This is a genomic window from Flavobacterium pectinovorum, from assembly GCF_900142715.1.
GTDB classification, from domain to species: Bacteria; Bacteroidota; Bacteroidia; order Flavobacteriales; family Flavobacteriaceae; genus Flavobacterium; species Flavobacterium pectinovorum.
The window spans coordinates 230,686-288,356 of the sequence record NZ_FRBX01000008.1; the positions used below are offsets into that span (position 1 = coordinate 230,686).

Annotated in this window: 54 protein-coding genes (2 of these 54 only partly in view); 21 read left to right on the forward strand and 33 right to left on the reverse strand. The window is 32.1% G+C overall.

What is annotated here, in order from left to right; translation table 11 throughout:
• From BUE22_RS22600 to BUE22_RS22650, 11 genes are all read right to left on the reverse strand, one after another.
• Positions 1-331, reverse strand: partial view of a DUF805 domain-containing protein gene (locus BUE22_RS22600; protein ID WP_042566906.1) — the 5' portion only. It extends 14 nt beyond the left edge of the window; only the first 331 of its 345 coding nucleotides appear in the window; its start codon is at positions 329-331; the stop codon falls past the left edge of the window.
• 36 nt (positions 332-367) lie between these two features.
• On the reverse strand, positions 368-2,092 hold the full coding sequence (locus BUE22_RS22605) for a sodium:solute symporter family protein (RefSeq protein WP_042566907.1): 1,725 nt from the start codon (positions 2,090-2,092) through the stop codon (positions 368-370).
• Positions 2,093-2,216: 124 nt separating this feature from the next.
• On the reverse strand, positions 2,217-4,748 hold the full coding sequence (locus tag BUE22_RS22610; RefSeq protein WP_073398225.1) for a PIG-L family deacetylase: 2,532 nt from the start codon (positions 4,746-4,748) through the stop codon (positions 2,217-2,219).
• Positions 4,749-4,933: 185 nt separating this feature from the next.
• Entirely contained in the window at positions 4,934-5,455 is a 522-nt protein-coding gene (locus tag BUE22_RS22615; RefSeq protein WP_073398226.1) for a hypothetical protein, read from the reverse strand.
• A gap of 218 nt (positions 5,456-5,673) precedes the next feature.
• On the reverse strand, positions 5,674-7,395 hold the full coding sequence (locus BUE22_RS22620) for a hypothetical protein (protein WP_317043548.1): 1,722 nt from the start codon (positions 7,393-7,395) through the stop codon (positions 5,674-5,676).
• 198 nt (positions 7,396-7,593) lie between these two features.
• A complete protein-coding gene (locus BUE22_RS22625) occupies positions 7,594-8,697 on the reverse strand; it encodes an AI-2E family transporter (protein ID WP_073398228.1) in 1,104 nt (367 codons plus the stop codon).
• Between the two features lie 116 nt (positions 8,698-8,813).
• Positions 8,814-9,344 (reverse strand): mechanosensitive ion channel family protein, encoded by a 531-nt coding sequence (locus BUE22_RS22630; RefSeq protein WP_042566912.1) that lies wholly within the window; start codon positions 9,342-9,344, stop codon positions 8,814-8,816.
• A gap of 10 nt (positions 9,345-9,354) precedes the next feature.
• Entirely contained in the window at positions 9,355-9,939 is a 585-nt protein-coding gene (locus tag BUE22_RS22635) for a Maf-like protein (protein ID WP_073398229.1), read from the reverse strand.
• Complete coding sequence (locus BUE22_RS22640; RefSeq protein ID WP_073398230.1) at positions 9,932-10,858, reverse strand: geranylgeranylglycerol-phosphate geranylgeranyltransferase; 927 nt, start codon at positions 10,856-10,858, stop codon at positions 9,932-9,934. Before BUE22_RS22640 ends, BUE22_RS22635 begins: the two co-directional genes overlap by 8 nt.
• A 98-nt stretch (positions 10,859-10,956) precedes the next feature.
• The gene (locus BUE22_RS22645) at positions 10,957-11,484 is read right to left on the reverse strand and encodes a KdsC family phosphatase (RefSeq protein ID WP_073398231.1); all 528 of its coding nucleotides are present in this window, start codon (positions 11,482-11,484) and stop codon (positions 10,957-10,959) included.
• Complete coding sequence (locus tag BUE22_RS22650) at positions 11,468-12,229, reverse strand: Rossmann-like and DUF2520 domain-containing protein (protein WP_073398232.1); 762 nt, start codon at positions 12,227-12,229, stop codon at positions 11,468-11,470. Before BUE22_RS22650 ends, BUE22_RS22645 begins: the two co-directional genes overlap by 17 nt.
• Positions 12,230-12,410: 181 nt before the next feature.
• Here BUE22_RS22650 and BUE22_RS22655 point away from each other — a divergent pair, with 181 nt between their 5' ends.
• The gene (locus BUE22_RS22655) at positions 12,411-13,373 is read left to right on the forward strand and encodes a hypothetical protein (protein ID WP_243396831.1); all 963 of its coding nucleotides are present in this window, start codon (positions 12,411-12,413) and stop codon (positions 13,371-13,373) included.
• 59 nt (positions 13,374-13,432) lie between these two features.
• Here the strand turns inward: BUE22_RS22655 and BUE22_RS22660 are convergent, their stop codons facing one another.
• Positions 13,433-15,121 carry a glycoside hydrolase family 28 protein gene (locus tag BUE22_RS22660; RefSeq protein WP_073398233.1) on the reverse strand — a complete coding sequence of 563 codons (1,689 nt, stop codon included), beginning with the start codon at positions 15,119-15,121 and terminating at the stop codon, positions 13,433-13,435.
• A gap of 311 nt (positions 15,122-15,432) precedes the next feature.
• On the opposite strand from BUE22_RS22660, the gene ccsA reads away from it, so the two are divergent.
• The gene (ccsA, locus tag BUE22_RS22665) at positions 15,433-18,648 is read left to right on the forward strand and encodes a cytochrome c biogenesis protein CcsA (protein WP_073398234.1); all 3,216 of its coding nucleotides are present in this window, start codon (positions 15,433-15,435) and stop codon (positions 18,646-18,648) included.
• A 219-nt stretch (positions 18,649-18,867) separates the two neighbouring features.
• Here ccsA and BUE22_RS22670 read toward each other — a convergent pair whose 3' ends face one another.
• The 4 genes from BUE22_RS22670 to BUE22_RS22685 all read right to left on the reverse strand — a co-directional run bounded on the left by BUE22_RS22670 (position 18,868) and on the right by BUE22_RS22685 (position 21,413).
• The gene (locus BUE22_RS22670) at positions 18,868-19,602 is read right to left on the reverse strand and encodes a DUF3667 domain-containing protein (RefSeq protein WP_073398235.1); all 735 of its coding nucleotides are present in this window, start codon (positions 19,600-19,602) and stop codon (positions 18,868-18,870) included.
• 17 nt (positions 19,603-19,619) lie between these two features.
• Complete coding sequence (locus BUE22_RS22675) at positions 19,620-20,000, reverse strand: DoxX family protein (protein WP_073398236.1); 381 nt, start codon at positions 19,998-20,000, stop codon at positions 19,620-19,622.
• Positions 20,001-20,106: 106 nt separating this feature from the next.
• On the reverse strand, positions 20,107-20,883 hold the full coding sequence (locus tag BUE22_RS22680) for an anti-sigma factor (protein ID WP_244152494.1): 777 nt from the start codon (positions 20,881-20,883) through the stop codon (positions 20,107-20,109).
• On the reverse strand, positions 20,883-21,413 hold the full coding sequence (locus tag BUE22_RS22685; RefSeq protein ID WP_042566920.1) for an RNA polymerase sigma factor: 531 nt from the start codon (positions 21,411-21,413) through the stop codon (positions 20,883-20,885). Before BUE22_RS22685 ends, BUE22_RS22680 begins: the two co-directional genes overlap by 1 nt.
• Before the next feature lie 339 nt (positions 21,414-21,752).
• Between BUE22_RS22685 and BUE22_RS22690 the strand changes: the two genes are divergently transcribed.
• Together BUE22_RS22690 and BUE22_RS22695 are read left to right on the forward strand one after the other, a co-directional pair.
• Positions 21,753-21,935: a hypothetical protein gene (locus BUE22_RS22690; RefSeq protein WP_073398237.1), complete on the forward strand. Its 183-nt coding sequence runs from the start codon at positions 21,753-21,755 to the stop codon at positions 21,933-21,935.
• A 352-nt stretch (positions 21,936-22,287) separates the two neighbouring features.
• On the forward strand, positions 22,288-22,875 hold the full coding sequence (locus tag BUE22_RS22695; protein ID WP_073398238.1) for a glutathione peroxidase: 588 nt from the start codon (positions 22,288-22,290) through the stop codon (positions 22,873-22,875).
• Positions 22,876-23,299: 424 nt separating this feature from the next.
• On the opposite strand, the gene BUE22_RS22700 is transcribed toward BUE22_RS22695, so the two are convergent.
• On the reverse strand, positions 23,300-23,797 hold the full coding sequence (locus BUE22_RS22700) for a GNAT family N-acetyltransferase (protein ID WP_073398239.1): 498 nt from the start codon (positions 23,795-23,797) through the stop codon (positions 23,300-23,302).
• An 83-nt stretch (positions 23,798-23,880) separates the two neighbouring features.
• Positions 23,881-25,056, reverse strand: coding sequence for a thioredoxin family protein (locus tag BUE22_RS22705; protein ID WP_073398240.1), 1,176 nt, complete (start codon positions 25,054-25,056; stop codon positions 23,881-23,883).
• 172 nt (positions 25,057-25,228) lie between these two features.
• Between BUE22_RS22705 and menD the strand changes: the two genes are divergently transcribed.
• From menD to BUE22_RS22750, 9 genes are all read left to right on the forward strand, one after another.
• Entirely contained in the window at positions 25,229-26,890 is a 1,662-nt protein-coding gene (menD, locus tag BUE22_RS22710) for a 2-succinyl-5-enolpyruvyl-6-hydroxy-3-cyclohexene-1-carboxylic-acid synthase (RefSeq protein ID WP_073398241.1), read from the forward strand.
• A 97-nt stretch (positions 26,891-26,987) separates the two neighbouring features.
• Complete coding sequence (locus BUE22_RS22715; protein WP_042566926.1) at positions 26,988-27,329, forward strand: DUF2853 family protein; 342 nt, start codon at positions 26,988-26,990, stop codon at positions 27,327-27,329.
• 182 nt (positions 27,330-27,511) lie between these two features.
• The gene (locus BUE22_RS22720) at positions 27,512-28,366 is read left to right on the forward strand and encodes a CvfB family protein (protein WP_073398242.1); all 855 of its coding nucleotides are present in this window, start codon (positions 27,512-27,514) and stop codon (positions 28,364-28,366) included.
• A 907-nt stretch (positions 28,367-29,273) separates the two neighbouring features.
• On the forward strand, positions 29,274-30,107 hold the full coding sequence (locus BUE22_RS22725; RefSeq protein ID WP_035681238.1) for a 1,4-dihydroxy-2-naphthoyl-CoA synthase: 834 nt from the start codon (positions 29,274-29,276) through the stop codon (positions 30,105-30,107).
• Between the two features lie 97 nt (positions 30,108-30,204).
• Positions 30,205-31,167 (forward strand): 1,4-dihydroxy-2-naphthoate octaprenyltransferase, encoded by a 963-nt coding sequence (gene menA, locus BUE22_RS22730; RefSeq protein WP_073398243.1) that lies wholly within the window; start codon positions 30,205-30,207, stop codon positions 31,165-31,167.
• Between the two features lie 29 nt (positions 31,168-31,196).
• On the forward strand, positions 31,197-31,874 hold the full coding sequence (locus BUE22_RS22735) for a metal-dependent hydrolase (RefSeq protein ID WP_073398244.1): 678 nt from the start codon (positions 31,197-31,199) through the stop codon (positions 31,872-31,874).
• A gap of 115 nt (positions 31,875-31,989) precedes the next feature.
• Positions 31,990-32,499, forward strand: coding sequence for a DUF2199 domain-containing protein (locus BUE22_RS22740; RefSeq protein WP_089075993.1), 510 nt, complete (start codon positions 31,990-31,992; stop codon positions 32,497-32,499).
• A gap of 41 nt (positions 32,500-32,540) precedes the next feature.
• On the forward strand, positions 32,541-33,743 hold the full coding sequence (locus tag BUE22_RS22745) for a tetratricopeptide repeat protein (RefSeq protein WP_073398245.1): 1,203 nt from the start codon (positions 32,541-32,543) through the stop codon (positions 33,741-33,743).
• Between the two features lie 102 nt (positions 33,744-33,845).
• Complete coding sequence (locus BUE22_RS22750) at positions 33,846-34,892, forward strand: o-succinylbenzoate synthase (RefSeq protein ID WP_073398246.1); 1,047 nt, start codon at positions 33,846-33,848, stop codon at positions 34,890-34,892.
• A 48-nt stretch (positions 34,893-34,940) separates the two neighbouring features.
• On the opposite strand, the gene BUE22_RS22755 is transcribed toward BUE22_RS22750, so the two are convergent.
• Both BUE22_RS22755 and BUE22_RS22760 read right to left on the reverse strand, forming a co-directional pair.
• Positions 34,941-35,492, reverse strand: a complete 552-nt coding sequence (locus BUE22_RS22755; RefSeq protein WP_073398247.1) for a hypothetical protein — start codon at positions 35,490-35,492, stop codon at positions 34,941-34,943.
• Positions 35,493-35,511: 19 nt separating this feature from the next.
• Positions 35,512-36,420 (reverse strand): OmpA family protein, encoded by a 909-nt coding sequence (locus tag BUE22_RS22760; RefSeq protein WP_073398248.1) that lies wholly within the window; start codon positions 36,418-36,420, stop codon positions 35,512-35,514.
• 195 nt (positions 36,421-36,615) lie between these two features.
• On the opposite strand from BUE22_RS22760, the gene BUE22_RS22765 reads away from it, so the two are divergent.
• On the forward strand, positions 36,616-37,089 hold the full coding sequence (locus tag BUE22_RS22765) for a CYTH domain-containing protein (RefSeq protein WP_073398249.1): 474 nt from the start codon (positions 36,616-36,618) through the stop codon (positions 37,087-37,089).
• 7 nt (positions 37,090-37,096) lie between these two features.
• On the forward strand, positions 37,097-38,062 hold the full coding sequence (locus BUE22_RS22770) for a YpdA family putative bacillithiol disulfide reductase (RefSeq protein ID WP_073398250.1): 966 nt from the start codon (positions 37,097-37,099) through the stop codon (positions 38,060-38,062).
• 142 nt (positions 38,063-38,204) lie between these two features.
• On the opposite strand, the gene BUE22_RS22775 is transcribed toward BUE22_RS22770, so the two are convergent.
• Positions 38,205-39,773 (reverse strand): protein adenylyltransferase SelO, encoded by a 1,569-nt coding sequence (locus BUE22_RS22775; protein ID WP_073398251.1) that lies wholly within the window; start codon positions 39,771-39,773, stop codon positions 38,205-38,207.
• 161 nt (positions 39,774-39,934) lie between these two features.
• A complete protein-coding gene (gene msrA, locus BUE22_RS22780; RefSeq protein WP_073398252.1) occupies positions 39,935-40,465 on the reverse strand; it encodes a peptide-methionine (S)-S-oxide reductase MsrA in 531 nt (176 codons plus the stop codon).
• A gap of 181 nt (positions 40,466-40,646) precedes the next feature.
• On the opposite strand from msrA, the gene BUE22_RS22785 reads away from it, so the two are divergent.
• Positions 40,647-42,134, forward strand: coding sequence for an aminotransferase class V-fold PLP-dependent enzyme (locus BUE22_RS22785; RefSeq protein WP_042566938.1), 1,488 nt, complete (start codon positions 40,647-40,649; stop codon positions 42,132-42,134).
• A 395-nt stretch (positions 42,135-42,529) separates the two neighbouring features.
• Here BUE22_RS22785 and BUE22_RS22790 read toward each other — a convergent pair whose 3' ends face one another.
• The 5 genes from BUE22_RS22790 to BUE22_RS22810 are packed head-to-tail and all read right to left on the reverse strand — an operon-like array spanning position 42,530 to position 45,420.
• A complete protein-coding gene (locus BUE22_RS22790; protein ID WP_073398277.1) occupies positions 42,530-43,000 on the reverse strand; it encodes a nuclear transport factor 2 family protein in 471 nt (156 codons plus the stop codon).
• 48 nt (positions 43,001-43,048) lie between these two features.
• Entirely contained in the window at positions 43,049-43,573 is a 525-nt protein-coding gene (locus BUE22_RS22795; protein ID WP_073398253.1) for a hypothetical protein, read from the reverse strand.
• 12 nt (positions 43,574-43,585) lie between these two features.
• Complete coding sequence (locus tag BUE22_RS22800) at positions 43,586-44,059, reverse strand: hypothetical protein (protein WP_073398254.1); 474 nt, start codon at positions 44,057-44,059, stop codon at positions 43,586-43,588.
• A 6-nt stretch (positions 44,060-44,065) separates the two neighbouring features.
• Positions 44,066-44,743 carry a peptidoglycan DD-metalloendopeptidase family protein gene (locus BUE22_RS22805; RefSeq protein WP_073398255.1) on the reverse strand — a complete coding sequence of 226 codons (678 nt, stop codon included), beginning with the start codon at positions 44,741-44,743 and terminating at the stop codon, positions 44,066-44,068.
• 11 nt (positions 44,744-44,754) lie between these two features.
• Positions 44,755-45,420 carry a spermidine synthase gene (locus tag BUE22_RS22810; protein ID WP_042566942.1) on the reverse strand — a complete coding sequence of 222 codons (666 nt, stop codon included), beginning with the start codon at positions 45,418-45,420 and terminating at the stop codon, positions 44,755-44,757.
• A gap of 65 nt (positions 45,421-45,485) precedes the next feature.
• On the opposite strand from BUE22_RS22810, the gene BUE22_RS22815 reads away from it, so the two are divergent.
• Entirely contained in the window at positions 45,486-46,037 is a 552-nt protein-coding gene (locus BUE22_RS22815) for a 1-acyl-sn-glycerol-3-phosphate acyltransferase (protein ID WP_042566943.1), read from the forward strand.
• Positions 46,038-46,120: 83 nt separating this feature from the next.
• Here the strand turns inward: BUE22_RS22815 and BUE22_RS22820 are convergent, their stop codons facing one another.
• Positions 46,121-46,594, reverse strand: a complete 474-nt coding sequence (locus BUE22_RS22820) for a helix-turn-helix transcriptional regulator (RefSeq protein ID WP_073398256.1) — start codon at positions 46,592-46,594, stop codon at positions 46,121-46,123.
• A gap of 312 nt (positions 46,595-46,906) precedes the next feature.
• Between BUE22_RS22820 and BUE22_RS22825 the strand changes: the two genes are divergently transcribed.
• From BUE22_RS22825 to BUE22_RS22840, 4 genes are all read left to right on the forward strand, one after another.
• The gene (locus BUE22_RS22825; RefSeq protein WP_073398257.1) at positions 46,907-48,061 is read left to right on the forward strand and encodes a M14 family metallopeptidase; all 1,155 of its coding nucleotides are present in this window, start codon (positions 46,907-46,909) and stop codon (positions 48,059-48,061) included.
• A 77-nt stretch (positions 48,062-48,138) separates the two neighbouring features.
• Entirely contained in the window at positions 48,139-48,618 is a 480-nt protein-coding gene (locus tag BUE22_RS22830; protein WP_007805990.1) for an Lrp/AsnC family transcriptional regulator, read from the forward strand.
• Positions 48,619-48,708: 90 nt separating this feature from the next.
• Positions 48,709-51,294: a phosphoenolpyruvate carboxylase gene (locus BUE22_RS22835; protein ID WP_073398258.1), complete on the forward strand. Its 2,586-nt coding sequence runs from the start codon at positions 48,709-48,711 to the stop codon at positions 51,292-51,294.
• 41 nt (positions 51,295-51,335) lie between these two features.
• Positions 51,336-51,851: a DinB family protein gene (locus tag BUE22_RS22840; protein WP_042566947.1), complete on the forward strand. Its 516-nt coding sequence runs from the start codon at positions 51,336-51,338 to the stop codon at positions 51,849-51,851.
• A 66-nt stretch (positions 51,852-51,917) separates the two neighbouring features.
• Here BUE22_RS22840 and recQ read toward each other — a convergent pair whose 3' ends face one another.
• From recQ to aroB, 5 genes are all read right to left on the reverse strand, one after another.
• Positions 51,918-54,026, reverse strand: coding sequence for a DNA helicase RecQ (gene recQ, locus BUE22_RS22845; protein WP_073398259.1), 2,109 nt, complete (start codon positions 54,024-54,026; stop codon positions 51,918-51,920).
• A 142-nt stretch (positions 54,027-54,168) separates the two neighbouring features.
• Positions 54,169-54,579 (reverse strand): hypothetical protein, encoded by a 411-nt coding sequence (locus tag BUE22_RS22850; protein ID WP_042566949.1) that lies wholly within the window; start codon positions 54,577-54,579, stop codon positions 54,169-54,171.
• A gap of 7 nt (positions 54,580-54,586) precedes the next feature.
• Positions 54,587-55,555, reverse strand: coding sequence for a deoxyhypusine synthase family protein (locus BUE22_RS22855; protein WP_007811609.1), 969 nt, complete (start codon positions 55,553-55,555; stop codon positions 54,587-54,589).
• A 106-nt stretch (positions 55,556-55,661) separates the two neighbouring features.
• Positions 55,662-57,065: a type III PLP-dependent enzyme domain-containing protein gene (locus BUE22_RS22860; protein ID WP_042566950.1), complete on the reverse strand. Its 1,404-nt coding sequence runs from the start codon at positions 57,063-57,065 to the stop codon at positions 55,662-55,664.
• Between the two features lie 298 nt (positions 57,066-57,363).
• Positions 57,364-57,671, reverse strand: the end of a protein-coding gene (gene aroB, locus BUE22_RS22865) for a 3-dehydroquinate synthase (protein ID WP_073398278.1). The gene runs 760 nt beyond the window's last position; only the last 308 of its 1,068 coding nucleotides appear in the window; the start codon falls outside the window, past its right edge — the gene reads right to left on this strand; the stop codon is at positions 57,364-57,366.

Here is a 57,671-nt window from a genome sequence, read left to right on the forward strand (position 1 = left end):
ATTTAATATTTCTCTTTGCTATTAATAAAAAAAATATAAAAGCTAAATTCAGGATAGGAATAAAATTAAAAATAATAAATGTCGGATTCGCATCTAAATCCCTAAGCCTTCTTGTCGTTGCTGCCTGCGTTGGAACAAATATTATTAGAATAATGAGACATACATAAAATAAATTAAGAATCTTTTCATTATCTAAATTAACATCATGGTATAGATCTAAAGCAAAATAATACATTAAAATATTAACTATGCAATAAATTCCATACTCGATTCTTCCAGATTTTCCAGAAAAAGAAGAATAGAAAAAGAGTGTGTTTTTTAAATATTCCATACAATTTCATTATTCTTTTTATGTGTATTTAAATAATTACTCCAGAACTATTTGATCAACATCTTTCTCTCCTCTAAAAAAGAAAAATTGTATCAACAATGACAATACAATTGTTAAAATGGCCCCAATAAAATTCAGCCACAAATAACCCAGTTTTTCCTGGCTGTAGATCATAAAATAATAAATGAAAAATATAGTAGTCTGGCTAATAATAGCGCTGATGAACATTGCTTTTGCTCGTACACGGCGCAAATAAAATCCAACTAAAAAGATTCCTAAAACAGTTCCGTAAAAAATAGAACCAATTATGTTTACAAGCTGAATTAAGTTCTCAAACAAAGTTCCCACACAGGCAAAAAGTATGGCTACAATTCCCCAGAAAAGCGTGAAGAATTTTGTTGCATTTAAATAATGTTTCTCTGATTTTTCGGTTTTCAGATTTCGTTTGTAAATGTCAATTGCTGTTGTAGATGCCAATGCATTCAATCCTGAAGCCGTTGACGACATCGCTGCCGAAAGAATTACAGCTAATAATAAACCAATTAAACCTTTTGGTAAATAATGTAAAATGAAATGAAAAAATACATAATCTTTATCATTGGTTTCACTATTACTATCGGCTTTTGAAATAATTTCTTTGGCACGATCGCGCAAATCTTTTTCTTTATTGGATAAAGCAACTAACTCTTTACGTAAAATTGGATTGTCATAATCCTGATTTAACTGATCAATATACAATAAATTGATTACTTTTTTATCTTCAGAAAGTTTGCTTAATTTTTTTTCTAAGGCATGATATTCTTCCTTAAAAGCCGATTTTTCAATTACAATTTTATTATTCGGATTAAAATTTAACGGAACCGGATTGAATTGAAAAAACACGAAAACCATAACTCCGGTTAACAGAATAAAGAATTGCATCGGAACTTTTAAAAGTCCATTCATTATTAATCCCATTTGGCTTTCGCGAATCGATTTTCCTGATAAATAACGACCAACCTGCGATTGATCTGTTCCAAAATAGGCAAGGGCTAAGAAAAATCCGCCTGTGATACCACTCCAAAAAGTATATTTTTCTTCGGGATCAAAAGAGAAGTCGACAATATTCATTTTATCATTTGCACCTGCAATATGCATTGCACTGTTAAAAGTCATATCGTTTGGCAAATAATGCAAAATCAGGAAAAACGTGATAAACATTCCGGACATAATTACAAACATTTGCTGTTTCTGGGTTACGTTTACAGCTTTTGTTCCTCCCGAAAATGTATAAATAATGACAAGAACACCAATCATGATGTTCATAAAAGTTAAATTCCAACCCAAAAGTGCCGACAAAATAATTGCAGGAGCATAAATGGTAAGCCCTGTTCCCAAACCTCTTTGTACTAAAAATAGAATAGCAGCAAGAGAACGCGTTTTTAAATCGAATCGTTTTTCCAGAAATTCATAGGCTGTAAAAACTTTATTTTTATGATAAAGCGGAATAAATGTCAAACAAATTACAATCATAGCAATTGGCAATCCGAAATAGAATTGCACAAAACCCATTCCGTCATGATAGGCTTGCCCAGGAGTTGATAAAAAGGTAATTGCGCTGGCTTGTGTCGCCATTACAGAAAGACCAACTGTATACCAGGGAGTTTCGTTGTTTCCTAAAATAAAATCTTCGACGTTTTTACTTCCTTTGGTTTTCCAGGATCCATAACCAACAATAAATAAAAGCGTAACGATCAGTACGATCCAATCAAATAATTGCATAAGTTATGAGTATAATTGCATGATTAAGAAAAAAATCACAATGTAAATTGCGTTGGCTACCAAAACGTAGGTGTAGCTTTTTTTCCATTTTTTTGTTTTTTTAGCTTCCATATTCTTGAAATCTCTATTTTTTTAGTTCTTGTTTAGGCGCTTCGATTGGCTGTTTCAGCGAAATAATATTCGACAATAACCTATAAGCTCCGGCCACGCCCTCCGGCAATTCCCTAAAAAAGCTTAAGCCTGTGTAAATGTAATATCCTTTTCCGTATGGTGCTACTAATAAAGCGCCATCTTTAGCAGATTCGCCTTTGTCGTGTGATGATAAAATAGGAGTGAAGGCAGCATCATAATCATTAGGATAATACAAACCTTGTTCTTGTGTCCAGCCTTCAAAATCTTTTGTCGTAATTTTGTTTGGCGTGTTTAAGACAGGGTGATTTGGTGCTAAAAAAGTAACTTTTGCATTTTCTTCGGTAACACGATCATTTGATATTTTTAAAGGATATGGTGCAATCTGATCGGTTACAATTCTGCCAAAAGTATTGTACTGAACAATCATGTTTTTACCGCTTTTTACAAAATCAAAGAGTATTTTTTGTTTGTTTGCTAATGCATTTACGGTGTTGTAAGCACGAATTCCGGTAATTACGGTACTAAATGAATCTAATTTTTCTGGCGTAATTTCTTCCGGTTTTACAATCGTAACTTTATATCCCATTTGCGTCAAACTTTCCGGAACTTCATCGCCGGCGCCCATAATATAGGCAATGGCATCTCCTGAAGTTTTTAAATCTATTCGAATACATTTTGATTCTGCCGATTTTAAAACCATTTGTTTGGTAATGTGATTAAAATCAATGACAATTTCATCTTTATCAAAACGTTTATTATCCACAGTGACTACACTTTTTGCAACGGCTTCTTCCGGCAGTGTTGGCGGTGTAACTTCAAAATAAAAAATTTGTTCTGTTCCTTTTTTTGCTAATGTAAACGGAATTTCTTTTGGAGAAACGGCCCAGCTTTTTGGTAATTCAAGTTGTAAAATGCCTTTTATATCGTCTTTTCCTGCACGAACTTTTACAGGAATCATTTTGCTTTTTGTACTTCCAAAAAGTAAAACTTTTTCTAAAATTGAAGTCGTAACTTCTGGAACTATATCCAGAAAATTATACATTTCTCCTTTTACACCATCGTTGTATTTGTAAACAACAATGCGCTCAAACGGAATTTCAACGCCATTAATTTTTACATTAAAAACAACTTTTACTTCTCTGATAATATCAGGAATTCCAATATTTTCCTGATTCGAAACCGTGTACATTCCTATGCTTGCTTTTTCTTTTAGCCAATAGGGCTGCGTGTATTCAATTGTATTTGGAAGCTGAATCTGAAGATTGATTTTCTGATCGTTGTTGTTTTGTAAAATACTGTTTTGAACTGTAGTTTTATTGTCCGGTAATGTTGTTACGCTCGTTAATTCCATTGAAGCAGAACATCTGTTTATGGCTTCCAGACTTAATTTTACAGTGCTTCCCGGAGTTGCTTCCTGTTCGGCGGCAACAGCTTCCAGATAAAGTCCGGAACAAGAGGCAATAATACTTTTTATTGCATTAGTTTTTAGTTCTTTCCAATGGTCATCTTCTAATAACTGAATCATCGAATAGGCTTTTACCAGATCGGGAACGCTGGCAGATGGGTTACTAAAGTTATAGTTTGAAATAATTTTAGAAATTAATTCTCCAACGGGTTTCCCCCCTTTAACACGGTTCCATGTTGTATCGATTCCGTCGAATAAATTATCGCGATCTTTAGGATTTTCTCCATTAATAAGTTCCAGATATTCGGTTTCGTTTCCGCGAACGCCCGTACTTCCAAAACCTTGCGATTGGTGACGGCTGCGGCTTAAAGCAGCAATTTCCTGATTCGATTTTCCAATTCCGGTATAATAAACACCTGTTTCCAGTTTGGTGAACTTCGATTTATTAGCTGCATCAAATTTTTCCTGACTTCCGTAAAACCACCACGAAGGATTAAAAAACTGTCGTTTTACCTGCCATGGTTTAACATATTTTAATTGCTCAGGATATATTTTAGGATCATTTGTTAATTTATAGCTTTCAATACTCAGCATTGCCGATGATGTATGATGTCCGTGAGTGGTTCCCGGCGAACGATGATCAAATCTATTAATGATGACGTCTGGCTGAAATTTTCTGATTGTCCAGACAACATCTGCAAGTACTTTATCTTTATCCCAAATTTGTAAAGTTTCGTCTGGGTTTTTAGAAAAACCAAAATCATTGGCACGTGAAAAAAACTGTTCTCCACCATCAATTTTTCTTGCTTCGATTAATTCCTGAGTTCTTATAACGCCTAATAATTCACGCAATTGCGATCCAATTAGGTTTTGTCCTCCATCGCCTCGTGTTAATGATAAATAGCCTGTTCTGGCATTTATTTCATTTGCCATATAAGAGATTAAACGGGTATTCTCATCATCCGGATGCGCAGCAATATATAATACAGAACCTAAAAAGTTTAGTTTTTTGATTTGATTGTAGATTTCTACAGAACTTGGTTTTTGTGGTTGTTGTGCAAATGAGATTTGAAAACCTATAAAAAATAAAAGAATTAATTGAACCTGTATTTTTCGCATGGTGTGATTTGATTGTTTTTTGAAATAGCTTCAAAAATACTAATTATTTTATGGAACAGTATTTAAATGAAATGTTAATGCTCAAAAATCGATCCGATTTTTAAGATGAAAACACAGAAAAAAACAAAAATAAAAAGGAGAGTATCATTATTTTGATACTCTCCTTTAAAAAAATTGGCTATTAATTATCTTCTTCCACGGTGATCATCGTGATCATCGTGATCGTGTCTGTCGTGCTTATCGTGTCTATCATGTTTATCATGATGTCTGTTATCGTGGCGTCTGTCATCTCTGTGGTCATGACGATCATTGTAACCATAAACCGGTCTTGGTCTGTATGGTCTTTGTGGTGCACCATGATATCCTTTATAATATTTTACTCTGTGTCTGTCAAAATACGTATAAGGCGTTCTTCCATGATAATCATTTAAAACTACTTTATATCCTCCGTACAAATCATAATTACGATATTGTCTTGGTAAACGAGTTGCTCTAACCCATCTTCCTCCTCCAAAATAAATAAATTGTGAAGCTCTAACATCATAATACGCTTCAACATCCGGCAAATAATAATATTCCATTTCAGAATATCCCGATGGTCCCCAAGCTGGAGGCGATCCTATATTTACATTAACTGATACCTGGGCTTGTGTGGCATTTGCAACCAAAAGAAATAATCCTGCGATTGCTATTTTAATTGTTTTCATTTTGTTTAGTTTTTTATATTAATCGTAATGTTATTTAACGATATTCATATACTGTGCCAAAAATAAAAACAGCTTGTATTTTGACGAATAAAATATAGGTTTCGTCGATGTAAAACCGCTACTGCATTGGGAATGTGTTGATTTTTAAAAAGTTACTTAAATTTTAAAAAAGCACTTTTTCTTCATTTTTTTTGCAAAAAATAAAAAGACAAAATCGATTATTTATATTCAACAATTCTTGGTTTTGCAAGTTCAAAATTCTGTAAACCAAAATCTGTAGTTTCAAAAGTATTGGTTTTGAATACATTATCACCCTGTAACGGTATACTTGGGTAGTATGACAGGGATAATTGAAAGGAACTGAACACTAAATAGTCATTACTGATCAATAAACCAATTGTTACTTTTTGATAAGCTTTGTTGTTGAACATGGCATCATTCGGACTTCCTAACACTGCAATGGAGTAATTAAAAAACGGATTCATACGAAATCCCCATAGTGCATGCGGAGAATAAGTTTGTGTTTGTAATGATAAAACCGCTTTACTAGTTCCGTATAATGCAGCATTAAATCCGGCAAGACCATTTTGCTCATTTAAATTAAGTTCGTCTCCAATAATTTTCTCACGATTTACACCCAAAACCAGTTTTGGATTTACGAATTGTCTTAATTTCCAATTTCCTATGCTATATAATTTGGTAAAATAATTCGATTCAAATAAAAACGAAGTCTGATACGTTTTTGATTGATGAAAAAAAGTTCCGGCTTCAAAATTGGTACTTAAAAATCCCCAGTCATAGTAATTTCCAAAAGAAAACTGAGCTCCTACATAGGGCCGCCAATATTTATTTTTATACTGATAACCAAGCGTAATGCCATAAATCCTACCAATAGGAACGTCCTCTGTTACACCGTTTCTAAAAATATAACTGTCTTTAACGAATTTTCTGGTATTGATTCCGATACCGCTTAAAAGCAGTTTTTCATCTGAATAAAAATGTGTTGGATCATATAAATCGGATGGCGTTTCCGTATAATCAACATTCAGAAAACGGGCAGATACAATTAAATTGGTAACGCCATTATTATCATCTTCAAAAACCTTTGATGCTTTTCCTACCCAGAAATCCTGTACATTATTTTTAAAAGGCTGAAAAGCATATGTTGTATCAGGTAAAGGCGCCTGAAGTGTATCTCTTCTAAAGTTTTGTGCAAAAAACATTCCGCCTGCCCATTTGGTCAATGGCGAGTAGAAATCACGTTCAATATCAATACTTTTAGAATAATTATTATCCAAATCCATATTGTATCTTAGTTTGGTACTAATATAGGTGTTTTTGATATTTGGTATTGTGTAGATAACGTCATTGGCATTTTGGCCGTCATCAAAACGATTGGTAAAGCGATATTCAAGTTCCTGGCCTGAACCAAAAAAATCTTTTTCCTTAAATCCCACAGAAACCCGGCTGCTTGATATGGAGAATTTTGGAATGGTACTCCAGGAATCTAAAACGCGAATGGTAACATCTACAGAATCTGAGGCCGGACTCGCTAATTGCTTTGTAATTCGAACCGCAGTTACGTATCGCTGCGCACGTATAAGACGCTCAGATTCCTGCACTTTATAAGAATCGTACGGAACATTTCTTTTAAATAGCAATAAATTGTAAATGGCTATTTTTTTAGTTTTAAGATGAAGTTTATTACCGGTTCGTTCTCCCCAATTTCGAGGCCTTGCCGTAGTATCTGCTATCGAATGACCAAACGGATCTAAGGTTACTACAGTTATATTTCTAATAATTTTACCATCGTAATTGGCCGTATCTTTTTCTATAATTTCAGCTTCTTTCTTTTTAGGTTTATTGGCTCTAAAAAGTAATTTGTGCAAAGTTTTGGTAAACTTGTGTTTTTTAGAATAATTTTGGATTTTTTTATACATTGCCGCACTATCTTTTTTGGTTTCCGGTTTTGGCTTATCTACCTGCGCACAAATGCTCTGCAAAAAAAAGCATAGTGAAATAGAAAGTATTATTTTAAAGTTTCGGAACATTAAGTATAGTGGGCTTTTTACAGATAATTTTTACATGAATATAAGATAAATAAAGCTGATATTTTTTAAAAGAATCAATTATATTATTTAATTTTCAATTTTGAGTTTTCTGATTCTCCATGTAAATTTTCTCGGCATGTGATTTCCCATTAAATATCCCCATGGTTCCAACGATTCTATTCTTTCAAAAATAATCTTCAAAATAGCTAAAAGCGGAATCGCCAAAAACATTCCTGAAATTCCGGCAGCGGCTCCTCCAACAATGATTCCCAAAATAGATACAAAAGCATTAATTTCTACTTTAGAATTAATAATTAAAGGCACAAGTAAATTATTATCGATTAACTGAACAACGAGATTTACTAACAGAATACTTAAAAACACAGATGTTTCGGGCGTTCCGGATAAAGATGCCAAAAGAGTTATTATACCCGCAATTGTAATACCTATATAAGGAATTAGGTTTAAAATTCCGGTTATTAATCCTAATAGAATAAAATATTTGACACCTACAATCCAAAGCCCTAAACCGGTCAAAATTGAAACTACAATCATTTCTAACAATAAACTAACAATATAATTATTTATAGAAACCCGTATTTGTCCTAATATATCTTTTAAAGCAGAATGGTCTTCTTTGTTGACTAATTTTGCCAGAAAAAGAATAAAATGATCTTTGTACAGCAAGAACAAAAACGTATAAATTGGAATAATAGTACAATCTATTAAGAGATCGGTGATCGATAGTATTGCAGAACCCAAAGTAACGACACCTCCGTTTTTAACGGAATCTTTGGTGACTGTATCAAGGTATTTTTTTTGTTCACCAATACTGATATGAAAATTGTCTTTTACAAACTTATGTACCTCAATTATAAAGACATTAACGTTTTTCTTTATAGCATCAAAATCGTTCGCGATATCTTTGACCTGATAAGATATAAAGACTAATATGCCCACAATAAATGCAGCAAATATTAAAACACAAAGTATAGCGGCAAGATGTCTGGGAAATTTAAGTCTGACGTTTAAAAGAGTAAAAATAGGCAGTAATAAAACGGCAAATAAAAAGGCCATCAATACGGGTGTAATGATATCTTTTCCGACACAAAATATAAATGCAAAACAAATTAAAGTTATAAGAATGAAGGAAAGTTTAGCGTAAAATGGCAATTTTATTGTTCGAATCATTGGTATAGAAATTAAGTTACATGGATCGAAAATTGATCTAAACAAAATTCCTTAATTTCTCACAAAATTGTGTTGTACGTTTTTTATATTACTTTACAAGATTCCCATTATAAATTTTAGTCAAAAAACTCTTTATCTTCATAATGGCTTGGCATGATTGAAATCCCTTTTTGAAGCAGTAGATTGTTCGGAAAAATGATTCTTTCTCCGTCTCTTGTTCGAAGATTAACATGAAAAGCACTAATGTCTTCTATTTCTGCCTCGATGGGAAAATCTTTATCATGAATTTTAATAGTATCGCCAATTCTGAAAGGAAATGAAAAAAACAAAATCATTCCCGAAGTTATATTGCTCAAGATAGACCATTGCGCAAACATAGCTACGCCAATAACGGTAGCAATTGAAGAAACGGTAATAAAAATATCTTTGGTATCAACACCCCAAATAACAATTAAACTAATGGTTACCAATATATTCATTAGTATGTGAATATACTTTATGACCAAATTAGTTCGATGTTCTAATAATTGACTTGAATGTGCATAACGACGAATTAATTTTGCAATAATAACGCGTAATGCCATTAAGGCTAAAAGAAGAATGACGGTGGTTAAGATCTCCTGACTATATTCTTTGAAAGAAAACATAAATAAATTTTTACACTAAAGTACTCAAATATTCGTAAACTTTAGCTGTTGGTAAGCCCATAACATTGGTATAAGAGCCTTCCACTTTTGCAACTGCCATAAAACCAAACCATTCCTGAATGCCATAAGCACCGGCTTTATCATAAGGTTTGTAATTTTCTATATAATATAAAATAGCTTCGTCAGACAAATCTTTGAAGGTTACTTTTGTTACATCATTAATTAGGGTAGAAGCAGAGTTCGATTTAAAACAAACCGATGTAAATACTTCGTGTGTAGTATTCGACATTGATTTGATCATTTCAAAAGCTTCTTCGGCACTTTTAGGTTTTCCTAATGCTTTATTTTGATGCCAAACTATGGTGTCGCTGGTCACTAAAATTTCGTTTGGTTGTAGTTCACCTTCAAATGCGCTCGCTTTTAATTCAGCCAAATAATCGGTTATTTCAACAGCTTTTAATTCCGGTGGATAAATCTCTTCGATATCTTTTAACCTGATTTCGAAATCAAGGTCTAAATCTTTAAAAAACTGTTGTCTGCGTGGAGATCCCGAAGCCAGGATTAAAGTATATTTTTTTAATTTTTCTTTAAGCATTGTACTTGATATTTAAGGTAATAACCAAAATTGATAAAATTCCGAAAAGCAAAATCAGTTTTAAAACATTACTTAAATGATGGAATTCTTTTTGTGATTTTGCACCAAATGTTTTTACTATAAAGTATAAAAGCGGTGCTAAAACAAAAGCAAAAGCATACAGAGTAACGATATATAAATTGTTTTCTAAAAAGTATTTATTAATGTAAAGTAAACACAATATGAAAGGAATAATAGCAAATCCCAAGGCTATTTTTGCAGCTCTGCTATTTCCAATTGCAATTGGTAAAGTGTTCATTCCCTGATTATAATCGCCATTTACATCTTCGATATCTTTTACTATTTCGCGAATAAAATTAATCATAAATGCAAACAAGGCATAATCAATTAATATAGAAAACATACTCGCCATTTGCGCTTGATTTTCGGCATTTGTAGCCGGAAAAAGATCAAAAACACCAATAATTATAACGCTAAATGACAATACAGCGGCTACTACAAAATTTCCTAAAACCATAATTTGTTTTAAGCTTGTAGAATAAAAATAAAGTACCGAAGCAATCAATATAAAAATCACGGCAAAAGTTGGTCTCATGATCACATTTGATAAATAACAACCTATGGCAACACCTGTAATATTTAACCCAATGTAAATATTGTAACCACGGGTTTCAGAAATCCCTTTGCCAATTACTACGTCATTTGGTTTATTAATTCTATCTGTAGCAACATCGAGAATATTGTTAATTACATACCCCGCTGCCGCTAATAAAACGGTACTTAATACCAATAATCCATATTGCCAGTCGGCCAAAGCCAAAGGAATATCCTGCTGTTTTAAAAAAGCATAACGAAATAAAAGCTGCATAAAAGCCAGCATTAACAGGTTTTGGTAACGAATGAGTTTAAGGTATTTCATTTTTTTTTGAAGGTTCTAAGGTTCTGAGGGACAAAGGTTCATAGGCTTTTTACCACAACGAAAATCATTAATAATTTATAATTAATAATTCATAATTATTAGTCGTGCTGACCATTAAAATACTCCATCCATTTTCCCTGTACTTTCATCACTTGCTCGATTACATCGCGTGCAGCACCTCGTCCGCCTTTTACGTGAGAGATATAACGGGAGATATTTTTGATTTCAGGACTTGCATCTTGCGGACAAGTTGGTAATCCTACTAATTTCATAACATGAAAATCAGGAATATCATCGCCCATGTATAAAACTTGTTCCGGTTTAATATTATAATTATCAGTGTATTCCCTAAAGGTTTCAACTTTGTTTGGAGTTCCCAAATGAATGTCTTTAATGCCTAAATTTTGAAGTCTAACACGAACACCTTCATTACTTCCGCCAGAAATAACACAAACATGATAGCCACTTTCTACAGCTGCTTTCATGGCAAAACCATCACGAATATTCATCGTGCGAAGAATTTCACCTTCGCTGGTTACAAAAACGGAACTGTCTGTAAGTACGCCATCAACATCAAAAACAAATGTTGTAATATCGTTCATTATTTCTTTATAACTCTTTGCCATTATTTTGTATAGATTGTGTTAGTATTTTATAAATATTCTTTTGATTTTCATTTGTTAAATACTCCAAATGCGCTTCAATTGTAGTCGAATCATTGCGTTTTGCAGGTCCGGTTTGAGCCTCAGTTGGATTTAAAGTATTGATTTTATCAGCCGTTTCCTGAATTAAAGGCTTCAATATTTCAAAAGGAACTTTATTCGCTTCACAAATTTCCTGACCAATCTGATATAAATGATTGGTGAAATTATTCACAAAAACTGCAGCGACATGAAGTGCCTTGCGCTGCTCAGAATTTATAGGAAAAACAGCTTTTGAAATACTTTTTGCTACGGTATCTAAAACACGAAAATCAAATGTGTTTTCAGCTTCCAGACAAATCGGAATCACTGAAAAATCAACATCCTTATTTTTAGAAAAAGTTTGTAAGGGATAAAAAACGCCTTTACGGTTTTTAGCATCCAAAGTATCTATTGATGCAGTTCCTGAAGTGTGAACAACAAGCTGATTGTTAAAAGGTAATTGTGCAGAAACTTCGGAAATTGCGTTATCTGTAACGGCAATAATATATAAATCTGCTTCCTTTAAATCCTGAAAATCGTCTACAATTTTATCAAATTCAATCAAAGAAGCCAGAGTTTCTTTTTTTCTGGAAAAAACCTGTGCAATTTCAACAAGCTCACTTTTAGCGAAAGCTTTTATCAAATGCTGCGCAACATTTCCGGAACCAATTAACGTTATTTTAATCATAACGCAAAATTAGCATTATTTTTTAATACAAGTTTGAAATAATGACTGATAAACTTAAAAAAATATCCGGTTTTTAGGTAAAGTAAGTAAGACAAATACTCACAATAAAACTAAAAAATATCATTTCTTTAATCTATTTTTGGGAGCAAAAAACAATAATAGTACTAAACATAAAATACTTATGAAAATAAAAATATTCTCAGTTTTTCTGATATTCCTTTCTATTAATAATATTGATGCACAAACTGCAACTTCCTTATCAATAAATGATACTAGAGCGATAAATGATTTACCAAATTTCACTTTCTATAACATTAGAGCAGATTTTAAAGAAAGAAGTGTTATTAATGTTCCTGGTGAAGGATATTGGTCAACAAATTTGACTGTGGGTCAGTGGCATGATAATACAGGAGATAAAAACCATCAATTAAATTTCAACAATGGCGGAATTTTTTATAGAAATGCATTTGCAACTGATGGACAATGGGGAGGGTGGAAACAATTATTAATGGCAGATGGAAACGGTAATGTTGGAATTGGTAACACTAATCCATTGGCAAAATTAGATATAAGTGGAAATTTGATTTTAAGAAATTATGACAATTTAGATGGAAAGGGTAATATTATTACTTTTACTTCTTATGGATCTGATTTGCAAGGACCTCAAATAAGAAGTTATTTGTCTTATGCAGCAGGGGTAAATTCTAAAATGGGACTAGTATTAAGTTCTTATTCAAAAGGATATATGAATGAACTTTTTCTAATAGATGGTAACGTTGGTATTGGAAAAGCAAACCCAACTAATAAATTAGACGTAAACGGAACTATTCACTCCAAAGAAGTAAAAGTAGATTTGCTTGGCTGGTCTGACTTTGTTTTTAAAAAGGAATACAATTTGCCAACGCTTGCAGAAGTTGAAAAACATATTAATGAAAAAGGACATTTAGAAAATATTCCAAATGAAGAAGAAGTGCTTAAAAACGGTATTAATCTAGGCGAAATGAATGCCAAGCTTTTGCAGAAAATAGAGGAATTGACACTTTATATGATTGATCAAAACAAGAATATTCAAAGTTTGATAGAAGAAAATAAAAAGCAAAATGAAGAAATAATAGCTTTGAAGAAAAACACATTATCTAAATAATTTTAAAATAACCCAGCGTAAATTAGTATCAATAAGCTGGGTTATATTTTTTTATCTTTTTACATTTTCACCGCTCCTTTAGAAACAGTTTCACCAATAGTTGTTGTTTTAGAATAATTTACATCTTTAGAAGAAACCAATTCTATTTTCTCACTTGCGGCGCCATCTATAGTAACGGCTTTTGCAGAAGTCGAGTTGAATTCAACATTTTTTAATGACATGTTTTTTCCGTTATAGATTTCAAAAATGGTTGGACTTTTGATGTCTAATTTGGCATTTGTTATTTTAATTCCATTTGCATCGATGATCGAAAAACCTTTTTCTGCTTTTGCAGTTAGATTTGAAATCTCGATATTTTCCAGATTCATTTCAGGCAAACCTTGCAAGAATACAGCCTGATAAGCTCCTGAAATCGTTATGTTTTTAATCAAAATGTTTTTGAATTGTGGGGTTTCTTCGTTAACCGGAATCGCTTTTGTATTGATTTTATTTCCACCTTCGGCCAAAGTTTCTGCGATAGATTTTCCTCCATAATAAAGGTCAAAAGAAATGGCTTGCGATGGAATATCGGTCATAAAAATATCTGAAATATAGATATTCTCAACAATTCCGCCACGTCCGCGTGTGCTTTTAAAACGCAATCCAACATCAGTTCCCATAAAAGTACAGTTAGATACGTGAAGGTTTTTTACACCACCAGACATTTCACTTCCTACCGTTACTCCGCCGTGTCCGTGATATACAATATTGTTTCTTACAATGATATTTTCGCAGGGAACGCCACGATCGCGACCATCCTTATCTTTTCCTGATTTAATACAAATAGCATCATCACCAACATCAAAACTGGAATTTTCGATCAATACATTTTTACAGGATTCAACATCAAGACCGTCTCCATTTTGAGAATACCATGGGTTGCGAACGGTTACGTTTCTAACAATTAAATCTTCAACCATTAAAGGATGAATATTCCATGCCGGGGAATTTTGGAAAACCGGTCCGTCAAACAGCACTCGTTTACTGTTTTGAATACTTACCATTACCGGACGAAGAAAATCATGAATAGCTTCAAATTGTTCTTTTGTTTTTAAATCAAGACGCACATTCTGATCAGCACCAATAGAAGCTTTCATAAAAGTTTCTGATGGATACCAGCTTTCTTTTTTCTCATTTAAAACTCCTCCAGAAGCAATGACTTTCTTCCATTGGCTTTCTGTTAGTTTGCTTTTTTTAACTTGTCTCCAAACTTCACCTGAACCATCCCAAACACCATTTCCTGTAAAAGCAACGTTTTCGAGATTTTTACCATAAATAGGAGAGATGCATCGCCATGTATTTAAACCTTCAAAACTGGTTTCTATAATAGGATATAAACTTTTATCTGTCGAAAATTTAATTAATGCCCCGGTTTCTGCATGCAATTCAATGTTACTTTTCAGAATAATTGGCCCTGTAAGCCATATTCCGGGTGGAATAACAACTTTTCCGCCTCCTTTTTTTGAAACAGCTTCTATAGCATCGGCGAAAGCCTTTGTATTAAGAGTGTAACCGCCGTTTACAGCTCCAAAATCTTTTATATTCACGGAGTTATTAGGAATTTGTGGTTCCTGAACTTTCGACATTTTAAATTCAATACCAGAATAAATGTCAGTTTTTTTTGATTTTTGAGCCTGAATACTTCCTGAAAAGCAAGTAGCTAAAAAAGCTGCGAGAATGCACAATAAGTTAGTTGAGTTAGTTTTCATTTCGAAATTAGATGAGTGTGGTTATTAATAGCTGTAATTCTTATTTTGAATCTCGATTTTTATCAATTCTGAAATAATTCCTGTTTTTCAAATATAAATTAAAAATGTAATCGATTACACAAATCTAATAAAAATTTTTCATTTTCAAACGAAATTCTAAAACAGATTAATTGTAGTATTTAACTTGTTTAAGATGAAAACATCAAATTAAATTAAGCCTATTTTTGGTTTTAATTAACAAATGGCAAATATCGATACTCAACATTTTTAAGTACTTTTGTGGCACTTTTATACAATGTAATTCCTCAAAAATGGATAAAAAAATATTCTCTTTTTTGTTTTCTACACGATTAATGGCCGTTCTTTTTTTAACATTTGCAATCGCAATGGGTGTTGGAACTTTTATCGAAAGTAAATACAATACCGATACAGCCAGAATTTTAATTTACAATACCTGGTGGTTTGAAGCCATAATGGTTTTCTTCCTGATCAATTTCTTTGGAAACATCAAACGTTATCAATTATTAAAAAAAGAAAAGTGGGCAACTTTATTACTTCACATTGCTTTTATTTTTATTCTTTTAGGAGCTTTTATTACCCGTTATATTAGTTACGAAGGTATGATGCCAATTCGCGAAGGCGCTGCCGAAAACCAAATCTATTCTGATAAAACATTTATTACAATCCTTGCTGATGGTGAATATAAAGGCGAAATGAAACGCAGGGTTTTTGAAAAAAGCCTTTTGTTATCGCCCGTTACCAATAATGATTTTAGTATTTCAGGAAAATTTGATGAAACTCCTTTTGAAGTGACTTTCGACAAATATATCATGGGCGCTAAAGAAACTATAAAACCAAGTGCAAACGGAACTTTATACCTTAAATTGGTAGAAGCAGGAGCAGGCGGACGTGAAGAACATTTCCTAAAAGAAGGTGAAGTTCAAAACATTCACAATGTTTTATTTGCTTTAAATAAACCAACAGATGGTGCCATAAATATCAATACAACCGGCGAAAAATACACCATTCAAACACCTTTTGAAGGACGTTTTATGAGAATGGCTGATAAGTTTGAAGGTGATGTTACTAAAGATAATGTGCAGCCGTTAATGATGCGATCTTTATATAGTATTGGTGATATTAGAATCGTTTTTCCAGATCCTGCTGTTAGAGGAATCGTTGATTATGAATCTAATAACGATTATAAAGCAAAATCTCATACCGATGCTTTAGTTGTAAAAGTAAAAGCAGATGGGGAGGAAAAAGAAGTGAGACTTTTAGGTTCTAAAGGTAGTATTGGTGAACCTCAAACAGTTAAAATAGGAAAAATTGAATACACTTTATTCTACGGAAGTAAAGCCTATGTTTTGCCATTTAAAGTAAAATTAAACGACTTTATAGCAACCAAATATCCTGGAACTGAGAAAAGTTATTCTTCTTTTGAAAGTAAAGTAACCGTTCAGGATTCTGCAGAAACTTTTGATGCTGATATTTATATGAACCACGTTTTAGATCATAAAGGATACAGATTTTTTCAATCATCATTTGATCCGGATGAAAAAGGAACTGTATTGTCTGTAAACCATGATTTCTGGGGAACTTCAATTACTTATTTTGGATATTTTATGTTGTTCTTTGGTTTGATGGCCATTATGTTTACCAAACATTCTCGTTTTGCAGATTTGAAACGCAAATTAGAAGCAGTGAAAAAGAAAAAAGAAAAACTAATTACCATTTTTGTTTTATTATTTAGTCTGAATGGCTTTGCGCAAGCGCCTCATGTTCATGAACATAATCATTCGCATAACGAAGATCCAAACGATCACGCCAATCACGTTACTGCTCCACCAAGTCAAAAACAAATAGATTCGTTATTGACAATATATAAAGCGCCGAAAGAACATGCTGCAAAATTTGGGCGTTTGATTATTCAGGATGCTGGCGGTAGAATGAAACCTATCAATACTTTTTCATCTGAATTATTGAGAAAAGTGAGCCAGAGCGATACCTATAATGGAATGAATTCTGATCAGGTATTTTTGTCTATGACGCAATACGCCCAGGTTTGGATTCAGGTTCCTATTATTTACCTGAATACAAAAGATGATAGTATCCGTAAAATTATTGGTATTGACAGAAAAGCAAAATTAGCTCCGTTTGTAAAGTTTTTTGACGAAAACGGAAATTATAAACTTGCGCCTTATTTAGATGCTGCTTACAAAGCAGGAAATCCAAATAGTTTTGAGAAAGATTTTATCGAAGCTGATAAAAAAGTAAATTTAATGGAGTCGGCATTAAGCGGAAGTATTTTAAGAATATTTCCTATTCCGAATGACCCAAACAATAAATGGATCTCTTATTTAGAATTGAATAATGCAGGCTTAAAAGGAATGGATTCTACGTATGTAAAACAAATTCTGCCAATGTATTTTAGTGCATTAAACAACGGTTCTATTACTAAAAACTTTGGTACTGCCGATCAGTTGGTTGAAAGTATTAATGGTTTTCAGAAGAAATTTGGAAGTAAAGTACGCCCAAGCGAACAAAAAATTGACCTTGAAATCGCGTACAATACTTATAATATTTTGCCAAAAATGTTTTACTGGTATTCTCTTTCAGGAATCTTCATGTTGATTTTTACACTTTTCAGTATCTTTTTCGATAAAAAATGGTTACGAATCACTGTAAATGGTTTTCATATATTAATTGGGTTAATTTTTGCACTTCACACAGTCGCATTAATTGCCCGTTGGTATATTTCGGGTCACGCACCGTGGAGTAATGCTTATGAAGCCATTGTGTATGTAGCTTGGTCAACAATGTTCTTTGGATTGGCTTTTGACAGAAAATCGAAACTTACTGTGGCATCTGCAGCGTTTGTGACGGCGATGATTTTCATGGCATCAAACGCCAACTGGATTGATCCGGAAATTGCCAATTTACAACCTGTTTTGAATTCATATTGGTTAATGATTCACGTTGCAGTTATTGTGGCAAGTTACGGACCTACCGCACTTGGAATGATTTTAGGTTTTGTAGCCCTGATATTGATTTTCTTTACCAATGAGAAAAACAAAGCAAAAATGGAATTAAACATCAAAGAAATCACTTATATCAACGAAATGGCGTTAACTATTGGTTTGATTATGTTAACAATAGGAAACTTTCTTGGAGGACAATGGGCCAACGAAAGCTGGGGACGTTACTGGGGATGGGATCCAAAAGAAACCTGGGCATTAATTTCAATCATGATTTATGCATTCGTAATTCACGCTCGTTTTGTACCATCGCTTCGTAGTAAATGGTTTTTCAACGTAATGAGTATGTACGCTTTTGTATCGATTTTATTTACGTATTATGGAGTAAATTTCCATTTGGTTGGTCTGCACTCTTACGCAAGCGGAGAAGCGCATTCACTAAGCTGGGTTTATTATTCACTAGGAACTATTTCCTTAATTGCACTTATAACATATCCAAAATACAATAAGTATTATAAAAACAAAAAAGCTGTAAAAGCAAAAAAATAAATAATTTTAGAAAGCAAATTATTAATTCTTCTAAAAGGTTCAGCGTAAAGTTGAACCTTTTTTTTTGATCATTAGCAGAATTAGAAGCTGTTTCCTGCTGTCCACTGTATCTTTTATGGATCCCGAAGCCTCGGGACCACCATAAAATGATGCCGTTCCCATCAGGGCTAGGGCACTTGGTTTCATTAGAGCATTCAAATAGTAATCATTTATAATTTCTTATTTCGGCAATTTCCCAATAATAGCAAGCACTATAATAATTAGGATAAAAAAAGTAACTAAAAAAATCAAGTGACTTAAAATCGTTAAAAAGAAAGCTCTTGTTCTTGACATTTTATTAAAAAACTGAATGTTTGTCCAAAATATCAATATAATACCAAGAAGATAAGTCAAAGATGAAAACCTCTCAGCATGATGTATACTATTTAAATATAAAAGTATTGGAAATGTCAAAATTTGCACAGAAAGTCTTTGTGAAGCCTTAAAAGTGTTCAATACAAATAATTCGACAAAATTATAGCCTTGTTTTCTAAAAACAATATAAGTTCCAATAGTATAAATAGGAATTGTAGCAATCGTAACCCAGGCAAAATGAGTTGCCATCCACTCATTATAATCATTAAAATCAATCTCTAAATCTGTAGAAGCCTGAAATAAATTGATATGAAAATAATGATACAAAAAACCATAAAGTGCTCCCAAAACTGCAACTAAAGACAAAGGTTTAAAATGTCTTATTCGTTTTCCTTCAATAAATTCCCGAATTGAATGCCCTGGTCTTATAAACAATTGTTTAATTGAATAAGGAATCCCATTATCAAAATGCAATAATCCGTGTTGAATATCATGCCATAAAAAATGTGCATTTATTCTGTGCGTATCCGCAGGTTGTCCGCAATTATTGCAGTAATGTCCTTTAAAAGTCTGATTGCAATTTTTACAGGTTATTTCCATATTTTTAAACTTTTAAATTATTCAGATTTCTTAAAACCGTTTGGATACATAATGGCTAATAAAACAAAAATCAGCAAAAAGTTATATTCTACACCATTTCTCCCGGCTCCAACAACAAACCAGCCTTCTTGAAAATGAACTAAAATTATGCCCATTATCAAAATGAAAATAGTAACAAAACCTGCAGGCTTAACATATTTGTTTAGTAGTAACAATATAGCAGCAATGATGTGCGAAATTTTTATTGACCATGCCAGAAAAACACCAAACGGTGCAAAACCAATCTGATTAAGATATAGATTTCCAAAATCGTTTATACCATTATTAAAAATTCCAAAAACAGAGTGGGAGAGAAGTATGATTGCAGTTGCGATTCTTAAAAGTAAATTTCCGTTCATATATTTGATTATTAGTCTTTTGAATTAAAAATAATAAAAAAACGCATATTAAAATAAATTAATATGCGTTTTAAGTTTTTGTTTTAAATTGTATTTTAAACTTTTCCTAAAGTATATAATTGTTCCATGTAGGTGTTGCACTTCCTCCGGCCGGCTCAAGTGTAATTCCAAAAGCTTCTGCCGAATCTGTTTGATCTACAGCAAAGATCTTTTGATCATTTTCTTCAAAATTATCCAGTAAACCAATACTTGTTGGTGTAAGAACCGGGCTTAATTTTAAAGACCAAACCTGATAAACCATGCCTTTTGTAGGTTTTGGTAAACCTGCAGCATCTATATAAGTCGTTTTGGTGTCTTTGTTCCAGTATACTTTGGCAAAAGAAGTTGGAGAAACGGTCTGACCGCCAAGTGTTACACCAGTGTTTTTGATATCTCTAACAATGGTTAGGTTTTTCTCCGTTTCTTTATTTTGCTGATCTAAATAAGCAAACTCTCTCTGAATTTTATTCTTTTCGTTACCAACAGTTGCAATAGCTTCTTTGGTTTTTGTTAATTCTAAAGTTTGATATCCAAGCCCCAAAAGCATTAAAACTGCAGCAGCCCAGCCCACATATTGAGACCAGTTTGATGCTGGTTTCATATCGACTACTTTGCCATGTTTCAGCTCGAGGCGTGCTTTTATCTTTTCGAAATTAGCTACAGAATGAAAAGGTGAAAAACTCGATGATAAAGCTATAATAGCTCTTTCTATCTCAAGAATCTCCTGTTCAACCTCGGGATTTTTCTTTGCCATTTCGGCTATCTCCAGATTTTCTGTTTCGGTTAATAAACCGTAAACATAAAGTTCTAAAATTCCTGATTCTATATATTCTTGTGCTTCCATTATATTTTTAAATAATTACGTAAATCGTTAATACAGTTTCTGTTTTGCGTTTTGATAGTCCCCAACGGAATTGCCAGTTCTTCTGACGCCTCTTGTTGTGTATATCCTTTAAAAAATAATAAGTCAATAATTTCAATACACTTTGGTTTCAATTTTTTTACAAATTCCTGAATTCCAATGGTGTCAATTTTATTAGTGAGTTTATTACTGTCATCTAACAGATTTACGAAATTATCCGAAGAAAGGTTTTTTTGGCTATTATTAAAATTTTTAGATCTTAACTTATCTATGCTCGTATTACGAGCTATATTAAGGATCCAGGTATAAAAACGACCTTTACTTTCGTTATACGAATCTATATTTTTCCAGATTTTTACAAAAACTTCCTGCAAAACATCTTCAGCTTCTTCACGGTTTTTTATGAGAACATTGATGACCGAAAACAAACTTTTAGAATACATATCATACAAATGGGTAAAAGCTCTTTCGTCTTTTTTGTAAATTAAAACTAATAATTCTTCTTGACTCATACATTTTGGTTTTTAAGCTTAAACAAAAAATTTAGGAAATATTTTATTACAATCAGATAAAGATAATTTATTTTTTTTATGAAAAAACATTTTTTTTAAATTGTTGTCAGGTCTTCAAAAATAAGGGGTTTACGAAAAATAATGTTTTTTTTTACTTTTTTTTTACTTTTTTTAAAACCAAAATTTAATCTCTTTCGTATATATAATTATAAAAGTAAGTGAAATAATACATATTGAAAAAATAAAGATAAAAGCCGATTAAAAATTTGATTTATATAAGATTAGTATGAGCCTTTTAAGAGTATTAAAAAAGAAATTTAATAATCAAAAAAAAACATCATGAGTAACATAAATAAATTAAAAATATTGATCATTGCCTTAACTAGTGTTTTGCAGTATTCAAATTCCACAGATACTATTCTTCGCAAAGGTATTGTTAGACATAGTTCTTTAACAATACATCAAATAGAAAATTTAGAAAATAACAGTTCTTATAAGAAAGTTGTAAATCAAGATTTATAAAATTTTATAGTTGATGCTACTCGGACTTCCAGACAGAAAATTTTCCTGAATTACAAAACGACCAGGAAAATAAGCCATGTAAAAATTGTAAACACCAATCAGAAAGTATTTGGAAGTTTAACAATTCAGGAACAAAGAATTTTCATCATAACCGCAGTGCATCAGCTATAATTTAAATAAAAAAGATATATAAAATTAATTTCATGGTTTGATTTGTTTGTATGGGGAGAAGCCTAACGAGTGATTAACGTTAGGCTTCATTTTTTTATTTAACTTATGATTAAGAAAAAATATACTCGTAATATCTCTTTAAGAAACTGATTTTGACTAATTTTATAGAAAAATATACCACATGAAAAAAATACTTATAATGGCGTATGGTGCACTACTTTTATTTAGTTGCCAAAACCAAGCGCAAACCAATAAAACGAAAACGCCTAAAACGGATAATGTCATGACAAAAGAAACTATTTATCAATTTAAAGTAGAAGATTTATCAGGAAATTCATTTGATTTTGCTTCTTTAAAAGGTAAAAAAGTAATGATTGTAAATACCGCTTCAAAGTGCGGATTAACGCTTCAATACAAAGATCTTGAAGCAATTTACAAAGAATATAAAGACAAAGATTTTGTAATTGTAGGGTTTCCGGCAAACAATTTTGCATCTCAGGAACCAGGTACAAATGAAGAAATTGGTGCTTTTTGCCAACAAAATTATGGAGTAACTTTTCCGATGATGGACAAGGTTTCTGTAAAAGGAGATGATATGTGCGATGTATATAAATTCCTTACTCAGAAATCTAAAAATGGCTTACAGGATTCTGAAGTAGAATGGAATTTTCAAAAATATTTAATCAACGAAAAAGGTGAATTGGTTAAAGTTATTAAACCTAGAACTTTACCAACAGATCCTGAAGTTATAAACTGGATAAAAAGTTAATTAGTTAACTATCAAACCAAAAAGTCCGCAAATTTGAATTTCTCAAGTTTGTGGATTTTTTTTTACGACAAAGTACGTCTTTGCGAGGAACGCGGCAATCTTATGTGCTGCATCTACAAAAGTTTATATTGGAGTGATATTGAACGCGGATGACACGGATTCGCAAGCGAAGACACGGATTATTGCGGATTTTTTTCTGGTAGAGTAAATAATGACAATAATATGTTGAAAAATGTTTTCAAAAGCGCGCTATTTTGACAAAAGAGAAATCATATAAATGAACATAAATTATGTCATTCTCTGGATGTGATTCTCTTTCGTAGAAATTTGAGAAACTATGAGAAAAATCCGCGAACATCTGCGTCTTCGCTTGCGAATCCGCGTCATCCGCGTTCAAAATTACATTAGTAAAAAGCTTTGCGGTTTAAACTAATATCAACTGCATAAATACCAAGTCAAGCCAGTGACCAAATTTATAACCCACTTCACGAATCGTTCCCGTAGCTACAAAACCAAATTTTTCATGAAAAGCAATACTTCCGGCATTATCGGCATCGATGGCGCCAATCATTACATGGTAGCCTTGTTCTTTTGCTAAACGAATTAATTCTGTCAGTAATTTAGAACCAATGCCTTTTCCTATCACATGATCTACAACATAAACAGAATGTTCAACAGTATATTGATAACCAATTTTTTCGCGAAACTGTCCGTAACTGCCAAAACCAACTACTTCGCCATCTAAATCGGCCACAACAACAGGCAGGTTTTTAGCTTTTTTATCTTCAAACCATTTTGTTTGTACTTCAAGAGTCTGAATATCATAACTATAATTTGCTGTGGTATGCAAAATAGAATGATTTACAATTTCAAGAATTTTTTCTAAATCTTTTGTTGTTGCGGGTCTAAGAGTTACGCTCATTAGTTTTTGGTTTTAAGTTTTTTTAATCACGAATTTAATAATTAAATAATAATTCGTGAATTCGTGGCAAATATTCAGTTTGGTTATTTTGTATTTAATTCTGCCAATAAAACATCAACATCTTTAGAATTCCAATTCATTTGATTTGCAATTGTTTTGGCATCTTTGGCGTATTTTAAAGCTGATTTTTTATCTTTTATTTTATTATACAACCTTGCTGTAAGCAAATTACCATCGTAAGAATCATTTAATTCTAAAGAATGTTTTACCCACGAAATTGATTTTTTAAGGCTTTCCTCGTCAGTAATATGTTTCAGATAAGTTTGCCCAATATCTTTTAGGAAACTGGCATCACTCCAAACTAATTTTTGAGTATCCTCAAGTGTAACTTTTTTATAAAACTGCCATTTTTCGGTTCTTTCGGCCAGAGTTAAATCAAATTTAAAAACGAGTGAATCTGTTTTTTGCAAGCGAATTGACTTTGCAATTTCTCTTTGTTTATAATAGTTTATCGTATCCAAATTATCTACATAAGGGCGCAATAACTCTGTTACAATACTTTCTATTTTTCGATCAACACGATTTTGCGAAGCTACGGTGGCAAACTCTTTTTGGTGTTTTAAAACATATTGAAATTCCCTCGAATTAATATCAGTAACACCATTGGCAATAACGCGCCAGTTTGTTTCGCTAACAAGTTGAGCATCTGATTGCGTTTCAAGATAAATATGTGTTGGAATCGATAATTCAGTTCGGTCTTTTCCCTTTTTCAAAGTGTTCAAATAAGCAAAAAACTTAGTTGAATTGCTTTTATCGGCTAAAAACTCTTTTTCCAGATAAGGCAATTGCATTTTAGGATTCAAAGCAAAATTGGCCTCGCTCATAAAATCACCTTTTTTCATTTCGCCTTTTAAAGCATACAAAAGCGTTTCATTATCATCCAAAAATAAAAAAGTGGGTAATGATTTGGTATTGAATTTGTCTTTTAGCGCAATACCTTCTTCTTTTTCAATATTTTTCCAAACGCAGACATAATTTTTCTTCAGGAAATCCATTACGGCTGCATCGCTAAAAACTTCATTTTTCATTTGATTGCAATGCGGGCACCAATCGGCATAAAGCATTATAAAAAGTGGTTTTCCTGTATTTTTTGCAGTTTCTAAAGCTGTTTTATAAGGAACATCATCAGGAATAAACTGATTTTGAGATTTTACTGTTTGAATTGAAATGAATATAAAAAGTATATATAAGAAACGCATGTTGTAATTTTTACTAGGAATTTCGTTTCACAAATATATCCTCTTTTTACAAAAGCTGTCTTAATATCTTCCTAATTTATAAGTTAAATCCAGTACGAAGTTTGTAACTTTGTACTATCAAAAGTGAATCTTACTCTTAAAGATTTTCTTTATAAAATAATACATTATAAGAATGATTTACCCCAAAATACCGCTTGCACAAAGCATTATCGAAATTTGTTTAGCAAAAGGAATCACCAATATTATAATTTCTCCGGGATCAAGAAACGCACCTTTAACTATAGGTTTTGCCCAAAATCCTAATTTTACCTGTTACAGTATTGCAGACGAGCGTAGTGCCGCTTTTTTTGCATTGGGAATTGCCCAGCAAATTAAACAGCCAACAGCTGTTATATGTACTTCAGGATCAGCATTATTAAATTATTATCCTGCTTTTGCCGAAGCATTTTACAGCCAGATTCCTTTAATCGTTATTTCTGCAGATCGTCCGCAAAGTAAAATTGATATTGGTGACGGACAAACGATTCGTCAGGAAAATGTTTTTCAGAATCATTCTGTTTTTAATGCTAATTTAACTGAAGAAGCTTCAGAAGAAAATGATTTAAAAATCAATAAAGCGATTGAAACGGCGATTCTTCAAAAAGGTCCTGTTCATATCAATGCTCCGTTTGAAGAACCGCTTTATCAAACCGTAGATACACTTTCGGTTCATCCAAAAATTACCGTTTCCGAAGAAATTATCGGAACAAAAACTATAGAAAACAGCGAAGAATTAGTTTCAATCTGGAACTCTGCCAAGCGTAAATTAATAATGGTTGGTGTTAATGAAGCCAATGCTATTGATGAAGAAATTGTTCAAAATTTAGCAAACGATCCTTCGGTTGTAGTGCTGACAGAAACAACTTCTAATCTTCATCATCCAAGTTTTATTAATAGTATCGATACTTTAATTACTCCATTTGAAAATGGTGATTTTGAAGACTTTCAGCCAGAAATTTTAATAACTTTTGGAGGAATGATAGTTTCGAAAAGAATTAAGGTTTTTTTACGAAAATACAAACCAAAACAACATTGGCACATAGATACTTTGCGTGCCTACGATACATTTGATGCAAAAACAAAACATATTGTAATGCAACCAAATGATTTTTTTACCGATTTACTTTCTAAAACAGCATTTGTTGAAAGTGATTATTTTTCTAAAATCGACAAGATTTACGATTTGCGAAAAATAAGAAAACAAGAATATCTAAGTAAAATACCATTTTCTGATTTTCAGGTTTTTGAAAAAATAATTGAATCTTTACCAAAAAACAGTCAATTGCAAATAAGCAACAGTTCTGCAATTCGATATGCCCAATTAATTGATATTGATAGTTCCATAGAGGTTTTTTGTAATCGTGGCACAAGCGGAATTGATGGAAGTACATCTACTGCAATTGGAGCTTCGGTAGGGAGTAAAAAGCAAAATGTTTTTATAACCGGTGATATTAGCTTTTTGTACGACAGTAATGCTTTGTGGAATTCTTATATTCCAAATAACTTCAAAATTATATTGATTAATAATGGAGGAGGAGGAATATTCAGGATTTTGCCTGGTCATGAAGAAAAACCTGTATTTAATACTTATTTTGAAACATCACATCAATTAACGGCTGAACATTTGGCTAAGATGTATAAAATGAATTACTTGACGGCAACTGATTTGAACTCTTTAAACGAGAGTATTGATTCATTATACAATCAAAATAATGCTGCGAGTATTCTGGAAATTTTTACACCCACTTTTGAAAACAATGTTATTTTGAATCAATTTTTCAAGGAATTAATCTAATTTGTAAAATGTAAGTTAAATTGGGTTAAAATTTTTGTGATTGTATAATAAATATGTAAGTTTGATTTTTTAAAATAACAATCAATAACTATTTATTATGAGTGCAAGAGAAGAATTAATTAAAAAGTATGCAGAAGATTTAAAGGAAAAATGTGGTGTAACGCCAAACATGGATTTATTGACTAAAGTAACAATAGGTTGCGGACCGTCTATATACAACTCAGACGCATCTACAGTTGCAGGAAGCCAACAATCAGAATTAGATACAGTTAAGAAAAATTTCTTAATAAAAAAATTAGGTTTACCAAACGGTCCTGAATTAGATACTGCAATTCATGCAGTTTTAGAAAAGTATGGCAAAGCAAACAAACATAAATACAGAGCAGTAGTTTATTATTTATTGACAGTGCACTTTAAAAAAGAAAGTGTTTACAAATAAATTGAAACTATCAAATACAAAAGCACCATTAATTTGGTGCTTTTTCTTTTTATAAAACAAACTTTATGAAGCAAATAGCGCTTTTTCCTTTTTATCTGAAATATTTTTCTGTGAACCATTTTCAAACTTCGTACATTTGCGGCTTAGAAACTTAGTTGCTTATCAGCTTAGAAACTTAGAATATGATTGAAATAGGAAAATACAATACACTAACTATATTACGTGATACCAAAGTTGGTTTGTTTTTAGGGAATCCTGAAAAAGATCCCGAAGGAATTCACGACATTTTATTACCCAATAAATACGTTCCCAATGAATTTGAAATAGGCGAAGAACTTATTGTTTTTGTTTATTTAGACCATGAACAGCGTCCGGTTGCAACAACTCTGGAGCCTTATATATTATTGAATGAATTTGCTCTTTTGCGAGTAAATTATATCAATCAGGTTGGTGCTTTTATGGATTGGGGAATGGAAAAAGACATTCTGGTTCCGTTTAAAGAACAGGCGCGCCCAATGGAAAAAGGAAAACGTTATCTGGTTTACCTTTATATGGACGAAAAAACTAATCGTTTGGTAGCTTCAAGTAAATTGAACCAATTTTTGTCGAACGATCAGCTTACAGTTGAAAAAGGAGAAGAAGTTGATTTGATTGTTTCACATATTACCGAATTAGGAATAAATGTGATCATTAATGAGCAACATAAAGGTTTGTTATACAAAGATGAAGTGTATGACGACGCGATTAGAACCGGCGACAGAATGCTTGGATATATTAAAAACATTCGTCCTGACAATAAAATAGATGTTGCTTTGCAAGTACAGGGATATCAAAGTATTGAGCCAAATGCAGAGAAAATTTTAGATGAATTGCGTGCCAACAGAGGCTTTTTACGCTTAAATGACAATTCTCATCCCGAAGACATTAAGACAGTCTTAAAAATGAGCAAAAAAACCTTTAAAAAAGCTGTTGGAGCTTTATATAAAGACAAACTCATAGAAATAAAAGAAGACGGGATTTATCTTATAAATGAATAAAATTCCAATTTTTTAAATTCCAAATCCCAAAAGGAAAAAATCTAATATAAAAAATCCAAATTCCAATTCTGACCTAAGTATTGGAATTTGGATTTTTTTATTTTACCAGAATTCAAAAATTGGAATTTGGGATTTAAGTTTTGGAATTTATTTTTTACTGGAATTTGGAATTTAAAATATTGGAATTCCACTCAAGTGATAATAACAGGAAAGGCTACTCATTACAAGTAGCCTTTCCCTTTTTATTCTAGTTTTAAAAAAAATTGTAATTAAAAAAAAACAGAAATAAAATTATTCGAATCAATCATTAAGATAATGACTTTAAAAATTTTAGAAATCATCTTCGTGATTGGTATGTCTTTAAATAGCTTATAACATTCGCATCAAAAGCAAAAAATCAATTTCACGGCAGAACCATTTGGTTTGTTTGATATTTATATTTATAGAAAGTTCTTCAATTTTAATTAAGTCCCCATTATCGTAATCCTTGTTAGACAAATTGAGCAAACAATTCTATTTTTTAACCTTAGGTGTTACTATCTCTCCTTTGAGTTTTTACAAATGCATAAACCATTTGCCCATCAATTAAAGTCTTAGTATTCAAAACCCCAAAAAAATGAGCGACAAATTTTTTAAATTTTCTCAAAAAAATCATTTTTTAGGTTAATAAATCAGTGAAAGAAAATCAATCTGAAATCAATGAAATAAATGTATCTAATTGATTTCTAGGGCGTAAAATTACTTCTTTTTTTTTAAAACGAATGTTAAATAATGTTATTTTTTGTAAGTAAATACTATTTGTTAACATTCAGCCACAATTTAGTAAAGACTTAAAGTAAATTGAGTAGGTAAAAATGTAAAAATGGTTTATTTTTACACTATAATTATTTAAAAGATACAAATAGAAATGGATTGGATTACTGCCAGAGAATTTGAAGATATAACTTATAAAAAATGTAATGGAGTTGCAAGAATTGCTTTTAACAGACCAAATGTTAGAAATGCTTTTCGACCAAAAACAACTTCAGAATTATACCAGGCTTTTTACGACGCACAAGAAGATACTTCGATTGGGGTAGTTTTACTTTCTGCAGAAGGGCCATCAACAAAAGATGGTGTTTATTCTTTTTGCAGTGGAGGAGATCAAAATGCACGTGGACATCAGGGTTATGTTGGCGAAGATGGCCAGCACCGTTTAAATATTCTCGAAGTTCAGCGTTTAATCCGTTTTATGCCTAAAGTGGTTATTGCCGTTGTTCCTGGTTGGGCTGTTGGTGGAGGACATAGTTTACATGTGGTTTGCGACATGACTTTGGCTAGTAAAGAACATGCTATTTTTAAACAAACTGATGCTGATGTGACTAGTTTTGATGGTGGTTACGGATCTGCATATCTGGCCAAAATGGTGGGACAGAAAAAAGCACGTGAGATTTTCTTTTTAGGAAGAAACTATTCTGCTCAGGAAGCAATGGATATGGGAATGGTAAATGCCGTAATCCCGCATGATGAGCTTGAAGATACTGCATATGAGTGGGCTCAGGAAATTCTTCAAAAATCACCAACTTCTATAAAAATGCTGAAATTTGCAATGAATTTAACCGATGACGGAATGGTTGGTCAGCAGGTGTTTGCAGGAGAAGCAACACGTTTGGCCTATATGACCGAAGAAGCAAAAGAAGGAAGAAATGCCTTTTTAGAAAAAAGAAAACCAAATTTCGGAGAAAATAAATGGTTACCATAAGAAGTTAAAAATTGTTTCAGGTTTCAGGTTTCAAGTTGCGAAATCCAAAACTTGAAACCTGAAACTTGAAACAAAAATTAAACAAAACAAATTATAAATGAAACATTGGATTGAAGCCGCCAGACTGCGCACATTGCCTTTATCAGTTTCCGGAATAATAGTAGGAAGCATATACGCCCTATCAAACCCTACCGAAACCATCAATACACCAACTGAAGTTTTTAGCTGGAAAATTTTTGGTTTTTCACTTTTAACGACACTTGGTTTACAGGTTTTATCCAATTTTGCAAATGATTATGGAGATGGTGTAAAAGGTACTGATAATGCCGACAGAGTTGGTCCGCAACGTGCCATACAAAGTGGCGTAATTACTCCGCAGGCAATGAAAAAAGCCATTATAATTATTTCGATATTGACCTTTTTATCCGCAATTATTTTAATATATTTTGCTTTTGGAGAAAGTAATTTCGGATATTCTATATTTTTTCTACTATTAGGAATTGCGGCAATTGCTTCTGCAATTCGTTACACGGTTGGTAATTCTGCTTACGGATACAAAGGTTTTGGAGATATTTTTGTATTTGTATTCTTCGGACTTGTAAGTACTTTGGGAGTAAACTTTTTGTATTCGAAAGAAGTAGATCCTATTTTAATTTTACCTGCAGTTTCAATTGGTTTATTAAGCGTTGGAGTTTTAAACCTCAATAATATGCGTGATGAAGAATCAGACAAAAAATCAGGAAAAAATACAATTGTAGTTCAAATGGGCGGGGCAAAAGCAAAAATATACCATTTTGCATTGATTATAACAGCTATGCTTTTGGTTCTTGTTTTTGCGATATTGAGTGATTATCGTTTTGATCAGTATTTATTTTTATTGGCATATATACCTTTAACAAAACATTTAATTACTGTTTATAAAAACCAGAATCCTAAGTTATTAGATCCGGAATTAAAAAAACTCGCACTTAGTACATTCTTACTTTCTATATTATTAACGGTATGTATGATTTCGCTGATTTCAGACATCATCGTTAATCTCTTCTTAGGCGGAAGATAAAATAAAGTTCAATTTTAAAAACTCATCAAATGAAAATTACATTTTACGGACATGCTTCTTTAGGTATCGAAGTGGGAGGAAAACACATAATTGTTGATCCTTTTATTACAGGAAATCCACAAGCGGCGGCAATCGATATAAACACATTAAAAGCAGATTATATTTTATTAACGCATGCACATGGCGATCACGTTCTTGACGTTGAAGCTATTGCAAATCGTACCAATGCAGTAATTGTTTCTAATGCAGAAATTACAAGCTATTATGCCAAACAAGGACTTAATGCACATCCGATGAATCACGGCGGAAGCTGGAATTTTGATTTCGGAAAAGTAAAATATGTAAACGCAATTCACTCAAGTTCTTTTCCCGACGGAAGTTACGGAGGGAATCCTGGTGGTTTCGTAATAGAAGGTGAACATAAAAACATATACATTGCCGGAGACACAGCACTTACAATGGATATGAAACTGATTCCGTTAAGAACAAAATTAGATTTGGCAATTCTTCCAATTGGAAATAATTTTACAATGGATGTTGAAGATGCCATAATTGCTTCTGATTTTGTAGAATGTGATAAAATCTTAGGTTATCATTTTGATACTTTTGGTTATATCGAAATCAACAAAGAAGAATCTATTCGCAAATTTTTCGATAAAGGAAAAGATTTAATGCTTTTAGAGATTGGAGAATCTATTGAATTGTAATTAATAACTGATTCGACACTATTAGCTATGTTGTTTTGTGGTTCCTGAAATATCCGGGACCACAAAAGAACATGTTTTATCAAAGTTTAAAAAAGATTTTTTTCGTTAATCAAATATGGATAATATTAAATTTATTTGTGATTGCTGTGGTAAAGAACATGAGAGTTGGCCTTCACTAACCTATAATACCCCAAGCAGTTATTACAATCTTTCACCTCAGGAACAGGAAGAAATAGCCGTAATCGATCAGGATTTTTGTGTAATTAAGTATCCGGATCATGTAGATCGATTTATCAGATGTGTTCTTATTCAGAAAGTTAATGACCATTGTGAAGATCTTGAATATGGTTTTTGGGTTTCCTTAAGCGAAAAAAGTTTTAAAGATTATCTCGAAAATTTTGATAACGAAAATCATGAAACACAATATTTTGGATGGCTTTGCAATTATATTCCACAATATAAATTTTCAAATAGCGTTCCTACAACCGTTGTAACCAAAAGTGGTAATGACAGACCGGAAATTTTTCCTCATCAGGATTTTGACCATCCTTTTGTAAAAGATTATTATGAAGGAATTACAAAAGAAGAAGCTGAAAAAAGAATTCAGGGAATGCTAAAAAATTAGGCTTGAAATTTGCATGAAATATTTAAACTAAATTTTCTAAAATGAATTTAAAACAAATAGCCCTATTTCTTTTAATGACAGTTTCTTATAACACTTTTGCACAAAAAGATGGTTATTGGGACAAAGAACGCGCCACGACAAAAGAAATTATTGTTTATGCACGTGACCGAATCACGCTGACAACTGAAGATTTACCCGTTGGAACAACCGAAATCGTGTACAGAATTACTCTTCTGGACGAAAACCAACAAATGGCAAATAGTTTAGTTTCAGTATTAAAAGCAATTCCGGATCCTACAGGAATAAGTCAGGGTTCTGCCGGAGCAGTTTTTTTAATGTCAAAAATTTCCGGAGACGATACTTGTACTTACGCATTATTTACTTCGGGTGAAAATGCAAAAAAATATATTGAAGACGGTAAAACAGACAAGGCTTGTTACGCTCAGGTTGATGCTGTAAGCAAAGATGCCAAACGATTATCGCTAGATAAATCTTCTTGTTTGGGACAAAACGTAAACACGATATGGTTTGGTTTTCACAGTAAAAACTGGGTTTTAAATCAAAAAATAGTTTTAGAAGTTGTGCCGTGGGTTGATACAAAACTAAATAGAGGCTGGAATCAGGACAATAAAAACGAAATTATCAGCTTATGCAAAACATCTACAATGGCACAAAAAATGGCCAATTCTGATGATTTTTGTGTTTGCATTATGGATAAAATAACAAAACAATATCGTTATTCAGAGTTTCAAAAGTTATTGCCAATCGAAAAAAACAAAGTTTATAAAGATTTTGGTAACGCTTGCTACAAAGATGCTGACATTTCAAAAAATGTTTATAATGATTTGAGAACTCAGGCTTCAACTTTAATAAAGCAACAAAAATACAATGAAGCAATTCCTAAATTAAATACCATAATTAATGACGGAAAAGCAACTGCACTGGACTACAGTTCTATAGGCTATTGTTATATTTTGACTAAGCAATATGCAAAAGCCATAAAATCATTAAAAGAAGGTGAAAAATTAGACGATACAGAACTATTAGTCAAATTAAACCTGGCGCATGTTTATTTGGTTAGTGATGATTATAGCGAAGCAAAAGCGATTTATAAAAAATATCAGACTCAAAATGTTACTGACAGTTTAAGCTGGACAGAAAAAACAAAATTAGATTTTGCCGCTTTCCAGAAAGCAGGTTTACCATCAAAAGATTTTGAAAAAGTTTTAAAACTTTATAATTAAAATTTTTTCCACCATATAAGTTATATAAGTAAATTTAAGTTAGCCACTACGCAATATTTAAATGAACTTATATAACTTATATGGTTTAAAAAACATACCAACTTGAAAGCAACTTACCATAAATACATGCTCGAATTCAAACGCCCGTCGGGAACGTCGCGTGGCGTTATGACAGAAAAAGAAACCTGGTTTATTGTTCTTGAAAAAGACGGTAAAAAAGGAATAGGCGAGTGTGGTATTTTGCGCGGTTTAAGCGCTGATGATCGTGATGATTATGAAGAAAAACTAAATTGGGCATGCCAGAATGTTAATTTAGGAGAAACGGCACTTTGGGAAGCTTTATTAGAATTTCCGTCTATACAATTTGGAATTGAAATGGCTTTTTTATCCCTTAAAAGTGAAAATCCGTATTTATTATTTCCTTCAGATTTTACCAATACTACTCAATCAATTACCATAAACGGATTGGTTTGGATGGGAGAAGCTTCTTTCATGAAACAGCAAATTGAAGAGAAATTAGCAGATGGTTTTAATTGTATAAAATTGAAAATTGGAGCAATCGATTTTCAGAAAGAATTGGAATTACTACAGTTTATAAGAAGCCATTTTTCTGCAGAACAAATAGAAATTCGTGTTGATGCCAATGGAGCTTTTGCTTTAAATGAAGCTTTAAATAAATTAAATCAACTAAATCAATTTCAGCTTCATAGTATTGAACAGCCTATAAAAAAAGGTAATATTAAAGCGATGAAAGACTTGTGTGAAACAACACCTTTTCCAATTGCATTAGACGAAGAATTAATAGGCGTTTTTTCATTCGAAGAAAAAGAAAAATTACTGCAGGAAATTAAACCGCAATATATCATTCTAAAACCAAGTTTTGTTGGAGGTTTTAGAGGAACACAAGAATGGATAACATTAGCAGATAAATATAATATTGGTTGGTGGATTACATCAGCATTAGAAAGTAACATTGGGTTAAACGCCATTGCACAATGGACTTTTCTGCAAAATTCAAAAATGCCGCAAGGTTTAGGAACAGGCGCACTCTACAATAATAATATTGATTGCCCGCTTGAAGTTTCTAATGGTCAATTATGGTATAATAAGACTAAAAACTGGAATTCTGATTTTCCTGAGAAAGCATAAAAAAAACTGGCTTTTGACCAGTTTTTAAGGTTTAATCAATATTTGGTTTTATTCTTTTCCTCCCATTAGGTTTTCCTGTAAATCTTTCAGATCCTGCCATTTCCCTTCATAGGCAAGTAAAGCTTGTTTTGCCCACGTACTAGGATTGTGAATCGCATAATTTTCTCCTCCTGCATCTAGAATTGCCTGTAGTTTTTCGGTAGATGCTTCTGATAATTCCTTCCAAGTACTGATTCCTGCAGCATTCATTAGAGTTTCAATTTTTGGTCCGATTCCTTCTACAATTTTCAAATCATTCTCTTCTATTTTTTTATTGCAAACCGATGCCGCCAAATCCTGATCAAAAAGAAAAACCGGAGTTGTACTGGCTGCAAATGATTGAGTTGTTTGTGATGTGGATAGTTTTACCGCTAAATCGGCTTCCAGAGCTGAAATTCTGGTATTCAGGCTTTTGGTATGTGCTTTGCATGCATCCAAATCGGCTTGTAAATCAGCTGCAAGAGAACCATCTCCTTTTGAATTCATTTTCCCTAGTAAGTAACCTAAAATTCCACAGATTAATCCCACTAGCACAGGTATTAAAATACAAGGTATATTCATAATAGTATATTTTTGATTATTATTTGATCGTTATTACAGTTCTTCTGTTGTTTGCTTTGCCTTCGGCAGTTGTATTTTCTCCAATTGGCTCATCAGGACCTTTCGATTCGGTTGTAATACGTTCGGCATCGATTCCATTTTTCACCAGATAATCTTTAGAAAAATCAGCACGTTTTTGTCCCAATATTACATTTGCATCACGGTTTCCAACATTATCAGAATGTCCCACAATTAAAACTGTAGCGTCTTTAACATTTTTCAGGTATTTCAAAATATCAGTTACTTTTTGTTTTTCAACCGCGTTTAAATTATCACTTGCTTTATTGGTGTTGAAATGTAGAATCAAAGGATCAGAATTGATTTTTTCTTTTAAAGTATTCCATTCATTATTAACAACCGTAGTGGTATCTAAAGCCGGAAAATTATATTCTACAGGACCAATAAGAGTATCAGAAATCATTTTCCAATTCTTAATAATTTCCCCTTTTGTATCAAACTGACTTGCCGTTAAACCTTTAGAAACAAAATAATTTTTAACCTCATTTGCTCTAGCAAGTCCAAGATTTTCAAAAGTGGAGTTGTTGGTTTCATCAGAAATAGCATATCCAGTAATTATTACTTTTTGTTTTGAATTTGAAGCTAAAAATGTTTTAAGATTTTCAATTCCAATTCCAATAGAATCGCTAACGGGAGTAAGTAGTGCAGCACTGTTTTTGAGGAATTTAAGGTTATCACCGGTGCGAAAATCAATTCCGGAACCATTAAGAATAAAACGAACCATAGTAGTATCATTGGTAGCTACGGGTGTTTTTTCAGCAGCAACAGTTGGCGTTTTCATACTGCAATTGCAACAAAATTTAAGGTATAAAAAAGTGCCTAAAATAATTGTTATAGCAATGCCTAATAGATAAAGTGCTTTTTTAGACATGGTAATGAAGTTTAGATCCTATCAAAATTAACAAAAAAATAAATACAAAATGCTTTAATAATCAGTTATTTAAAATATAACATTCTATTTTTGAGATGATTACAGGATTAAATTGATTAAAATGTATTGATAAAATGCAATTTCAAACTGAATTAAAATGAGTAACTTGCAGTAAAAATTTAATTTGGAGTTAAAATGATTGAAATAGAAAGAAAGTTTCTTGTAAAATCAAATGATTTTAAAGAACAGGCTTTTACTCAAAATAAAATTGCACAAGGTTATTTGAGTTCACTTCCCGAAAGAACGGTGCGCGTGCGAATAAAGGGAGCTAAGGGATTTATTACAATAAAAGGAATTGGGCATCACGGTGGAATGTCGCGCTTTGAGTGGGAAAATGAAATTCCGCTTGATGAAGCGCTGGAACTCCTAAAATTATGCGAAAAAGGTAAAATCGAAAAGACACGTTTTGAAATAAAAGCCGGAAAACATGTTTTTGAAGTAGATGAATTTTATGGAGAAAATGAAGGTTTGGTAATGGCTGAAATTGAATTGGAATCAGAAACAGAATCTTTTGAAAAACCGGAGTGGCTTGGAGAAGAAGTTACTAATGATAAAAGATATTACAACGCTTATTTGAGCAAAAATCCCTTTAAAGATTGGGAAAAATAATAGATTTATGACAGAATACGATTTGATAATTGTTGGAGGCGGCCCAATTGGATTAGCCTGTGCAATTGAAGCTCAAAAGAAAAACTTACGCTATTTAATTATTGAAAAAGGTGCAATTGTAAATAGTATTTTCAATTATCCGTTGTACATGACTTTTTTTTCAACGGCCGAGCGACTTGAAATTGGAAATATTCCATTTAATTGTCTTGCACCAAAACCCGGCCGTCAGGAAGCTTTAGAATATTACAGAAACATTCATCGCTATTTTAATTTTTCCATTAATTTGTTTGAAGAAGTAATTAGTGTTGAAAAACAAGAGAATTCGGTTTTCAAAATAACTTCTGACAAAAAATCTTATGAAGCCAAGAATGTTGTTATCGCTACAGGTTTTTACGATATTCCGATAGAAATGAATGTGAAGGGAGAGGAATTGCCCAAAGTTAGACATTATTATAAGGAAGCTCACGAATATGCTTTTAGAAATATTCTGGTTGTTGGCGCCAACAATTCATCTGTTGATGCTGCTTTAGAATGTTGGCGAAAAGGAGCTAATGTAACGATGGTGATTCGCAAAAACGAAATCAATAATCGCGTAAAATATTGGGTAAAACCAGATATCGAAAATCGAATTGAAGAAGGAAGTATAAAAGCCTATTTTCAATCGAATATTACTGAAATCAGAGAAAATGAAGTTGAAATAGAAACTCCAAACGGTAAAGTTACTATTGAAAATGATTTTGTTCTTGCTTTAACGGGATATAAACCAGATTTGACTTTTCTTGAAAAAATGGGTATTCAGCTTTCTAATGATGAGCTAAAAATACCAACTTATAATCCTGAAACTATGGAAACTAATATCGAAGGTTTATTTTTGGCAGGAGTAGTTTGCGGTGGAATGCAGACACATAAATGGTTTATCGAAAACTCACGCATTCATGCGAATATGATTGTAGATTCTATTACTTCGAAATAAAAAAAGTTGCCACAGATTAAAAGATTCTATTGATTATTTTTGCCACGAATTCACAAATTTGTTTGAAATATTAAACACAATCATTCGTGAATTCGTGGCTATTTTTTAAATCTAAATCTTTTTAATCCGTGGCAAAAAACTTTTAAGAACTACAAGAAAGCATAGAACAACCCACTTTTGAACGTGCCCAATCTGGTCGTTTTGCGAACCATTTTTCTAATTCCGACTGCTCGTCATATGGCTTTTGCAATAGCAAGTACAATTCATTTATCAACGAATAATCTTCCTGATCTGCAGCATCGATAGCCAATTGTGCCATATAATTTCGCAGTACATATTTTGGATTAATTGTATTCATTTTTTGTGCACGATCTTCATCCGATAATGTTTCATTGTTTAATCTTTCGAGGTAAACTGAAAACCATTTTTTCCAGGATTCTAAAATGTCTCCTGAAATTTCTTCACGAATATAAAAGGCATCCTGAATTTTTTCAATACCGTCTTCTATAGAATCTTCTTTTTTAATTTTACTTAAATTTCTGAAAAAGATCGTCATATCAGTTTCAGATAATTGCAAAACAGTTTCTAAAGCGGTAATTAATTTATCGTCAGCTTCAGTTGAAGTAAAAACACCTAATTTACTTAAAAACATTACTTTATAATCCGATTTAAAATCATTTATAAATGATTCTAAAATCTTTTCTAAAGGTTCTGCTTCATTGATTAAAGGATAAAGTGCATTAGCCAATTGAAATAAATTCCATTGAGCCACCTGAGGCTGATTGCCAAAACGATATCTTCTGTTTTGACTATCAGTTGTATTTGGTGTCCAGTTTGGATCATAATTTTCTAACCAGCCATACGGACCATAATCAATTGTGATTCCGTGAATTGACATATTATCGGTATTCATTACACCATGCACAAAACCAACACGCTGCCAATGTAAAATCATTTCACGCGTTGTATCTGCAACTTTTTTGAAAAATTGTAAATATTGTTCCTTTGGCTCGCCTGTAATTTCCGGAAAATAATGTTTGATATTATATTCAACAAATTGCTTTAAATTTTTAAGTTCATTTCGGGCTGTAAGTATTTCAAAACTTCCAAAACGAATAAAAGACGGAGCAACACGACAAACGATGGCGCCTTTTTCATAAGCAGGATTTCCGTTATATAAGATATCACGCAAAACCTGATCTCCAGACAACATTAGCGAAAGTGATCGGGTAGTGGGAACTCCCAAATAATGCATGGCTTCGGCACATAAATATTCTCTTATCGATGAGCGTAAAACGGCCAAACCATCAGCGGTTCTGGAATATGGAGTTTTTCCTGCACCTTTTAACTGAAGGGTAAAAAACTCGTTATTATGTTCAACTTCAGTTAGATTAATCGCACGTCCATCACCCAATTGTCCAGCCCAGTTCCCGAATTGATGTCCGGCATAACACATGGCGTAAGGTTTTGTTTCCGGCAAAATTTCTTTTCCCGAAAATGCATTCAAAAAGGCTTCTGACTGAATTTCATCTACAGCAATTCCAACCAATTCAGCAACTTCTTCAGAGGCATGAATTAGTTTTGGTTCAGTAGGTTTTGTTGGATTTACGTATGAAAATAACGCATTTTTAACCTGGCGAATTTCATTTGTTTCGTCCGGATCTGCGGGTAGTTCAGCAGTAAATCGATTATTTATTTTTAAATTTTTCATTATAATTTTATTTTTTTTGCCACAAATTAAATAATTCTAATATCTAGAAAAATAGCCACGAATTCACGAATTTATTTTAAAAAATTATGCGTAATCATTCGTGAATTCGTGGCTTTTTTTTTTAGATTGTTACAATAAAATCTAAGACAAAAAACTTCTATTTAAACAAGTTTATCTGCGTACATTTTTTTTAATTTCTGCACTTTTGGATCAATTACGATTTGGCAGTAACGTGCATCCTGATTGTTATTGTAATAATTTTGATGATCTTCTTCGGCTTCGTAAAAAACTTCAAATTCAACTAATTGCGTTACAATTGGATCATCATAAAAATCTTTTACTTCTTCAAAAACCTGTTCAGCAATTGCTTTTTGTTCTGCATCATGATACAAAATTACAGAACGGTATTGTGTTCCAACATCTGCTCCCTGACGGTTTAATGTTGTTGGATCATGACTTGTCATAAATATAAAAATCAAATCATGATATGAAATTATGTCAGGATCAAATGTAACTTGTATGACTTCGGCATGACCGGTTCTGCCAGTACAAACTTCACGATATGGAGGATTTTTGATAAAACCTCCTGAATATCCCGATTTTAAAGATTCTATTCCTTTTAAACGCTGAATTACAGCTTCTATACACCAAAAACATCCTCCACCAAAAGTGGCTACTGATAAATTTTCCATAAATGTTATAGTTAAAGTTTTATATGCCCTATTAATCCGATAGAATATTATGATAATTTATTCAAAAAAAGACTATTTAATTAAAGATACTAAAAGGTTATTTAATGTTTGAAGTTTATAATTGATAAATTCACAATTCTATAAAAAAGCAATATATTTGCAATCAAACTCAGGCACAATAATGAATAGCAAAAATAATACCATCAGCTTAGAAACATATTTTCAGGATTTTAGAAAAAATATTGTTGGAATAAATCAGGAATTTATGTCTCCATACGGTAAAAAACAGATTATTTATACTGATTGGACTGCAAGTGGAAGATTATATCGCCCAATTGAAGAGAAACTTCTTAATGAATTCGGGCCTTTTGTGGCGAACACACATACAGAAACTACTGTGTCAGGTACTGCCATGACAAAAGCATATCATCATGCCAGACATATTATCAAGCGTCATACTAATGCAAATCAGGATGATGTTTTGATTACGGATGGAACAGGAATGACGGGCGTTATCAATAAATTCCAGCGTATTCTGGGTTTAAAAATTCCAGAAAACTTAAAGGATTTTATTACGGTTCCTGCCGAAAAAAAACCTGTTGTTTTCATTTCACATATGGAGCATCATTCTAATCAAACATCATGGTTAGAGACAATTGCCGATGTTGAAATTATCCCTTCTTGCGAAAAAGGACTTTTTTGCCTTGATAATCTTGAGCAATTGTTAGAAAAATATACGGATAGAACAATTAAAATCGCTTCGATTACTTCATGCTCAAATGTTACGGGATTGAAAACTCCTTTTCATGAAGCGGCAAAATTGATGCATAAACATAATGGAGTTTGTTTTGTAGATTTTGCCTGTTCAGGACCTTATGTAGAAATTGATATGCATCCTGCTGATCCTGAAGCTTATTTGGACGCGATTTTCTTTTCGCCACATAAATTTTTAGGCGGACCGGGAACTTCGGGTGTTTTGATTTTTAATAAAAAATTATACAATAACATGATTCCCGATTGTCCGGGTGGGGGAACTGTAAGCTGGACAAATCCATGGGGCGAACATAAATATGTTGACAATATTGAAGATCGTGAAGATGGCGGAACTCCGGGTTTCTTGCAGGTTATAAAAACTGCTTTGGCAATTGAGCTGAAGGAAGAAATGGGAATTGAAAACATTTTGCAGCGTGAACATGAAATTGTTGATTATGTTTTTAGCGAATTAGGATCTGTTGAAAATATCAAAATTCTGGCTGGCCAACATAAAAATCGTTTGGGAGTTGTTTCTTTTTTTATTGAAAATTTACATTTTAATTTAGGTGTAAAATTATTGAATGACAAATTCGGAATTCAAACCAGAGGAGGATGCAGCTGTGCCGGAACTTACGGTCACTTTTTACTTCACGTAGATCAGGAAACTTCAAATAAATTGGTGAACGAAATTACGATTGGTGATTTGATTAAAAAACCGGGATGGATCAGAATGTCTATTCACCCAACTACTACTGATGAAGAAATTAAATTTGTTTGTGATAGCATAAAAGAATTGTCTAAAAACCATGAAACCTGGGCTTTAGATTATTCTTATGAAAAAAATACAAACGAATTTATCCATAAAAATGCAAATTCATTTGAAGATGAGTTGGTAGAAAAGTGGTTTAAATCATAATTTTTTTAACAAAGATTAACCGTAGAGACGCACAGCAGTGCGTGTACGTTCCAATTTACTATATTTAATTGACCAGAACAATGTGTTAGACGCACTGCTGTGCGTCTCTACGATATACGTTGCCAATAAAATATTGCGGTAAATATTTCGGTAAACGTTGTGAAGATTTATAAATGAAATAATGTATAGGGAATTTTTAAAAATAAATTTCTAATGAATTATTATATTTCTAATCTAGCCCCGATAGAGCCGGTATCCTTTGAGAGGAACGAACAAAGATATAGGCGAAAGCGGGACTGGTCGTCTTTAAAATTCGATATTACTGCTTCTAAAAAACAAACCCGACAAGTTTTTCAAAACAAGTCGGGTTTTTATATTAAATAATATTATCAAAATTATTTTGCCTGCTGAAATTTTTTGAGTGATAATAAGGCCTGCTCTTTTACTTTATCCTGAAAAAAGCCTGTCCAGCCCAATAAAAGCCCTTTAATTCCGAAAGCTTGTTTTGACCATTTCCAAACATCAAAATTATCTGTGTGTTTAATAATCAAACCATCCTGAAAAATAAATTCGGCAGAAATTTTATTAATAACATTTCGGTTGGTTTTACTAAAATTGTAAGTTGCAACCCAATTTGCCGATCCTGTAAAATCATCAGCCTTAACATTTGAGAACTCAATTTTTAAATTGCCTTTACTTTTTAAAAGTAACATTTGCCACATGGAAGAAACCTGCTCTTCTTTTAGTAAGCCAAAAGCGGGGTCAATGAAATGAATTTTTGGATGATAGCATTCATTCATTGTTTTATAATCGGCGTTGGCAAAAGCTGTGTAGAATTTGGTGATTAAGTTTTCGTTTGGGTTCATAAAATACATTTAGGGCATAAATATAAGATTTATTAGAAGAAAAAATCTTTATAAAACGCTAATTTCTTTTGCTGTATTGAATGTTTTTTTTGATTGGTCGAAAGCTGTAGAAAAATAATTGGTTTTGTTTACCGCTGTAAAATATCCGGTTTGATTGCCAAAGGTATTTGAGTTTCCGGTAATGATAAACCTAATTCCTTTTATATCAGTATTTTTAAGCTTGTTCATTTCTGCCGGTGTAAAATAATAGTAGGAAGTTGTTTTGCCATCTGCATATTCTTTTACATTTTTGTCAACACAGGCTATTACATCGGCGTTTGCCAAATCTACATAAACTCCTCCGGCAATTCGGGCCTTGTCGTTTGCTGTAGCAATTGTTAATTTTAAAATTCCTCCTTTTTCTGTTTTTGCAATCTGAACATTAGCTTCTCCTGTGTAGGCATATTTTTCGCAGATAAAAGTATAATTTTGTGTTGCCGAAAAAGGTTTAGAGCCATTTACAATCATGGTTTCCTGAGCATTGACCAAAGTCGAAAGGAACAATAACACAAAAAGAGGGAATTTTAAAATCATAAGTTAATTTTATTAGTCTGTTATTTGAGATTCGAATTTTTCATCCCAATCCATTGATTTTATAGCAGAAACTAAATTATCTTCATTTACAAAAACACGCAATTCTTTGTTTGCCACTTTTTTGGTGTATAATGCATGATAGCGATAAATTGTTTCTTGTTTTGTTTTGTAAACACCATCCAATTTCAAATCAATAAAACTGCCATAATATTGTCTAAACTTTTGGCAGGTTTTTGTTAAACGTTCTTCGGTCGTGTTTTCCATTACAGATTGTGTGACTTCGGTTTCGTTAAAAGGTTTAAATTTTGATGTGTTGCAGGTTTCTAAAACCCGTTTACCTAAATCATACGCTTTTTGTTGCTGCGCCGAACTAATTTCGGACGAAATAACTTTTTTAATTTTTAAATCTTCAGTGTCTCTGCTTATGGTTTTCGATTTACAACCAATTAGCAATAACAAACATATAATCAATCCTGCTTTCTTCATAACTATTTATGTTATTTTTAATAATAAGTTAGGGTCGGGACAGTTTTCTATATAAAAGTTTAAGTCGTTTATGTTACAAACTCCTGGATAATCACCGTAATAATTTTCAATATTATTTATAATCTGAAAATGCAAATGAGGCGCATAATCTCCATTAACTGTAGAATTTCCAAAGGTTGCCAAACGATCTCCTTTTTTAAGAACTGTTCCAACGGTAATATTTTCTATACTTTCTAACGATAAATGTCCATATAAAGTATAAAATTTTTCATTTTCAACTTCATGTTCCAAAATAATAGTAGGACCATAATCCCCAAAACCTTCATTATTTTTAAAACTGTGAATTTTACCATCAAGCGGAGCCAGAATGGAAGTTCCAACTTTTCCCCATAAGTCCAAACCTATATGGATATTACGTTCAGGAAGAGTTTCATTTTTAAAAATAGTACTTCTTTGATATAAGTTCCGTCCTTCAATATAACCGCCAAAAGCTATTTCGGCATTATTCTTTTTTAAATAATTGGTTATAAAATTTTCAAAATCAGCGGCAGTCAAAGGTTTACTTTCAACTAGTCCTTTGTTGGTAACTGATAAATCTAATGCTACATATTTTGAGAAATCTATACTTGAATCAATAACTTTAGTAGGCGGCAAGGATTTTAAAATAGAAACTAAGGTCTTCATAAAATAGCAAATTAGGCGACTTTTTCGATGATAATTAATTCGTTATGAACCTCCACACGAGGCAACATTTTTGAGGAAAACAATTTACTATTTATTTCTGAAATATACTTTCTATTTCTAACATTATGTGCTTCATCCAAAATCATGGTGTTAAAAAGGACAACCCCTTTGTTTTTTAATAATGAAAAAACACGGTTTGCAAAAAAACTTTCAAATAAAAAATTGGGCATTTTTATATCTTCAAAAACATCAATAATAATCAAGTCATATTTGTCTTTGGTTTTTAAAACAAATTCAAAAGCATCGTCGATAATAATTTCGAGTTGTTTGATTTGGTCAAGATTAAAGTATTGATTGGCAATCTGAATCATATCAGGGTCAATTTCGACTCCGGTAATTTTACCTTTATATTCAACTTCGTCTACGAGAGTTTTTATAACACTTCCGCCGGCAACGCCCAGCAACAAAATATGTTCCATCTTAAGAATGGTTTCATAACCAATATTTCGTAATCCGTACCTTAATATACGCTGCAGACTTCCATAAGAATAATTGGTGTTTTCAGAATCTAAAACTAATTCGCCATTTGCCCAGGTAACTTCGATCACTTTGCTTCTGGCTGATTTTTTTTTGAATATTTTTATTGGAATCAGATAACTGAATATTTTTTGAATCATTTTATTGCGCTTTAACTCAAATTTACCATTAAAATCTTTTAATTTGCACGAAATAATTGACTTTAATGAAGAAAAAATTATACAAATTCCTTTTTTTTAAGCTAATGGGCTGGAAAATAGTGGGTATCGAAAATGCTGAAGTAAAAAAATGTGTCTTGATGGTTATGCCTCATACAAGCAATCATGATTTTTATTTGGGAGTTTTAACCCGCGGAATCTCCGGATTGCAAATGAATTGGGTAGGAAAGAAGGAATTATTTACTTTTCCGTTTGGTTATTATTTTAAATATATGGGCGGAGAACCTTTAGATCGCACCGGCGGTTTAAATAAGGTAGATTCTATCGCTGCAATTTTTAACAGAAAAGAAGTTTTTCGTCTTGCCGTTGCTCCAGAGGGAACCCGAAAAGGAGTGAAGGAAATTAAAACCGGATTTTACTATATTGCTCTTAAAGCAAATGTGCCCATTGTTCCGGTAACTTTTAACTGGGGAAAGAAAGAAGTGAATTTTGGAAAACCTCTTCAGCCAACTGGGAATTATGAAGCCGATCTGGAAATTTTGAAATTACATTTTACTGGAGTCTTAGGAAAAATCCCGGAGAATGGTGTTCAAATCTAAATTTTAGTTTGTTTTTTTGATTCCGTGAGAATCCGTTATTTGAAAAATATTTTAAAAAAAAATTAAATACGCGAAAATTAAGATTATGGGTTATATACCTTAAATGTTCCGTTTTTATAAAAAAATACAATTTTTTCGATTTCACCTTCTTCTAAATTTAGATTTGAGTTTTTAGATTCTGAAAAATATCTTTTTTCCTGACTTTCCTCTTTTTTATTCATTCCTGAAAATAAATCTTTCGAAACTTCATTTTCATTATATGGAATAGGAGCAGAAGATTTTTCAATTTCAACTGTATTTTCAATTTTAGAATTTACGGTTTCTTCCTCATTTTTAGGAAAACTTCCTTTGCCATTTAAAATCCAATACAAGTCTACATCTGGAAAAACTTCCAAAATTTTAAGAACAAAATCAAGACTTGGTTTGTTTCTACCAGAAAGTAGGTGAGACATACTAGATCGCTGCACACCTATTTTATCAGCAAAAGAAGAGGCATTTAAAGCATAATAATCGAGTATTATTTCGAGCCTTTTTACAAAATCATCGATGTTTACCATTGTAAATTATATATTTAAAAAGTGATGTTTACAAATGTAACTATAATAAATGTAATAAGCAATTTTACAATAGTAAATCAGATGATTAAGATTAAAAAGTACTCAAATTTACTATAGGTGATTGCGTTTAACTGATTGAAATACAGATTTATAATGTATTTAATTAACAGAAGTAACAAATGTTAACTTCAAAATCTTAAAAACCAATTTTTAGAGCCTAAAAACTGTTTACATTTCTAAATAATTTTAAATTTTTCATGTTTACAATTGTAAAAATAAAGATGTTTACTTTTGTAAACTAATCAAATTACAATGAATTTAGAAGAATTATTTAATCAATACAAAGAGCAATCTATTGCGGGACGTTATCTAACTTTAGATCATATTCAGCCATTATTAGATAAACTAAATACTAATAATCAGGTAAAAATTATTGGACATTCGGTTTTAAACAAACCTATATATAGTTATGAAATTGGTACAGGAGAAACTCGTATTTATTTATGGTCCCAAATGCACGGAAATGAAAGCACTACAACCAAAGCGCTTTTTGATTTTATTAATGTATTAAACGGCAAGTCGGATTTTGCAGATAAAATGCTAAAAACGTTTACTTTTTACACTATTCCAATTCTAAATCCTGACGGGGCGGCGCTTTATACTCGTGAAAATGCCAATAAAATTGACTTAAACCGAGATTCACAGAATCTGACTCAGCCAGAGAGTATTATTTTAAGGAAAGTATTCGAAGATTTTAAACCTCATTATTGTTTTAATCTTCATGATCAGCGCACAATTTTTGGCGCAGGAGATAGTGGTAAACCGGCAACTGTTTCTTTTTTGGCACCATCTTATAACGAAGCTCGTGATATAAATGATAACAGATTAAAAGCCATAAACCTTATTGCGGGCCTTAATGATGTATTACAGGAGTATATTCCGGGGCAGGTGGGACGTTTTGATGATTCATTCAATATTAATTGTATTGGAGATACCTTTCAGTTCTTAGGAGTTCCAACTATTTTATTTGAAGCTGGTCATTTTCCGAACGATTATCAAAGAGAAATTACCCGAAAATTAATATTTTTCTCACTAATTTCGAGTTTTAAACTCCTTTCCGAAAACGATTTAGTTGACAATCGAATTAATGATTATTTGAATATTTCACAAAATAAAGTCGTTTTTTATGATTTTATGTATAAAAACATCAAAATAAATTATGATGGTATCGAAATTATTACGAATTTTGTCGCACAATACAAAGAAGAATTGATTGAAAATAAGATTCAGTTTAACGCTTACATAGTTGAAGTAGGCGACTTGGAAAATTATTTTGGTCATTATGAATATGATGCTCAAGGTGCAGATTATACAGATGACTTTAATAACATTCCGAAATTGAATCAAAAAGCAAATTTTTATTTAAATAAAAATGTTAAATTTGTTAACGGATTGACAAAAAGTTAATTTTTATGTGAATTTGTTATTTTTTATACATATTTTTATACTTTGTTATAGCAATTAGTAATATTAATTAAAGAATTATGAGTAAATTTCGTTTAGATGAAGTAGATCACCAGATTTTAGATATGTTAATAGACAATACGAGAGTTCCGTTTACTGACATTGCAAAAAAATTATTGATATCTGCTGGAACAGTACATGTTAGAGTAAAAAAAATGGAAGACGCAGGAATTATAATGGGATCTTCATTAGCCTTAGATTACGATAAATTAGGGTATTCATTTATTGCTTATGTAGGTGTGTTTCTTAATAATACCTCTCAAACTAAATTTGTATTAGAGCGAATAAACCAAATTCCTTTCGTAACTGTGGCTTCTGTAACTACCGGAAAATTCAATATTTTCTGTAAAATCAGAGCGAAAGATACGAAACACGCGAAGGAAGTTATTTTCATGATCGACGATATCGAAGGCGTTTACAGAACAGAAACAATGATTTCATTAGAAGAAAGTATAAACGATAAGAAGCGTTTGATGCATACTATATTTAAAAATATGTAATATTTTCTTGAATGCTATATTAAAATATAACCTCAAGTTTATTCTTGGGGTTTTTTTATGACCAATTAACCAACCAACTATAACACGATTATGTATACGTTACCCAAAATTGAGCGCTTTAATCAAGACGTTCTCTCAAAATACCACATTTATAATAGTGTTTTTATAACATTACCTTTTGATTCTATAGATAATACGGGAGTTTTACTTCCTTTATTTACAGAAACTTGCGAAACGGGCTTTAAAAAACAGGAAACACCAAAAGAGATTTTTGATTTCTTTTCTAATAAATTTTTAAATAACGCAACTGAGACTGAAAAAATCGATTTAATGTTTCGATTTATTCAATACATAGAACGTCAGATTGTGTTATTTGATGCCATTGAAGATGCTGCTTTTCCGGTTGTAAATAATATGGAAGGGCGTGGTTCTCTTCGTGATATCAAAGAAAAATCAGATGCAAAGGAAAAAGACGACGATCTTATTGAATTTCTTGAAAATTTCAATGTAAGAACGGTATTAACGGCGCATCCTACGCAATTTTATCCAGGTCCGGTACTTGGAATTATAAATGATTTAACCGAAGCAATTCGATTGAATAATTTATTGCAGATTAAACAATTACTGGCTCAGCTGGGTAAAACTCCATTTATTCAAAATGAAAAACCAAATCCTTACGATGAAGCGGTGAGTTTGATTTGGTATCTGGAGAATGTTTTCTATGCTACATCTGGAGAAATTGTACATTATCTGCAGAAAAATATCCTTCACGGAAATGCTATTCAAAACCAATTAATCAAACTTGGTTTTTGGCCGGGAGGAGACCGCGACGGAAATCCTTTTGTGACAACTGAAATTACTTTGAAAGTTGCTGAACGTTTGCGTACTTCGATTTTGAAGTGTTATTATGTTGAAATGAGAAGTTTAAAAAGAAAGCTAACTTTCTCAGGCGTAGATACTTTAGTGTCTGATCTTGAACAAAAACTTTATCGTTCTGTTTTTTATTCAAAAGGAGAAATCTATATTACTTTAGACGAATTATTATCTCAGCTTAATGCAATTCGAAACATTATTATTGAAAAACATCAATCATTATATTTAGATGAATTGGATGCATTTTTAGTAAAAATTAATTTATTCGGATTCCATTTTGCGACTTTGGATATTCGCCAGAATAGTAAAATTCACAACGCCGTGTTCAAAGATGTTGTAAATTATTATTTGAATTCTGGTTCGAAAATTTTCCCTGAAAACTATTATGAATTATCCGAAGAAGAAAAACTGGTTGTTTTATCAAAAGTAAAAGGAGAATTGAATCCTGAACATTTTGAAGATGAAATTACCAGATCTACTTTAGAATCTGTTCAGGCTATAAAAACGATTCAGCAAAATAATGGAGAGTTTGGTGCTAACCGTTATATTATTAGTAATAACGAAAGTGCGCTGAATGTTATGGAAACATTTGCCATGATTCGTTTGAACAATTGGGAAAATCCTACCGTTGATATTATTCCGCTTTTTGAATCAGTTGATGATTTACAGAATGCACATGAAATAATGGAGCAGTTGTATACAAATCCTGAATATTCTAAACATTTACAAGCGAGAGGCAATAAACAAACTATTATGCTTGGTTTCTCTGACGGAACTAAAGATGGTGGTTATTTAATGGCAAACTGGAGTATTTACCAGGCTAAAATTGCATTGACGGAAATTTCAAGAAAATATGGCATTAAAGCTATTTTCTTTGATGGCCGTGGCGGACCTCCTGCTCGTGGTGGTGGAAAAACACATAAATTTTATGCGTCTTTAGGACCAAAAATTGAAAATAACGAAATTCAAATTACAGTTCAGGGACAAACGATTAGTTCAAATTTCGGAACTCTGGATTCTTGCCGTTATAACATCGAAAACTTATTAAGTGCCGGTGTAACGAATCAGGTTTTCAGCAAAGAGAAAAATGAGTTAACTGCTACAGAAACTGAGATTTTAACGCAATTGGCTGGTTTAGGATATGATAAATACCTAAGTTTTAAAAATCATCCAAAGTTTATTCCGTATTTAGAAAAGATGAGTACGTTAAAGTATTATTCTAAAACAAATATTGGAAGCCGTCCTTCTAAAAGAAGTAAATCTGAACAATTGGATTTTGCTGATTTAAGAGCAATTCCGTTTGTAGGTTCATGGAGTCAATTGAAACAAAATGTACCAGGGTTTTTTGGAGTAGGAACTGCGTTAAAATATTTTGAAGACAATAATCAATGGGATAAGGTGAGTGATTTGTATCATAATTCATTATTCTTTAGAACATTACTTGAAAATAGTATGATGTCATTGGCAAAATCATTTTTCCCTCTAACAGCTTACATGAAAAAAGATCCTGAATTTGGTGAATTCTGGCAAATTATCTACGATGAGTTTTTAGAAACAAAACGTCTTTTACTTAAAATTGCAGGTCATAAAACATTGATGGAAAATTATCCTGATGGTATAGCTTCTATTCAAATAAGAGAACGTATCGTTATGCCGTTGTTGACAATACAGCAATATGCTTTGTTGAGAATTAATGAGCTAAACAAAGAAAATGGCAATAATGAAGAGTTGATTAAAGTTTACGAAAAAATCGTAACAAGATCTCTTTTCGGAAATACAAACGCGAGTAGAAACTCAGCCTAAGACTAGAATTTTAATTTATTTTATAACAAAAAGTAATAGAAATGAATTCAAACCAATTATTAGAAAATGAATATTCAGGTGGTTTTGCAACATATATTCGTGAAGCCGGAGATGTAAACCTAATAGAAGAATTAGAGATTTCTCTGCATGATTTTATCCGGTTTGTTCAAAATATCCCGATGGATAAATTTGATTATCGCTACGCAGAAGGAAAATGGACAATTAAAGATATTATTCAGCATCTAATAGATTGTGAACGTATTTTTGCTTATCGTGCTTTACGTTTTTCAAGAAACGACAAAACAGCTTTGGCAAGTTTTGAAGAAGATGATTATGCAAACAATACCAATGCAAATGGGAGAAGTATTCAGGATTTACTAACAGAATTATCTGCGTTAAGACATTCAAATTTATTGTTTTACAAGAGTTTATCTGAAGAACAACTTAAACGAATTGGAACTGCTTCTAATATTCAGATTTCTGTTCGTGCTTTAGGTTTTGTAATTATTGGTCATCAAAAACATCATCAAAAAGTTTTCGAAGAAAGGTATTTATAGTATTAAATATTTAGCATAAAAAAATCCTGTGAAATAACTTCACAGGATTTTTTGTTTTATAAAAAGCTATTTATTCCGCTCCACAATAGCGAGACCAAAACGAATTTTATCATAAGATAATTTTTCTTCAAAGTGATCATAATATGGCCTTAATGCTGTTGGATATTCCAGTTCAATTTGTGCTTTGTGTAATTGCTGAACTTCGCTATCTGTAACAAATGAACTTAAATCTATATCTTCTCCATCTACATATAGTTTTGCCAGATGCGAAACAATCGTTGTTTGCCCTAAATTTCGTTTTCCTGCAATTTCTTCAATACTGTTTCCGTTTTTGAAAAGTTCTAAAGTTGTTTTATAAGTGTTGCCTTCTTTTTTAGCTTTAGCATTAGTCTTTTTTACTTTTTCATAATAAACAATTGCATCTATAAATTCTGAGCCATATTTTTCAAGTTTAGCCTTACCAACACCATCAATGGCAAGAAATTCTTCATCGCTCATTGGGCGCAAGGTTTCCATTTGTCTTAATACAGCATCACTAAAAATTACATAAGCAGGAACTTCTTCGTCCTTTGCAATTTCGTAGCGTAATTTTCGAAGTATTTCAAAAAGTGAATTTTTAGCAGTTTTGGCTTTTGTTTCTTTGATTTCGTTTTTATCCATTACTTTTTTAACAACCGTCGTCAATTTTACTTTTTCACCTTCAAATAAAACTTTTTTGGCAAAAGGAGTAAGCAAAATTTTATTGTGCTGATGAAAGGCAATTTCAAGGTATCCCAGATTAATCAACTGAATAAGGTATTGATTCCAATCATACCACGAAATGTCAGCGCCAATTCCATACGTTTTTAAGCTTTGATAATTTTTTTCGTAGATATATGCGTTTTTCGAGCCTCTTAAAAAGTCTACAATTACTGCCAAAGGCTCAGATTCCTGCAAACGAGTAATGGCCGATAATGCTTTTTGAGCTAGAATAGTCCCATCAAAAAATACGGGTGGTTTTTTACAAATGTCACAATTACCACAATTTTCATTAACCAATTCACCAAAATAGGAAAGCAAAATTTTTCTTCTGCAGCTTAAAGCATCTGCATATTGTTTCATTCTCTCCAGTTTTGCCAGCTGAACATCAGAATTTAATCCTTCTGAAGCAAATTTCTGCAGTTGGATTACATCGGCATAACTTTCAAATAAAACTGTTTCTGCCGGCAGTCCGTCACGACCGGCACGGCCAATTTCCTGATAATAGCCTTCAATATTTTTAGGCAAATTATAATGAATGACCCAGCGCACATTCGATTTATCAATTCCCATTCCAAAAGCAATCGTTGCGCAAACAACCTGACAATCATCATTAATAAACTCATCTTGTGTTTGTGCACGAACTTTATTATCCAGGCCCGCATGATATGCTTTTGCCGTAATTCCTTTATTTCGCAGTTTCTCGGCAAGTTCTTCTGTAGTTTTTCGGCTCAGACAATAAATAATTCCGCATTCATTGGGTTTGCTTTCTACAAAATCAATAATTTGTTTAACACGATCTAATGCAGGACGAACTTCAAGGCTTAAATTTTTTCTGTCAAAGGATGCGACAAAAGTTTTCGGATTTCTTAATTTTAGTTGTTTTGTAATATCAGTACGCGTCGCTTTATCTGCAGTAGCTGTCAAAGCCAGCACTGGAGTAGAAGGGAAGCGGCTTTTTAAATATCCTAAATTAGTATATGCCGGTCTAAAATCATGTCCCCAGGATGAAATACAATGCGCTTCATCTATAGCAATTAAACTGATTGTCAATTCATTAAAAACAACATCCAAGTATGATAAACTCTCCGGAGCAATATAGACGAGCTTAAAAGTATTCGATTTTAAATTGTCTATATAAAACTGTTGCTCTTCGCTGGATTGACTGCTATTTATATAACAAGCTGAAATTCCGTTGGTTTTTAAACTATCTACCTGATCCTTCATTAAGGCAATTAAAGGAGAAATTACAATTGTAATTCCTGGTAAAACCAAAGCCGGTAATTGAAAACAAATCGATTTTCCGCCACCTGTTGGCATAATAGCCAAAGTATCCTGACCCGAAAGAATAGTGTTGATTATGGTTTCCTGATTAGGTCTGAATTTTTCAAAACCAAAATTTTCTTTTAGTTTGGCGTGTAATATATCTGAATTCATTGGGCTTTTATTTGCGAAAGTAAATATATTAAAGAAATTGTAAATATAAGATTTTACTTATAAAAAAATGCATGATTTTAGTATTCAAAATAAAAAAGGAACTCCGTATAGAGTTCCTTTACTTTATTTTGAAGGAGATAAATTAATCTTCGTCGTCTTCATCATCATCGTCATCAGCAATATCATCTGGGTCTCTGTCATCATCGTCATCGTCATCTCCGCCATCTGTATCTGGTTTATCTACTGCATCGTCATCATCGTCGTCGTCAATATCATCGTCAAGATCAAGACCTTTTACTGGTTCGATTGTATCAACATCAACGTCAATATCATCGTCTTCATCGTAATTCTCAATTCTGTCAGCAAGTTTAGTACTAATTTTTACTAAATAAATAGTGTCTTCAGTACGTACTTCAACAGCTTCGATCAATTCGTTTTTAGCATTTCTAAAACGGATTACATCCGAATCATCATAACCATCAGGAAATTTTTCTACCAAAAGGTTTAAAATTTCATTGGTAAGTTTAGCGTAGTCTACTATAACTCTTTTCATAAATATCCTATAAATCTAATAAGTAAGCAAAAATTAATGGAGCAACAATTGTAGCATCCGACTCAATAATAAATTTAGGGGTTTTAATATCTAATTTACCCCAAGTAATTTTCTCGTTTGGAACTGCTCCGGAATAAGATCCGTAACTAGTTGTTGAATCTGAAATTTGGCAGAAATAAGACCAAAACGGTATATCATGCATTTCCATATCCTGGTACAACATTGGAACAACACAAATAGGAAAATCTCCTGCAATACCACCACCAATTTGAAAAAATCCAATTCCGTTAGTACTATTTTTTGGATACCAATCAGCAAGGAATGTCATATATTCAATTCCGGATTTCATGGTAGAAGCTTTCAAATCTCCTTTGATTACGTAAGAAGCGAAGATATTTCCCATTGTACTATCTTCCCAACCCGGAACAATAATAGGTAAATTTTTCTCTGCTGCTGCATACATCCAGCTATCTTTTAAATCTATTTCATAATACTCTTCTAAAACACCTGATAATAGCATTTTATACATGAATTCATGCGGAAAATAGCGTTCACCTTTATCATCAGCATCTTTCCAGATTTTATAAATGTGTTTTTGCAAACGACGAAACGCTTCATGCTCAGGGATACAAGTGTCTGTAACACGATTTAATCCTCTTTCAAGCAAAGCCCATTCGTCTTCTGGTGTCAAATCACGATAGTTAGGCACTCTTTCGTAATGAGAGTGTGCCACCAAATTCATGATATCTTCTTCTAGATTGGCTCCGGTACAAGAAATAATCTGTACTTTATCTTGTCTAATTATTTCGGCAAAAATTTTACCAATTTCTGCTGTACTCATAGCGCCAGCCATACTTACCATCATTTTAGCACCGTTTGCTAATTGTTGTTCGTATGCTTTTGCAGCATCCACAAGAGAAGCAGAGTTAAAGTGTAAATAATGTTTTTCAATAAACTGACTGATAGGTCCTTTCATTTTTTTTTGTTTTTTTGTTTTTTTTTGAATTAAAAGTTTGACCTTTTACATGATACTGCAAATTAACAATTTTATATATATTAACATTTAATTTGCAGGTTTTTTTTTATATTTTTTTTGTGTATCCTAAAATTTTCAATACATCGTCAGAAGTTTGTTGTTCTGAGAAAACTTCGGTAGCTAAAATTCCGTTTTCGTCACGATCTATTAAAATATGTTTAGGCTGCGGAATCAAACAGTGGTGTAAACCTCCATATCCTCCAATAGTTTCCTGATACGCACCAGTATTAAAGAAACCAATATATAATGGTTTTTCTTTGTTGTATTTAGGCAAATAAATAGCGTTCATATTTTGTTCTGAATTGTAATAATCGTCACTATCACAAGTCAATCCTCCTAATAAAACCCGCTCGTAAGTATCATTCCAACGATTAACCGCCAGCATGATAAAACGTTTGTTTATAGCCCAAGTATCCGGCAAAGTAGTAATGAATGACGAATCAATCATATTCCATTTTTCTCTATCATTTTGTTGTTTTTGATACAATATCTGATAGATAGCACCACCGCTTTCACCTACAGTAAACGAACCAAATTCTGTAAAAATATTTGGAACATCAACTTCAGCTTCATCACAAGCGATTTTAATTTGATTGATAATTTCATCAATCATATATTGATAATCATATTCAAATGCAAGTGAATTTTTAATTGGGAAACCACCTCCAATGTTTAATCCGTCCAGAGTAGGGCATTCCTTTTTAAGCGCAATGTATACTTTAATACATTTTACTAACTCATTCCAGTAATATGCTGTATCATTTATTCCGGTATTAATAAAAAAGTGAAGCATTTTAAGCTCTAACTTTTCATTTTCCTGAATTTGTTTCTTGTAAAACGAAACAATGTTTTTATATCCAATTCCTAATCTTGAAGTATAAAACTCAAATTTAGGCTCTTCTTCAGCTGCAATACGAATTCCAATTTTGAATTTTCCTTTGATTTCTCCCTGAAGCAAATCAAGTTCTTCATAGTTGTCAATGATCGGAATAGTATTTTTATGTCCGTTATTGATTAATCTCGCAATATTGCTGATATATTCATCTCTTTTAAAACCATTGCAAATAACATAAGTACTTTTGTTGATTTTACCATTTTCTAACAAATTCTCAACAATATTAACATCAAACGCTGATGATGTTTCAATATGAATGTTGTTTTTAAAAGCTTCATTCATAATATATTCAAAATGAGAGCTTTTTGTACAATAACAATAGTAATATTTTGCTTCGTACTTATTTTTTTCCATTGATTTTCTGAACCAGGCTTTTGCCTTATTGATATTTTCAGAAATTTGAGGTAAATAAGTAAATTTTAATGGCGTGCCATACTGCTCAACTAATTTCATCAAATCGATATTGTGAAATTGTAAGTTGTCTTTATTTAATTTAAATTCCTCTTGTGGAAAATAGTAAGTTTGATTTATTAGGTCAGAATATTTTGTATTCATTTATTTTTCAATATTTTAGGATTGTAATTTTTTAATTTAAGATACGATAATAATCTTAAATTCAAACCCTGATATTGGCAAATATAATTTGCAGTTTTTCGTGTTCTGCTTTTGAGCATGAGAAAACATCAAAACAAAACGGACTTTTGCTATTATAAAAACGGTTCAACATCCTTAGTAAAGAACTATTGAGTCGGTTTCTATAAGAACTAAAATTTCTCTGTTTATTGTTTGTTTTCATCGTGGCAAATGTAAAAAATAATATATACCTAAAGCAATGGTTTTAATTAAAAAAAGTTTAAGATTTATAATCTTGAAACGCATTCAGAATCAATTTATTTTCAACGGATTGGTTAATTTTTATTTTTCCGATTCCTTCAATAAGTGCAAATTGAATCAATCCGTACTCATTTTTTTTATCATGAATAAGTAATTCTAAGATAGGATCGATGTCATTTTCTTCAAACACTACATGGTCATAAATGTTTTTAATTGCGTTTTTGATTTCAGTATATTCTGCTTCTGTAATTAAATTTTTCTGCCATGAAATATAACTTTCAAGAATCATTCCAACAGCAATTGCTTCACCGTGTAATAATGTTTTTT

Coding starts and splice junctions, on each gene's coding strand:
- BUE22_RS22605 (WP_042566907.1), bottom strand. CDS start 2,092: ATGCAATTATTTGATTGGATCGTACTGATCGTTACGCTTTTATTTATT.
- BUE22_RS22610 (WP_073398225.1), bottom strand. CDS start 4,748: ATGCGAAAAATACAGGTTCAATTAATTCTTTTATTTTTTATAGGTTTT.
- BUE22_RS22615 (WP_073398226.1), bottom strand. CDS start 5,455: ATGAAAACAATTAAAATAGCAATCGCAGGATTATTTCTTTTGGTTGCA.
- BUE22_RS22620 (WP_317043548.1), bottom strand. CDS start 7,395: ATGTATAAAAAAATCCAAAATTATTCTAAAAAACACAAGTTTACCAAA.
- BUE22_RS22625 (WP_073398228.1), bottom strand. CDS start 8,697: ATGATTCGAACAATAAAATTGCCATTTTACGCTAAACTTTCCTTCATT.
- BUE22_RS22630 (WP_042566912.1), bottom strand. CDS start 9,344: ATGTTTTCTTTCAAAGAATATAGTCAGGAGATCTTAACCACCGTCATT.
- BUE22_RS22635 (WP_073398229.1), bottom strand. CDS start 9,939: ATGCTTAAAGAAAAATTAAAAAAATATACTTTAATCCTGGCTTCGGGA.
- BUE22_RS22640 (WP_073398230.1), bottom strand. CDS start 10,858: ATGAAATACCTTAAACTCATTCGTTACCAAAACCTGTTAATGCTGGCT.
- BUE22_RS22645 (WP_073398231.1), bottom strand. CDS start 11,484: ATGGCAAAGAGTTATAAAGAAATAATGAACGATATTACAACATTTGTT.
- BUE22_RS22650 (WP_073398232.1), bottom strand. CDS start 12,229: ATGATTAAAATAACGTTAATTGGTTCCGGAAATGTTGCGCAGCATTTG.
- BUE22_RS22655 (WP_243396831.1), top strand. CDS start 12,411: ATGAAAATAAAAATATTCTCAGTTTTTCTGATATTCCTTTCTATTAAT.
- BUE22_RS22660 (WP_073398233.1), bottom strand. CDS start 15,121: ATGAAAACTAACTCAACTAACTTATTGTGCATTCTCGCAGCTTTTTTA.
- ccsA (WP_073398234.1), top strand. CDS start 15,433: ATGGATAAAAAAATATTCTCTTTTTTGTTTTCTACACGATTAATGGCC.
- BUE22_RS22670 (WP_073398235.1), bottom strand. CDS start 19,602: ATGGAAATAACCTGTAAAAATTGCAATCAGACTTTTAAAGGACATTAC.
- BUE22_RS22675 (WP_073398236.1), bottom strand. CDS start 20,000: ATGAACGGAAATTTACTTTTAAGAATCGCAACTGCAATCATACTTCTC.
- BUE22_RS22680 (WP_244152494.1), bottom strand. CDS start 20,883: ATGGAAGCACAAGAATATATAGAATCAGGAATTTTAGAACTTTATGTT.
- BUE22_RS22685 (WP_042566920.1), bottom strand. CDS start 21,413: ATGAGTCAAGAAGAATTATTAGTTTTAATTTACAAAAAAGACGAAAGA.
- BUE22_RS22690 (WP_073398237.1), top strand. CDS start 21,753: ATGAGTAACATAAATAAATTAAAAATATTGATCATTGCCTTAACTAGT.
- BUE22_RS22695 (WP_073398238.1), top strand. CDS start 22,288: ATGAAAAAAATACTTATAATGGCGTATGGTGCACTACTTTTATTTAGT.
- BUE22_RS22700 (WP_073398239.1), bottom strand. CDS start 23,797: ATGAGCGTAACTCTTAGACCCGCAACAACAAAAGATTTAGAAAAAATT.
- BUE22_RS22705 (WP_073398240.1), bottom strand. CDS start 25,056: ATGCGTTTCTTATATATACTTTTTATATTCATTTCAATTCAAACAGTA.
- menD (WP_073398241.1), top strand. CDS start 25,229: ATGATTTACCCCAAAATACCGCTTGCACAAAGCATTATCGAAATTTGT.
- BUE22_RS22715 (WP_042566926.1), top strand. CDS start 26,988: ATGAGTGCAAGAGAAGAATTAATTAAAAAGTATGCAGAAGATTTAAAG.
- BUE22_RS22720 (WP_073398242.1), top strand. CDS start 27,512: ATGATTGAAATAGGAAAATACAATACACTAACTATATTACGTGATACC.
- BUE22_RS22725 (WP_035681238.1), top strand. CDS start 29,274: ATGGATTGGATTACTGCCAGAGAATTTGAAGATATAACTTATAAAAAA.
- menA (WP_073398243.1), top strand. CDS start 30,205: ATGAAACATTGGATTGAAGCCGCCAGACTGCGCACATTGCCTTTATCA.
- BUE22_RS22735 (WP_073398244.1), top strand. CDS start 31,197: ATGAAAATTACATTTTACGGACATGCTTCTTTAGGTATCGAAGTGGGA.
- BUE22_RS22740 (WP_089075993.1), top strand. CDS start 31,990: ATGGATAATATTAAATTTATTTGTGATTGCTGTGGTAAAGAACATGAG.
- BUE22_RS22745 (WP_073398245.1), top strand. CDS start 32,541: ATGAATTTAAAACAAATAGCCCTATTTCTTTTAATGACAGTTTCTTAT.
- BUE22_RS22755 (WP_073398247.1), bottom strand. CDS start 35,492: ATGAATATACCTTGTATTTTAATACCTGTGCTAGTGGGATTAATCTGT.
- BUE22_RS22760 (WP_073398248.1), bottom strand. CDS start 36,420: ATGTCTAAAAAAGCACTTTATCTATTAGGCATTGCTATAACAATTATT.
- BUE22_RS22765 (WP_073398249.1), top strand. CDS start 36,616: ATGATTGAAATAGAAAGAAAGTTTCTTGTAAAATCAAATGATTTTAAA.
- BUE22_RS22770 (WP_073398250.1), top strand. CDS start 37,097: ATGACAGAATACGATTTGATAATTGTTGGAGGCGGCCCAATTGGATTA.
- BUE22_RS22775 (WP_073398251.1), bottom strand. CDS start 39,773: ATGAAAAATTTAAAAATAAATAATCGATTTACTGCTGAACTACCCGCA.
- msrA (WP_073398252.1), bottom strand. CDS start 40,465: ATGGAAAATTTATCAGTAGCCACTTTTGGTGGAGGATGTTTTTGGTGT.
- BUE22_RS22785 (WP_042566938.1), top strand. CDS start 40,647: ATGAATAGCAAAAATAATACCATCAGCTTAGAAACATATTTTCAGGAT.
- BUE22_RS22790 (WP_073398277.1), bottom strand. CDS start 43,000: ATGAACCCAAACGAAAACTTAATCACCAAATTCTACACAGCTTTTGCC.
- BUE22_RS22795 (WP_073398253.1), bottom strand. CDS start 43,573: ATGATTTTAAAATTCCCTCTTTTTGTGTTATTGTTCCTTTCGACTTTG.
- BUE22_RS22800 (WP_073398254.1), bottom strand. CDS start 44,059: ATGAAGAAAGCAGGATTGATTATATGTTTGTTATTGCTAATTGGTTGT.
- BUE22_RS22805 (WP_073398255.1), bottom strand. CDS start 44,743: ATGAAGACCTTAGTTTCTATTTTAAAATCCTTGCCGCCTACTAAAGTT.
- BUE22_RS22810 (WP_042566942.1), bottom strand. CDS start 45,420: ATGATTCAAAAAATATTCAGTTATCTGATTCCAATAAAAATATTCAAA.
- BUE22_RS22815 (WP_042566943.1), top strand. CDS start 45,486: ATGAAGAAAAAATTATACAAATTCCTTTTTTTTAAGCTAATGGGCTGG.
- BUE22_RS22820 (WP_073398256.1), bottom strand. CDS start 46,594: ATGGTAAACATCGATGATTTTGTAAAAAGGCTCGAAATAATACTCGAT.
- BUE22_RS22825 (WP_073398257.1), top strand. CDS start 46,907: ATGAATTTAGAAGAATTATTTAATCAATACAAAGAGCAATCTATTGCG.
- BUE22_RS22830 (WP_007805990.1), top strand. CDS start 48,139: ATGAGTAAATTTCGTTTAGATGAAGTAGATCACCAGATTTTAGATATG.
- BUE22_RS22835 (WP_073398258.1), top strand. CDS start 48,709: ATGTATACGTTACCCAAAATTGAGCGCTTTAATCAAGACGTTCTCTCA.
- BUE22_RS22840 (WP_042566947.1), top strand. CDS start 51,336: ATGAATTCAAACCAATTATTAGAAAATGAATATTCAGGTGGTTTTGCA.
- recQ (WP_073398259.1), bottom strand. CDS start 54,026: ATGAATTCAGATATATTACACGCCAAACTAAAAGAAAATTTTGGTTTT.
- BUE22_RS22850 (WP_042566949.1), bottom strand. CDS start 54,579: ATGAAAAGAGTTATAGTAGACTACGCTAAACTTACCAATGAAATTTTA.
- BUE22_RS22855 (WP_007811609.1), bottom strand. CDS start 55,555: ATGAAAGGACCTATCAGTCAGTTTATTGAAAAACATTATTTACACTTT.
- BUE22_RS22860 (WP_042566950.1), bottom strand. CDS start 57,065: ATGAATACAAAATATTCTGACCTAATAAATCAAACTTACTATTTTCCA.